The sequence below is a fragment of the Pseudomonas sp. TE3644 genome, from assembly GCF_056278815.1.
This window is the reverse complement of sequence record NZ_JBWBQF010000001.1, coordinates 857,549-913,191: the sequence shown is the minus strand read 5'-3', so window position 1 is coordinate 913,191 and position 55,643 is coordinate 857,549. Positions and strand designations below refer to the sequence as shown.

Sequence of the window (55,643 nt, the reverse complement as noted above, 5' to 3'; positions counted from 1 at the left end):
GAGCGCATTGCAGAGGTAGCTCGTAATCATCACCGTAGCATGAACTCGGAAATCATCGCTCGCCTGGAACAGAGCCTTATTCAGGAAGGCGCCCTGGGCGAAGAGCTGAGCATGCGCCTGGACAGCCCGGAGCTGTCCCTCCACGAGCGTGAATTGCTGCAACGCTTCCGCCAACTGTCGCACCGCCAGCAGAATGCACTGGTGTCGTTGATCGACCACAATGCCGAGGCCACTGCCGACGCCTCGTGAGCGTTTGCCAACCGCCCATAAAAAAAGCCAGCGAAAGCTGGCTTTTTTGTGGGCGGTTGGCGCTGCCGCCAGGCTGCGGTGGCCTGCGTGAACCCTGGAGATCTCCAGCAAAACACAGGGCCAGCGCAGCCTGGCGGCAGCGGCTACGGGCTTACATCAGGAAGAGTGTCGCCAGGCCCAGGAAGATGAAGAAGCCGCCGCTGTCGGTCATGGCGGTGATCATTACGCTGGAACCCATGGCAGGGTCGCGGCCGAACTTGGCCAGGGTCATGGGGATCAACACGCCCATGAAGGCCGCCAGCAGCAGGTTGAGCGTCATGGCGGCGGTCATCACCACCCCCAGCGACCAGCTGCCGTACAGCATGAAGGCAACCACGCCGATCACCCCACCCCAGACGATGCCGTTGATCAACGACACGGCCAGTTCCTTGCGCAGCAGGCGCGTAGTATTGCTGTTGCCGGGGCTCACCTGGTCCAGCGCCATGGCGCGCACGATCATGGTGATGGTCTGGTTGCCGGAGTTGCCACCGATACCCGCCACGATCGGCATCAGCGCCGCCAGGGCCACCAGGCGCTCGATGGAGCCTTCGAACAGGCCGATCACCCGCGAGGCCACGAAGGCGGTGATCAGGTTGATGGCCAGCCACGACCAGCGGTTGCGCAACGAGCGCCATACCGAGGCGAAGATGTCTTCCTCTTCACGCAGACCGGCCATGTTGAGGACTTCGGTCTCGCTTTCCTCACGAATCAGGTCGACCATCTCGTCGATGGTCAGACGGCCGATCAGCCGGGCGTTCTTGTCGACCACGGGGGCCGAGATCAAGTCATAGCGCTCGAAGGCCTGGGCGGCGTCGTAGGCGTCTTCATCAGGGTGGAACGACACGGGGTCGTTGGCCATCACCTCGGACACCTGCTTCTCCGGGTCATTGACCAGCAGCCGCTTGATGGGCAGCACACCCTTGAGCACGCCGTCCTGATCGACCACGAACAACTTGTCGGTATGACCGGGCAGCTCTTTTAGTCGGCGCAGATAGCGCAGTACCACTTCCAGGCTGACGTCTTCGCGGATGGTGACCATCTCGAAGTCCATCAGCGCACCGACCTGCTCCTCGTCGTAGCTGAGGGCCGAACGCACGCGCTCGCGCTGCTGGGCATCCAGGCTTTCCATCAGCTCGTGGACAACGTCACGCGGCAGCTCAGGGGCCAGGTCGGCGAGTTCGTCGGCGTCCATCTCCTTGGCGGCGGCCAACAGCTCGTGATCGTCCATGTCGGCGATCAGGGTTTCACGCACCGAGTCGGATACCTCGAGCAGGATGTCGCCATCGCGCTCGACCTTGACCAACTGCCAGACCGTCAGGCGGTCTTCCAGGGGCAAGGCTTCAAGGATGTAGGCGACGTCGGCGGAGTGCAGATCATCGAGCTTGCGTTGCAGCTCGACCAGGTTCTGCCGGTGAACCAGGTTTTCGACCAATTCGGCGTGCTGGCCTTCCTGACGGTGCGTCAGGTCTTCGACCACGCGCTGGCGCTGCAGCAATTCGATCACCTGGGCCAGGCGATCCTGCAGGCTGTCCTGCGGCTTTTTTACTTCTACTTCAGTCATAGGCGAACTCCACCCCCAGCAGCGGAGCACGCCAGAGGTTCAATCGGTCGATTCTTGATAGGTGTTGCGAGCTATTGAGTAACTACTGGGTAAGTCCATGGAAATTATCCAAAGCCCCGGCGGGGCTGACGGGCGCAATGATACACCGCCTGCAGGCTTTTAACGCGAAAAAATCTGGCAAGAACAAATGCTTGCGCACGAAATCTCGGCGCTGTTCGAACCTGTTGCAGATGCGACGACGCATGCTGCAATGAAAGCACAGCAGGCGGACGGGAAAATGCCGCTAGGCTTTGGACATCGGCGCCAGGGAGGATGTTCGATGGGATCGATGCGTTACGTGGCGGGCGCAGGGCTGTTGTGGATGGTCCTGGGCACCCAGGCGCAGACAGTGCTGCGCTGCGAGGGCGAGGATGGGCATTTGACGTTTACCACGCAGCAATGCCCCTCAGGGGCGCTGCAGAGCCTGCAGCGGGCCTATCATCCGTTCCTGAGCAGCGACAGCGAGCGCACGGCGGCGAAGGAGCGCGCAGAGCGCAAGCAGCTGGATGCCGAGCTCAAGCGCCAGAGCGAAGACCTGTAGCCGCAGTTGACCTTGTGGGAGCGGGCTCTGCCCGCGAAGAGAACACTGCGGTTTAGCAGGTGCGGCGCGGCGCTGCCCTTCGCGGGCAGAGCCCGCTCCCACAACGGAACTATTGAAACGCTGAAAAGCAAAAATCCCGCCTTCAGAAGAAGGCGGGCTTTCACTTGTATGGTGCACTCGACAGGATTCGAACCTGTGACCGCTCGGTTCGTAGCCGAGTACTCTATCCAGCTGAGCTACGAGTGCAGGGTTGGCGCTTGATAGACCAGATCACCTCTGGTTGAAGCAGAAGACTCTTTCGTGAGAAACAATCTTCGTAAAATGGTGCACTCGACAGGATTCGAACCTGTGACCGCTCGGTTCGTAGCCGAGTACTCTATCCAGCTGAGCTACGAGTGCACGATGGTACTTGATGGACCAGATCACCTCTGGTTTGTTGCAAGCTGCTTCTTCCGTTACCGAAACAAGCCTCTTAAATGGTGCACTCGACAGGATTCGAACCTGTGACCGCTCGGTTCGTAGCCGAGTACTCTATCCAGCTGAGCTACGAGTGCATGTGTTGCCGCGCATCATAGTTCGTTAAAACTTTTTGTAAAGCACTTTTTTCAGTAAATTCAACAACTTACCTAAAAAGCCAGTTTTCAACGCCCTAAAGAAATAATGGCGGAGAACGGGGGATTCGAACCCCCGACACCCTTTTGAGGTGTACTCCCTTAGCAGGGGAGCGCCTTCGGCCACTCGGCCAGCTCTCCGCAACACGGGGCGTATATTATCGATAGCCCCTTTTCGATGCAAGCACTTTTTTCAAAAAAACCTAAATTAATTAAGCACTTGGTTCTTCGGCCTGCTCTTCCTTGATCCGCAGGTAGATTTCCTCGCGGTGTACAGCCACCTCTTTGGGGGCGTTGACGCCTATACGCACCTGATTGCCTTTGACGCCGAGCACGGTCACGGTGATCTCGCCATCACCAATCACCAGGCTTTCCGCGCACCGACGAGTCAGAATCAACATTACCTACTCCTCACCCACTAGTTAGGGGAACAAACACAAACGACAGAAAAGCAAAAGGCGCGGCATGGCCGCGCCTTTTGCAAGGACGGGTTACTGACCCTGACGGGTAGCATCCAGTTCGAAGGCGGTGTGCAGTGCACGCACAGCCAGCTCCAGGTACTTCTCTTCAATCACCACCGACACCTTGATCTCCGAGGTGGAGATCATCTGGATGTTGATGCTTTCCTTGGCCAGCGCTTCGAACATGCGGCTGGCAACACCGGCGTGCGAACGCATGCCGACGCCGACGATGGACACCTTGGCGATCTTGGTGTCGCCGATGACCTGACGCGCGCCGATTTCGCTGGCGGTGTTTTCCAGCACCTGCAGCGCCGACTGGTAGTCGTTGCGGTGCACGGTGAAGGTGAAGTCGGTGGTGTTATCGTGCGAAACATTCTGCACGATCATGTCCACTTCAATGTTGGCAGCGCTGATGGGGCCCAGGATCTTGAACGCCACGCCCGGGGTATCCGGTACGCCACGGATGGTCAGCTTGGCTTCATCGCGGTTGAAGGCGATGCCGGAAATGATCGGCTGTTCCATGGATTCCTCTTCATCGATAGTAATGAGGGTGCCCGGACCCTCCTGGAAGCTGTGCAGCACGCGCAGCGGGACGTTGTACTTGCCGGCGAATTCCACCGCACGGATCTGCAGCACCTTGGAACCGAGGCTGGCCATTTCCAGCATCTCTTCGAAGGTGATCTTGTCCAGGCGCTGGGCCGTGGACACCACACGCGGGTCGGTGGTGTAGACACCATCGACGTCGGTGTAGATCTGGCACTCATCGGCCTTGAGCGCGGCAGCCAGGGCGACACCGGTGGTGTCGGAGCCGCCACGGCCCAGGGTGGTGATGTTGCCCTGCTCGTCCACGCCCTGGAAGCCTGCCACGACCACGACACGACCGGCCTTGAGGTCGGAGCGGATCTTCTGGTCGTCGATCTGCAGAATGCGCGCCTTGGTGTGCGAGCTGTCCGTCAGGATGCGAACTTGGTTGCCGGTGTAGGACACCGCCGGCACACCGCGCTTGATCAGGGCCATCGCCAGCAAGGCAATGGTGACCTGCTCACCGGTGGACACGATCACGTCCAGCTCGCGCGGGACCGGCTGGTCGCCGCCGCTGGCCTGCTTGGCCAGTTCGATCAGGCGATTGGTTTCGCCACTCATGGCAGACAGTACAACCACCAGGTCGTCGCCGGCTTCGCGGAATTTCTTAACCTTCTCGGCTACCTGTTCGATACGCTCGACAGTGCCGACGGAGGTGCCTCCGAATTTTTGTACGATCAAAGCCATTTCAAAGCCGCCTCAGCCCATGAAGGGCGCCCATTAAACATTCAAACGCTACAACGCGGGAACCTGCTACTAGACAACAGGTACCCGCGAGGGTGAATCAGAGACCTTGTTCGACGAACGGCACGGTCAGCGCCAGGGCTGCATCCAGCGCGCCGGCGTCGACGCCGCCACCCTGAGCCATGTCCGGACGACCGCCGCCCTTGCCGCCAACGGCAGCGGCAGCCTGCTTCATCAGGTCGCCGGCCTTCAACTTGGAAGTCAGCTCCTTGGTGACGCCGGCTACCAGCACCACTTTCTCTTCGTGCACGCCACCGAGCAGGATGACGCCCTCGCCCAGTTTGTTTTTCAGCTGGTCGACCAGCGCCAGCAGCGCCTTGCCGTCCATGCCGTCCAGGCGCGCAGCCAGGACCTTCACGCCCTTGACGTCCACGGCCGAGGCCGACAGGTCGTCACCGGCCGCGCTGGCGGCCTTGGCTTGCAGTTGCTCAAGCTGTTTTTCCAGCTGGCGGTTGCGCTCCAGCACTGCCGACAGCTTGTCGATCAGGTTGTCGCGGCTGCCCTTGACCAGCTGCGCGGCTTCCTTGAGCTGCTCTTCGGCACCGTTCAGGTACGCCAGGGCCGCAGCACCGGTGACGCCTTCGATACGGCGCACGCCAGAGGCCACGCCGCCCTCGCTGATGATCTTGAACAGGGCGATGTCGCCGGTGCGCTTGGCGTGGATACCGCCACACAGTTCGACGGAGAAGTCGCCGCCCATGCTCAGCACACGAACCTGGTCGCCGTATTTCTCACCGAACAGGGCCATGGCGCCTTTGGCGCGGGCGGTGTCGATGTCGGTTTCCTCGGTTTCCACCGCGCTGTTCTTGCGGATCTGGGCGTTGACGATGTCTTCCAGCGCCTTGATCTGCTCAGGCTTGATGGCCTCGAAGTGGCTGAAGTCGAAGCGCAGGCGCTGGCTGTCCACCAGGGAGCCTTTCTGCTGCACGTGCTCGCCCAGCACCTGGCGCAGGGCCGCGTGCAGCAAGTGGGTAGCTGAGTGGTTCAGCGAGGTGGCCTGCTGCATGTCGCCGTCCACCTGGGCAGTCAGCTCGCCGCCGACGCTCAGGTTGCCCAGCGAAACCACGCCGTGGTGCAGGAACGCGCCGCCGGTCTTGGTGGTGTCACGCACGTCAAAGCGGCCATTGCCGGCCAGCAGGTAGCCACGGTCACCGACCTGGCCACCGGATTCGCCGTAGAACGGGGTCTGGTCGAGGATGACCACGCCCTCTTCGCCTTCGGCCAGTTGCTGCACGGACACGCCTTCTTTGTAGAGGGCAACGACCTTGGCGCTGGATTGGGTGTTGTGATAACCGGTGAACACGGTCGGCACGTCGACCTTGACCAGGGCGTTGTAGTCCATGCCGAACGAGCTGGCGGCACGCGCGCGCACGCGCTGGGCTTCCATTTCTTTCTCGAAGCCGGCTTCGTCCAGGGTCAGCTCGCGCTCACGGGCGATGTCGCCGGTCAGGTCCATCGGGAAGCCGTAGGTGTCATACAGCTTGAACACCACGTCGCCCGGTACCACGTTGCCTTTGAGCCCGGCCAGGTCAGCCTCGAGAATCTTCAGACCCTGTTCCAGGGTCTTGGCGAACTGCTCTTCTTCGGCTTTCAGCACGCGCTCGATGTGTGCTTGCTGGGCTTTGAGCTCAGGGAAGGCTTCGCCCATTTCGGCCACCAGCGCTGCAACGATCTGGTAGAAGAAGCTGCCCTTGGCGCCCAGCTTGTTGCCGTGGCGGCAGGCGCGACGAATGATGCGACGCAGCACGTAGCCACGGCCTTCGTTGGACGGCAGCACGCCGTCGGCAATCAGGAAGCCGCAGGAACGGATGTGGTCGGCCACCACTTTGAGCGACGCCTGGTTGTCGTTGCTGCAACCGATGGCCTGGGCCGCGGCGGCCAGCAGGCTCTGGAACAGGTCGATCTCGTAGTTCGAGTGCACGTGCTGCAGCACGGCGCTGATGCGCTCCAGGCCCATGCCGGTGTCCACCGACGGTGCTGGCAGCGGATGCAGCACGCCGTCGGCGGTGCGGTTGAACTGCATGAAGACGTTGTTCCAGATCTCGATGTAGCGGTCACCGTCTTCTTCCGGCGAGCCGGGTGGGCCGCCCCAGATGTCGGCGCCGTGGTCGTAGAAGATCTCGGTGCATGGGCCGCACGGGCCGGTATCGCCCATGGTCCAGAAGTTGTCGGACGCGTACGGGGCGCCCTTGTTGTCGCCGATGCGCACCATGCGCTCGGCCGGCACACCCACTTCCTTGGTCCAGATGTCGTAGGCTTCGTCATCGCTGGCGTAGACGGTCACCCACAGCTTTTCCTTGGGCAGGTTCAGCCACTGCGGCGAGGTCAGGAAGGTCCAGGCGTAGGTGATGGCGTCACGCTTGAAGTAATCACCGAAGCTGAAGTTGCCCAGCATTTCGAAGAAAGTGTGGTGACGGGCGGTGTAGCCGACGTTTTCCAGGTCGTTGTGCTTGCCACCGGCGCGCACGCACTTCTGGCTGCTGGCGGCACGGGTGTACGCGCGCTTTTCCTGGCCCAGGAAACAATCCTTGAACTGGTTCATGCCTGCGTTGGTGAACAGCAGGGTTGGGTCATTGCCCGGGATCAAGGAGCTGGAGGCTACACGGGTGTGGCCTTGCTCTTCGAAGAAGCGAAGGAAGGCTTCACGGATTTCTGCGCTTTTCATTAGGTTCTTCCACGACAGGCTGCGGCCATAGGCCAGTGCGTAACATCCTTGGACGTTTCGACGGCAAAGGGCCGCATTATATCGGCCCTGAGGCCACGGTACAGTCCACAGCCTGTCAATATATGGCGAATAAATGAAAAAAACCCGACGATCTGCTCGCTAATCCGGGATCCGTGCGGGTTCGGTGTGGGGGATTCTATGGTGCTGGGCAACCTGTAGCAGCGGCCGTCAGGTCGCGTCACAGGCGCCGCGCGCTTACTGACCCACCGCGTCGCCTGTGACGCAGCCTTCGGCAGCTGCTACAGAGGCGACGCGGTGGGAGCAAAAGGGGGGCGCCTGTGTCGTATACGACTAAATCGCTAGCGCATGGGCGATGCATAGTGCAAAAAAGTATGTTAAAAATCGTTCGCCACCTACCAATGGGTGGCAACGTTCTCAGGGCGGGGTGCGATTCCCCACCGGCGGTAATGGCGCGCAATGCGTCTAGCCCGCGAGCGCTTGGCAGGCTACGCCTGGCAAGGTCAGCAGACCCGGTGTGATTCCGGGGCCGACGGTCATAGTCCGGATGAAGAGAGAACGGGATTGGCACACAAGGGCCGATGGCTGGCCACGTACCCTTGAATCCCATTCGATCCAACTGCCCTGTTTTTTACATAAACAGGAGTCAACGTAGATGCAACCCACCGCAATCGACAGCAAAAGCCACGCAAACGAGCGTATCGCCTTTATCCAGGCCTGCTGGCACAAGGATATCGTCGACCAGGCCCGTATCGGCTTCGTCGAGCAGATCACCCAGCTGGGCTACCAGGAAAGCGACATCGACTTCTACGAAGTGGGCGGCGCCTTTGAAATTCCGCTGCACGCCAAGCTGCTGGCCAAGACTGGCCGTTATGCCGGTATCGTCGGCGCTGCGCTGGTCGTGGACGGCGGTATCTACCGCCACGATTTCGTCGCCGCCACCGTGGTCGACGCGCTGATGCAAGTGCAACTGGAAACCGAAGTGCCGGTGTTCTCGGTGTCCCTGACCCCGCACAACTTCCACGGCCAGGAGCATCACGAGTACTTCTTCAAGCACTTCCTGCACAAGGGCCACGAAGCGGCCAATACCTGCGCTGATACCTTGCAGAAAGTGCGTGCGCTGCGTCGCCTGACTGCCCAGCACAAGGTTGCCTGATAGTTTTCTATCCCCAGCCTTCAGCAGCGGCTACGACGCAAACCTTGTAGCCGCTGCCGCCAGGCTGCCCTGGCCTTGCGCCCCACTGAACATCTGCAGCGTACACGCGGGCCAGCGCAGCCTGGCGGCAGCGGCTACAGGTCAGGCGGGGACAATGAGAATGCCGGCCCGCAAGCCATTCCTGACCTTGGGATTGGGGAATATGATGCGAGCCCCCTCCTCCTCCACAATCCAGCGACACTCCGCCAGATCCTCGGCCAGCAGGTAACCCTGCGGCAACTCCGAAAAATTCTCCACGTCCGCAGGCAAGTGCAAGCGGAACGCATCGCTGTGCTTGATCACTTCCCGCGCCACGCGAAACTGCTTCAGGTGCTGCGGCTGGTCCACCTCCGGCTCGCTGCCTTCGATGATCTGCTTGAGCCTTGTCTCCAGCGGCGCCAGGTTGACCTGTTGGTTATGCCCGAACGGCCGCGCCTTGCCCAACTCCAGCGTGAAGGCCTCGGCGTCCAGCTGTTCGTAGGTGTAGGCGGTGAAGGTGATGGAGGTCTTGCTCTGCAGCAACACCGCTTCCATACCGGCCGCTTCCAGCCGCGCCAGCTCACGCGCCGAGTGCTCGCGCCCTTCCTTGAACGGGTACAGGGCGAACTGCTCGATCTTCGACCCGCGAATGGCGGTGTGCAGGTCGTAATGCAGGCGGGTGCGGTCAGGCAGGCTGAAGAAGGTGGCGGCCAGGCGCTCCAGTTCGCAGGCGCGCAGGGCTTCGGGGCCACTGGACAGTTCGTGACGGCCATTGAACAGGCGATTTACATCCTGCTCCAGGTACCGCTCGCCGCGACGGATCGCTTCGGGGTTGCCGAACAGGAAAAGAATACGGGCGCGCGGCTTGAGGGTGCCGCGGGCGATGTCGTGCAACAGGCCATCCAGCAATTCGATGGGCGCTGTTTCGTTGCCATGGATGCCCGCCGACAACAGCAAGTCCATGCCGTTGTCGCGGACCTCGGGCGGGCGAACCTCGAGGGCCCCCTCGCCGAGCCAGCGCATGCGCACGCCTTCGACGGTCAGCTGAGTTTTCTCTGCCGGCTCACGGCCGGCGAGGGTCAATTCAAGCAGCTTGCCGAGGGCGAGCATAGGCGTCAGTCCTTAGTGGTTGCAGTCCGGACCATGCACATGGCCGTCGTCTTCGCCGGCGTCGGCCGGCTCCATTTCCAGTTGCAGGCTGACCAGGTTGGTGGCCAGTGGGCGCAGCAGCAGGTTGGCGTATTCGGCATCGTCTTCTTCGACGTCAACGCCGATCAGCAGCTGGCCGCGGCCATCCTGCTGGATCCACACTTCCTTGCCTTGCCATACCACGGCAAGACGGGTGCAGGAGGTTTCCAGCTGGGTGCCGTCGGTGTCTTCAAGAATCAGCCGCAGGGCGTCGGACATGGGGAAAATCTCTCAAGGTTGAAGTTGGAATGGGTACACCGCGCCCAGTTTAAGGATTTGCGTCAGTTCATCCAATGCCGTGCGGCATTCCAGCAGCAATTGCGGGTCGGCCAGGTCCGCTTCCCCCAGGCGATCGCGGTAGTGGCGGTCTACCCACTGGGTCAGGGTGTCGTACAGCGCCGGGGTCATGATGACCCCCGGGTTCACCGCGGCCAGCTCGGTTTCGTTCAGCGCCACGCGCAAGCGCAGGCACGCCGGGCCGCCACCGTTCTGCATGCTCTGCTTGAGGTCGAACACCTTGACCTCGGCAATCGGCCCGCCCTGGGCGGTCAACTGCTGCAGGTACTGCCACACGCGCTCGTTGGCGCGGCATTCCTCAGGCACGATCAGCAGCATCGAACCGTCGGCACGCGACAGCAGCTGGCTGTTGAACAGGTAGGAACGCACCGCGTCCTCGACCGCCACCTGATTGCGCGGCACGCAAACGGCCTGAAAGTGGCCACCGCGTTTTGCCAGTTTAGCCTGCAGTTGCGCCAGCATCGGCGCGGTGTCCAGGAAAGCGTCCTCGTGGTGGAACAGCAGCTCGCCATTGCCCACCGCGATCACGTCGTTATGGAACACCCCCTGGTCGATCACTGCCGGGTTCTGCTGGGCAAATACCACGCCCTCTTCGCTCAGCCCGTGCAGGCGCGCGACCGCCTGGGAAGCCTCAAGCGTCTGGCGCGCCGGGTATTTCTGCGGCGCCGGGTAACGGGTGTCGAACGCGCTGCGGCCGAACACGAAGAACTCCACGCCCGGCTCGCCGTAGCTGCGGCAGAAGCGCGTGTGGTTGGCCGCGCCCTCGTCGCCGAACTGACCAACGGCTGGCAAGGCGGCGTGATGGGCAAAGTGGCGATCATCGGCAAACATCGCCCCCAGCACGCGACTGGTGGTGGGGTGCTCGATGCTGCGGTGGTACTTGCAGTTGAGGTTGGCCGCGGTGAAATGCACGCGACCATCGGCCGTGTCGGCGCTGGGGCTGACGGTGGCGGCGTTGGCCACCCACATGCTCGATGCCGAGCAGCTTGCCACCAGCAGCGGCATGGCCTCGCGGGCGGCGCGCTCAATGACCTGGGCATCGCTGCCGCCGAAGCCCAGCGCTCGCAGGGCGGCGATATCCGGGCGTTCCTGGGGTGCGAGCACGCCCTGGGTAAAGCCCATCTCCATCAGCGCCTTCATTTTCGCCAGGCCCTGGCGCGCCGCTTCACGTGGGTTGGAAGCCTGCTGACTGTTGCTCTGGGAGGCGACGTTGCCGTAGGACAACCCGCCATAGTTATGGGTCGGACCTACCAGACCATCAAAATTCACTTCATAGGCTTTCATCGGCCGGGCTCCATGGGTCTCGTTATTATGCTCACGCTTACAGCTTCACGCCGGGGGTCAGGCTGGCCGGCAGGCTGACGGTCGGGGCTTCAAGCGAGGCCACCGGGTAGGCGCAATAATCCGCCGCGTAATAGGCACTGGCGCGGTGGTTGCCCGAGGCACCCACGCCGCCGAACGGCGCGCTGCTGGCGGCACCGGTCAACTGCTTGTTCCAGTTGACGATACCGGCGCGGCTTTGCAGCCAGAACTGCTGGTAACGGGCGGCCGAATCGGACAGCAGGCCAGCGGCCAGGCCGTACTGGGTGTTGTTGGCTTCGGCGATGGCCTGCTCGAAGCGGCCGTAGCGAATCACCTGCAACAACGGGCCGAACCACTCTTCATCCGGGCGATCCTGCACCGCCGTCACATCGAGGATGCCAGCGGTCAGCAGCGCGGCATTGGCCTGGGGCTGGGTCATGGTCAGCAGCGCCGTGGCGCCCTTGCTCAGCAATTGCGCCTGGGCATCGAGCAGCGCCTGGGCCGCGGCCAGCGACACCACCGAGCCCATGAACGGTGCTGGCTGCTGGTCGTACGGACCCACCACCAGATCACCTGCCACCTGTACCAGACGCTTCAACAGCGAATCGCCCCAGGCGCCTTCGGGCACCAGCAGGCGGCGCGCACAGGTGCAGCGCTGGCCGGCGGAAATGAACGCGGACTGAATGATGGTGTACACCGCCGCCTCCATATCCTGCACTTCTTCCACCACCAGCGGGTTGTTACCGCCCATCTCCAGGGCCAGGATCTTGTCCGGGCGCCCGGCGAACTGATTGTGCAGCAGGTTGCCGGTGCGGCTGGAGCCGGTGAAGAACAGGCCGTCGATGCCGTCATGGGCCGCCAGGGCCACACCCGTATCACGGGCGCCTTGCAGCAGACTCAGCACACCAGCGGGCAGGCCGGCGTCGATCCAGCATTGCACGGTCAGCTCGGCCACCTTGGGGGTCAGCTCGCTGGGCTTGAACAGCACGGCGTTGCCGGCCAGCAGTGCCGGCACGATATGGCCGTTGGGCAAGTGGCCAGGGAAATTGTACGGGCCGAACACTGCCACTACGCCATGGGGTTTGTGACGCAATACAGCGGTGGCGTCGGCCAGCGGCCCGCTCTTCTCGCCGGTACGCTCGCGGTAGCTCTGGATCGAGATGGCGACCTTGTTGACCATGCTGGTCACCTCGGTGGCGGCTTCCCACAGCGGCTTGCCGGTTTCCTCACCGATGCAGCGGGCCAGTTCATCGGCGCGCTCCTTGAGCTTGAGGGCGAAGCGCTCCAGCACCGCGATGCGCTCATCCAGCGTGCGCGACGCCCAGCCGACGAAGGCCTGACGCGCAGCGAACACCGCCTGGTCGACCTGCTCGGCACTGGCCGCGCGACCCTGCCACAGCACAGCCTGGGTCACCGGGTTGAGGGATTGCAGGGCGTCACCCGCCCCTGCCAGCCATTGGCCGGCCACGTACAACGTGCTCATTTGCGTACCTCCCGTACAGGCTGGGGCGACAGGGCAACGGCGCGCACCTGATCACCCGCACTCAAGCGCAGGCGCTTGGCGGTCATCGGGTCCACCACCAGGGTGCCTGCGGCCAGGCGCGCCGGGGCGGCGGTGATGCGGCATTCTTCGCGCTTGCGGTTGTGAATCAGGAATGGCGTGGCGTCGTCACCCGGGGTACCCACGGCCAGCACCAGCGCTTCGCTGTCGTGCACGGCGCGGATCTTCGCGGTTTCGCATTCCACGGCAGGGCCGGCATCGAAGATGTCGACGTAGCCTTGATAGCTGAAGCCTTCGCCCTTGAGCATGGTCAGGGCCGGCTCGGTGTCGGTGTGCACGCGGCCGATCACGCTGCGCGCTGCCTCCGACAGGAAACAGGTGTACAGCGGAAACTTGGGCATCAGTTCGGCGATGAACGCCTTGTTGCCCACCCCGGTCAGGTAGTCCGCCTGGCTGAACTCCATCTTGAAGAAGTGCCGGCCCAGGCTTTCCCAGAACGGCGAACGGCCGTTCTCGTCGGACATGCCGCGCATCTCGGCGATGATCTTGTTGCCGAACAATTGCGGGAATTCGGCGATGAACATCAGCCGCGCCTTGGACAGCAGCCGGCCATTGAGCCCGGTGCGGTGTTCGCTGCGCAGGAACAGCGAGCACAGCTCGGAGTTGCCGGTCAGGTCGTTGGCCAGGAACAGCGTGGGGATTTCCCGGTAGATGTTCAGCTCTTGCGAGGCGCTGACCGTCAGGCCCACCCGGTAGTTGTACCAGGGCTCGCGCAAGCCCACGGCACCCGCGATGGCGGAGATGCCCACGACCCGGCCGTCGTCATCTTCCAGCACGAACAGATAGTCCGCGTCGCCGCGCCCGGCTTCGCCCCGGAAGGTCTTCTCGGCCCAGCCCACGCGGTGCGCCAGGCGCTCCTCGTTGGCCGGAAGGGTAGTCAGGCCGGTGCCGGTGCTGCGCGCAAGCTCAATCAGCGCGGGTAAGTCGCTGCTGCGTACGGGACGAACGATCATGCTTTCTCCTTGCGCGGGCTGCGATGGCAACCCGCAGAACTCGACCTGTGAATGACAGGTATCAAACCGCTACCAGGCGCACGCTGGCGCCCTCGCCCACACCCAGTGCCTCGGCCGCTTCAAGGCTCAAGGTCACCGGCTTGCCAGGCACCCAATCCAGCTCCAGCAGCACGGCGCGGTAATCCTGCAACTGCGCATTGGCCACCAGGTAAGGGCGTGCGCCCTTGACCACATCGCTGGCGGCGCTGTCGAGCTTGACCGGCACCACGCGGCTGTGGGCAATGGAGCGGATACCCGAGACCCGCGCATGCAGGGTTGGGCCGCCGTCGAAGATGTCGATGTAGTGATCGGTCTCGAAACCTTCACGCATCAGGATGTCGAAGGTGATCTGCGCCCGCGGGTGCACCTGGCCCATGGCTTCCTGGGCCTCGTCAGGCAGCAGCGGCACGTAGATCGGGTAATGCGGCATCAGCTCGGCCAGGAAGGTGCGGCTCTTGATGCCGCACAGGCGCTCGGCTTCGGCGTAGTTGATGTCGAAGAAGTTGCGGCCGATGGCATCCCAGAATGGCGAGTCACCGTTGTCGTCGCTGTAGCCGACGATCTCGGTCACCACCGAGTCGGCGAAGCGCTCGGGGTGGTTGGCCATGAACAGCAGGCGCGCCCGCGAGGTCAGCTCGGACCAGGCGCTGCCGACCATCTCCGGCACCATGTAGAAGCTGGTGAGCAAACTGTTGCCGGTCAGGTCGTGACACTGGGACAACACGTGAATCTTGTTATGGATCTTCAGCTCGCGCGAGGCGTGCACGAAGGTCTCATTACGGAAACTGTAGAAAGGCTCGGAATAGCCCGCCGATGCGACAATGGCCGAACACCCTGTCAGGCGCTGGGTGTCGCTGTCTTCCAGCACGAAGAAATAGCTTTCCTCGCCATTGAAGCTGACTTCGGCGGCGAACGATGCTTCCGATGCGGCGATCTTGTCGCGCAGGCGGTCGGCATCATCCGGCAGGGACGTGACACCGATCGGGCTGTCCGCGGCCAGGCGTTGAACCTCGGCCAGGTCAGCCATTTGCGCAGGGCGCATTACCAGCATGGTGTCACTCCTTGGAATTGCTTGGAAAAATGAGCGAGCGCCGTGGCGCTCGCCTTTCACGCGCCCGGTATCAGGCTTGAGTCAGTTGCTTCACGGCACGCTCGAAGCGGTTCAGGCCTTCGTCGATGTCGGCGTCTTCAATCACCAGGCTAGGCGCAAAACGCACCACGTCAGGGCCGGCCTGCAGAATCATCAGGTCGTGCTGTTCGGCAGCGTTGAAGAAGTCCTTGGCCTTGCCTTTCCAGGCATCGCTCAGTTGGCAACCGATCAACAGGCCCAGGCCGCGAATCTCGGTGAACACGCCGTACTGCTCGCCGATCTGTTGCAGGCGGGCCTTGAAGCGCTCGTGCTTGGCTTTGACGCCGGCCAGCACGTGCGGGGTGTTGATCACGTCCATCACCGCTTCGCCCACGGCGCAGGCCAACGGGTTGCCGCCGTAGGTGGTGCCGTGCACGCCAACGGCGAAATGCGTGGCCAGCTCGGTGGTGGTCAGCATGGCGCCGATCGGGAAGCCGCCGCCCAGGCTCTTGGCGCTGGAGAGGATGTCCGGGGTGACGCCGTAGTGCATGTAGGCGAACAGCTCGCCGCTGCGGCCCATGCCGCTCTGCACTTCGTCGAACACCAGCAGGGCGTTGTGCTGGTCGCACAGCTCGCGGGCGCCTTGCAGGTAGGCCAGGTCGGCCGGCAGCACGCCGCCTTCACCCTGGATCGGCTCCAGCACCACGGCGCAGGTCTTGTCCGAAATGGCGGCTTTCAGGGCTGCCAGGTCGTTGTACGGCACGTGACTGATGCCGGTGATTTTCGGGCCGAAACCGTCGGAGTACTTGGGCTGGCCACCGACGCTGACGGTGAACAGGGTACGGCCGTGGAAGCTGTTGGTGGCGGCGATGATTTCGTACTTCTCGGGGCCGAACTTGTCGTGGGCCACACGGCGGGCCAGCTTGAACGCGGCCTCGTTGGCCTCGGCGCCGGAGTTGCAGAAGAACACGCGGTCGGCAAAGGTGGCGTCAACCAGCTTGTGCGCCAGGCGCAGCGCCGGCTCGTTGGTGAACACGTTGGACACGTGCCACACCTTGTTGGCCTGCTCGGTCAGCGCGGCCACCAGGGCTGGATGGGCGTGGCCCAGCACGTTCACGGCGATGCCACCGGAGAAGTCGACCAGCTCGCGACCGGCCTGGTCCCACACCCGGGAACCTGCGCCGCGCACCGGAATGAACGCAGCCGGGGCATAGTTGGGGACCATTACCTGGTCGAAATCGGCGCGTTGCACCTGGGCATGCTCAACGGACATCGGAGTCTCCTGAAGAGGAACGCCGGCCTGGTAATGGCCGACGATGGGGGGATTGTAAGGACTGCCTGGCGCTTGTCCTTGCCGCCAAGCGACAACTTATTACAGCGCCAAACCGCGAAAACGCGGGGTTTTCGGTAATGCGACATATTATTGCATTAGGGGTGCTGTGTGTCTGGGGTTTGGTGAGGGGGGGATTGGGGTTGTGTTGGGGCTGCCAGGGGCATGGCTGGGTTTTTTTGGCGTTCTTGAGATCGTGCGCTGTCCGCACGGCGCTCGATCTCGAGAACGGCAGAAAAACCAAGGCATGCGCTGCGAGCCCCACCACGATCCGTAGCCGCTGCCGTCAGGCTGCGCTGGACCCTGAGTACGCTGGAGATATTCGGTGTGGCTGAGGGCCAGCGCAGCCTGGCGGCAGCGGCTACCTACCGACGGCAAAGGTGCTGTAACCGTGAAGAAAGCAAATACCGCAAAGCGCTAAGTCGCAGATCGAGGCGATCCCCCATTTTCTCAGGACTTTCCTCTCGGAAATGGATACCTGCGACGTATTTCCTGTAGGAAAAATTACCCATCAAAGTAGGACCCGTCTGCTTTTGCTGCCCTCCCTTGCGCAGCCAGTAGGGGCTACCTAGCCTCGAGCCTGCCAAAAACAAAAAGGACAGCCACATGCCCGACACAAATACTTCATCGCACTTGACCCCACTGTGCAGCGCCACTCCAATTCTGGAGCGTTACTACCAAACACTAATCGAAAGCGCGCGCTTGTTTCCCAAGCCAAACGCTGACAATGAATTTGAACCAGCCTTCGATCTTCCTCCGCTCGACGCAAAAGTCAGGCAGTTCCTAAGCGTTGCTACTGGGCAATTCTTCGAACTTGGATCATACGCAGGCACCCCAATACGCCTTCTTGACCTGCGCCAGAATCCAGGGACACATACCACCAAGACTTTCGCATCGACCCTTATCGTTGCCAGAGCAATTCAACATATTAAAACCACCGGGCAGTCGATCCTGCTTTTTTCTCCATCTTCAGGGAATAAGGCCATTGCCCTGCGCGATGCGGTTGAGCGAGCGCTAGCTGCCGGCTTGGCGACGCCAGATAAACTACGAATCGCAACCCTCACCCCAATACAAACCGCGACCAAACTCCGCAAAACCCGTCTCTTCGATGACCCGGAACTCCGAGCACTCAATCCAGTCTTTTTGCTTGACCACCCCACACCCGAGCACGTCAAGCACATCGGCGTCGACTTCAAAGCGCTGTATCGCCAAACAAAGGGAAGCAACCATCCAGCCCTTTGGCACTCGCTCAAACTGGACAACTACAGATTCTCCGACCAAGCCCGTGCTTTCTTTGATCTGGAGTTCGGCACCGCCGGCTTGACCCAGCAACGCACTGTGCATGCACATGCTGTATCTAGTGCATACGGATTATTAGGCTATCAGGCAGGACTGGACACACTGAGACAAAACGGCATCACCACTGCGAGCGCCCAGTTTCTCCTCGTACAGCACCTAGCGACCAGCGACATGGTGCGTCATTTACTGTCAGGCAGCTTCGAAAGGATAGTTGACCCTCGCTACCATCGCTGCGCAGATGGCACTTGGGCGCAATCAGAATCCCCTCACTTCCCGAGTAAAACCTGGGACCCTGAGGAACGCCTGGAAAACACGTTTTACACCCAGAAGCCGCCGACTGCCGAAAACATGAGCAGGCTAATCCGCGAAAACGGCGGAAGCGGGATCGTCGTGTCGCTACTCGAGTGCATGACGCGGTATGCAGAGTGCGCTCAACTGCTTGCCAAGTCTGCGATCCATCTACCTTCCGACCCGCGCGACCTGAAGGAATGGTCACTGGTGATGGCGGTTACCGGCGTTCTGAATGCGATTGATCGAGGACTGTTACCTGACATTGACGGATGCACCATCCACGCTTCCGGCAGTTACGGTTGCGATGACTTCGAAAGCATCCCAATGAATGAGCTCAAGATAATCACTAACGCTGAACAAATGCTCAGAGAGCTCTGAGGCTACCTACCGTACAGGTCGTGAAAACATGGATCAGGGATACATGCTGCACACAAGGCTGGCCGTGGGCCTTTGCCCAAACGGAGATACAGCGACTCTTCTCTACATCGGTGAATCTGAAGGGCTGCGTTACATCGCACCTTTCGTGGAGCAGCAGTTCTTCGATTATGTTCACACGACCCTCCCTTCCACAATATGCCTTGGGGACATAGCCGGATTCATTAGCACCCATGCGCCGGATCTTGTCTGCATGCTGCTCACCCAGGAGCATTACCAATGGCAGGCTCAACCCAAGGACCTGGTAGGTGTATCGCGTATACATCAATGGGTACCCTGCGAAAGCATGCACGAAATCGCCCTGGCTGCGATGTCGAAGCGTGAGGCTCGGCGACGGGCTCAAGCAATTTCCGACGGCTTCTCTTTCGATGTCAGCCATTGCGACAATGATTTCCACCACTTCTACCGAACCATGCATGAGCCCACTATGCATCAGCGCTACGGCGACCGAGCTCGAAGCGTCCCTGAAGATATCGCCTACGCGAACCTGTTCAAACAAGGGCAACTGTTCCGAGTGCATTATCACGATCAATGGGTCGCAGGTAGCGTTTGCCAGCTTGATCATCAGCGGGGCCGAATCAATGCGCGCTTGATCGGGGTACTCGAGGGAGAATGCCGATTCAGAGACAATGGCTCGCAGAACTTCGTTTACCACGCAATCATCGAATGGGCCTGCGCAACACAACGCCTGAAAGTAGTCGACTTTCAAGGCTGTGAACCGTTTTTGACCAAAGGTACTTTCCAATACAAAAAAAGGTTCGGCTCACACGCCGTTATCCCTGACAACCGTTTCGGGGAATTGGACCTCATCCTACGGGCGCAAACTCTGTCACCAGCAGTCCGGCAGTTTTTAATCCACAACCCATCCATCATCCGAACAGATAACAACGAATTGGCAGCGCGCTATTTCAAGGACGCGCGTACGGCACACCGCGACGATCTCGCCTTCAAATGCGCTGGCATGGAAACCAGGGTCATCCTGGACCTGGACCAATGGTATGGGTAGGTTTCTGGCATCAATCTCCCCCGCCCCCCTACCGCGCCAAGCGTGGCTCCTTGGAGGTGTGGTCTTTGTCTGCCGTTTGGGCGCCATGGTCAAACTGTTCATGGCCATCTATCTGAAATCCAACCTAGGAATGTCAATAGAGCTAATTGGGGTATTGCTCAGCAGTTATGGAGCGGGACTGGTAATAGGTTCATATCTCTGGGGCGTGGCAAGCGATCACTATTCAAGCAAGCACCTGACTCTGCTTTTGATCATGTTGGCGGCCGGGACGCTCCTGACGCTACCAACACAAACGACCGCCCCTGCCCTGATCATTCTTTTGATTGCCAGCGGTGTGTTTGATGGCGGAATTCGCACACTTCACCAGCGCCTCATCCTCGATTTTTGTCCTGTCGCTATCCGGGATCAAGTGCAGGCTCTAAGCCGAGTAGCTATCAATCTCGGCATGGCGTGCGCCGGAGTGCTGGGTGGAATACTCAGTGACTGGAGCATGCATGCCCTTTTCCAAATAAGTGCCGCCCTGCTCGTATTGGCCAACGCTACCCTTTACCTAGGCTCGCGCGGATGGCAGAGGATTGCCCTGATGGAAGCCCCAGCCCCAGACAGCAGACACCACTCTCCCTACAGGAACCCTCGCTACTTATGCTTTCTGACAGGATGCACATTGCTCGCCTTGGCCTATGAGCCAATCTACAGCATGTTGGGCAATTATCTGATCGAGCACTACCGGCTACCCAGTTCCGTCATCGGATGGCAGTTTGCCCTGAACGGCGTTATGGTCGTAGCGCTGCAAATTCCTATCAGCACCTGGTCAAGCGCTTGGGGGGTGCGCAACCAATTGCTGGCGGGCAGCCTGTTGCTAGGTATGGGCACCGTGCTGATCCCGGTAGGAAGCACAACACTGCATATCAGCGCTTGCACCGTTATATGGACACTGGGTGAGTTGCTATTTATGCCAGCAATGAATCTGCATGTCATGCAGCAGGCCGAAGGTAGGCGATCTGGGCACTACTTCGGACTATTCGCCATGTTTTGGAGCACAGGCACCCTGCTTTCACCCCTCATCGCCAGCCAAATATATGGCCGACTTGGGGGCAGCTATCTATGGATTGCCGCTTGCGCGCTGTCGCTCTGCGCGATGCTGCTGATCAGCCTCGCGACAACACGGCGAACCGCTTAGGATCAGCCCCGCTCCGCCGGCACCGACGACAACTCAAACGGACTACTGCTACGACGCTGATTCCGATCCTCCCTCGGCGTTGCCCCAAAAAAATTCCGATAAGCACTGGAAAAATGCGGACCCGACGAAAACCCGCACGACAGACCAATCTGAATGATCGACTTGCTCGTCTGCATCAACATCTGCCGCGCCTTGTTCAACCTCAGCTCCAGGTAATACTGGCTCGGCACCCGGTTCAGGTACTGCTTGAAGATGCGCTCCAACTGCCGACGCGACACGCACACGTGCTGGGCGATTTCGTCGGTGGTCAGCGGTTCTTCGATATTGGCCTCCATCAGCAACACCGCCTGGGTCAGCTTGGGATGGCTGGAGCCCAGACGGTTCTGCAGCGGGATGCGCTGGCGTTCGCCGCCTTCACGGATGCGTTCCACCACCAGCTCTTCGGAGACCGCGCCGGCCAATTCGGCGCCATGGTCGCGGGCCAGCACGGCCAGCAGCAGGTCGAGCACCGACAGGCCGCCGCAGGCGGTCATGCGGTCGCGGTCCCAGTCGAACAGGTGGCTGGTGGCGATGACTTTGGGGAAGCGTTCGGCGAAATCATCCTGCCAGCGCCAGTGCACCGCCGCGCGGTAGCCGTCCAGCAGGCCGACTTGGGCCATGGGGTAAACACCGGCGGACAGCCCGCCAATGACGCAGCCCGAACGCACCAGTTGCTTGAGCGCCGTGGCCAGTGCCGGCGCCAGGGCGGCAGGCGGCTCGTCGGCCAGCAGGAACAGTTTCTGACAACCTTCCAGCCGCCCCGTCCACGGCTCGCCCGGCAACTGCCAGCCGCCCTCGGTGGCCGGCTCGGCGTGCAGGAACACCAGCTCGTAGGCCACCTCGGGGTGCACCTTCTGGGCGACATCCAGTGCCTCCTCGGCCAGCGCCAGGGTCAGGGCCTTGGTGCTCGGCCAGATGAGAAAACCGATTCGTTGGGCTGTCATGGGGTGCGGTCCGAAACCTGTTCAGGATCAATGCTCGGCAGAGCGGGTGGAAGGAACATACTGCCAAGACGCGCAGCATGCCCCTTTCTACAACATCGTGGCAGTCATCGTTTGTATCAATTGACGACTACTTCAGGCTTCCGGACAGGAACTGCTGCAGGCGCTCGGACTTGGGGTTGGCCAGCACGTCGCGCGGGTTGCCCGACTCTTCCACCAGGCCCTTGTGCAGGAACACCAGCTGGTTGGACACTTCACGGGCGAAGCCCATTTCGTGGGTGACCACGACCATGGTGCGGCCTTCCTGGGCCAGGTCCTGCATCACCTTGAGCACGTCGCCCACCAGCTCCGGGTCCAGCGCCGACGTCGGCTCGTCGAACAGCATTACTTCCGGCTCCATGGCCAGGGCACGGGCAATGGCCACGCGCTGCTGCTCGCCACCGGACATGTGGCCCGGGTAGGCGTCCTTGCGGTGGGCCACGCCGACCTTGTTCAGGTAGTGCTCGGCCTTTTCCAGCGCTTCTTTCTTCGACACGCCCAGCACATGCACGGGCGCCTCGATGATGTTTTCCAGGGCGGTCATGTGCGCCCACAGGTTGAAGTGCTGGAACACCATGGACAGGCGCGAGCGCATGCGCTGCAGCTGCTTGGGGTCGGCGGCCTTGAGGGCGCCGTCCTTGCTGGCCACCAGTTGCAGCTCTTCATTGTTGAGCAGGATCTTGCCGGCGTGCGGCTGTTCCAGCAGGTTGATGCAGCGCAGGAAGGTACTCTTGCCCGAGCCGCTGGAGCCGATGATGCTGATGACATCGCCGGCCTTGGCGGCCAGGGACACACCCTTGAGCACTTCATGACTGCCGTAGCGTTTATGCAGATCCTGGACTTCAAGTTTGTACATAGCGGTTCTCACAAAAACAGTCAGTCGTTGAGCAGGCGCCCGCGACGAAGGGGTTGGCGCCCGGCGACCTTGGCCAGCCAGAAACCCGGCTGGGCGTAACGCAGTCGTTCAATGGCAAACAGCACGCCGGCAGTACCGGCGCACACGACGGTGACACGATCGGCCAGCGGGTCGATCACTTCGAACAGCGGGTCGCCCGCCTCCACCCATTCACCGGGCGTGCGCAGGAAACTGACCACGCCGGGGTGTGGTGCAAACAGCAATTGGGTGCCTTCAAAAGGCATGCCTTCGCACGGTTCGTTGGCGGCTGGCGGCCACTCGCCGGCGATCAGGCCCTGCTCGGCGAGGAACGCGAGGATGCCTTCGGCATGGCGCTCGGCATCCTCGCGCGCGGTGTCGGCCTGGCCGCCCAGCTCGATGGTGGTGGCCAGGCACGCCAGGGGAATCTGCGCCTCCGGGAACTGCCGCGACAGGCGCAGCCAGGGCAGCGAGCAGGCTTCGTCGAACGAGCTGCCGCCCGAATCCTCGGCCAGCAGGCCGACCCGCACGTCCAGGTGCGCAGCCAGCGAGCGCCACTGCGGCCAGTGCTGCGGCAGCGCATACAGGTGCAGCGCGGCGTCGGCATCACAGTGCAGGTCCAGCACCACGTCGGCATCGCAGGCATGGCTGAGCAGCACGCGCTGCAGGCCTTGCAACTGGCTGGCCGATGCCGGCAACGCCGCCAGGGCGTCGCGCATGGCCTGACGAATCAGGCGAATGTTGGCATGGGCATCGTCGCCCAGCTGACCGTCCAGCGCAGCCGCAACCGGTTCGCTCAACTCGTGGAAGTCACGGTTGAAGTTCTTGCCGCTGCCGAACTCGAAGCGGCCCTGATGGGCGCCTTGCAGCAACTGACCCAGGCCGATGGGGTTGGCCACCGGCACCAGCTCGATGACGCCCTTGAGCTGGCCGGCCTCTTCCAGCGCCAGCAGGCGCTTCTTCAGCTCCCAGGCCGTGCGCATGCCCGGCAGTTCGTCGGCGTGCAGGCTGGCCTGGATGTAGGCCTTGCGCTCGCCGCTGCCGAAGCGGAACACGCTCAGGTGGCGCTCGCTGCCCAGGGTGCTCCAGGGCAATGGATGATCGATGCGTTGCATGTCTTCAGCCCTTGCGTGGTGCCAGGTAGCCCAGCCAGCGGCGCTCGGCCAGCTTGAACAGGCGAACCAGGATAAAGGTCAGGCACAGGTAGAAAACGCCTGCGGTGATGTAGGCCTCGAACGGCAGATAGTACTGCGCGTTCACCGTGCGCGCGGCGCCGGTGATGTCGATCAGGGTGACGATGGAGGCAAGGCTGGTGGTCTGCAGCATCATGATCACTTCGTTGCTGTACTGCGGCAACGCACGGCGCAGGGCCGACGGCAGCAGGATGCGACGGTACATCTTGACCCGCGACATGCCCATGGCCCGCGCCGCCTCGATCTCGCCATGGGGCGTGGCCTTGAGGCTGCCGGCGACGATTTCGGCGGTGTAGGCACTGGTGTTGATGGCAAAGGCCAGGCAGGCGCAGAAGGTGGCACTGGACAGCCACGGCCAGAAAATACTCTCGCGCACCGCCGCAAACTGCGCCAGGCCGTAGTAGATCAGGAACAGCTGCACCAGCATTGGCGTACCGCGGATCACGTAGGTGTACAGCCAGGCCGGCAGGTTCACCAGCGGCCGCTTGGACACGCGCATCAGGCCCAGCGGCAAGGCTGCCAGCAGGCCGAAGAACAGCGACAGCAGCAACAGCTTGATGGTTTCCAGCACGCCACTGAAGTACAGCGGCAGGTTTTCCCACACCACGTTGTAATCGAAGATCATAGTTCAGCCACCCTTACGCCAGCGGAGTAGCGTTTTTCCAGGAACCGCAAAGCCAGCAGCGAGACACTGGTGATCACCAGGTACAGCGCAGCCACCGCCAGGAAGAAAGTGAACGGCTGACGCGTGGCGTCGGCCGCAGCCTTGGCCTTGAACATCATGTCCTGCAGGCCCACCACCGACACCAGCGCCGTGGCCTTGACCAGTACCAGCCAGTTGTTGGTGAACCCGGGAATGGCCAGGCGGATCATCTGCGGCACCAGCACGCGGAAGAACACCTGGCGGCTGTTCATGCCATAGGCAAGGCCAGCCTCGGCCTGCCCCTTGGGGATGGCCATGAACGCACCGCGGAAGGTTTCCGACAGGTACGCCCCGAAAATGAAGCCCAGCGTGCCGATGCCGGCCGCCATGGGGTCTAGATCGATGTAGTCGTCGAAGCCCAGCAGGGGCGCGACACGGTTGAGCAGGTCCTGGCCGCCGAAGAAGATCAGCAGGATCAGCACCAGGTCGGGAATGCCGCGGATGACCGTGGAATAGGTCGCCCCCAGCCAGGCCAGCCAGCGCACGGGCGAGAGCCTGAGTGCGACGACGATCAATCCCAGGGCAATGGCCAGCGCCATGGATGACAGGGCCAACTGCAACGTCAGCCAGGTGCCATCGAGGATGACTGCCCCGTAGCCTTCTAACATGTAAATTTCCTCGACCGTGGAAATGAAAAAATGGTGCAAGCCTCAGCGCCTGCGGCTTGCACCATCTGTCGGGTGACGCTTACGCCTTACTGGCCGTAGATGTCGAAGTTGAAGTACTTGTCCTGGATCTGCTTGTACTTGCCGTTGGCGCGGATGGCGGCGATGGCAGCGTTGAGCTTGTCCAGGTCGGCCTTGTCACCCTTGCGCACGGCGATGCCCACGCCGTCACCGAAGTATTTGACGTCGGTGAACGCGGGGCCTGCAAAAGCGTAGCCCTTGCCGGCGTCGGTGTTCAGGAAGCCGTCCTGCAGCAGGGTGGCGTCGGCCAGGGTGCCGTCCAGGCGGCCAGCGGTGACGTCCAGGTAGATCTCGTTCTGCGAGCCGTACGGCACCACTTCCACGCCTTTTGGCGCCAGCACTTCGCGGGCGAAACGCTCGTGGATCGAACCGCGCTGCACGCCGATCTTCTTGCCTTTCAGGCCGTCCAGGTTGTCGGCAACGGTGGTGCCTTCCTTCATCACCAGACGGGCTGGGGTCAGGTAGTAGCGGTTGGTGAAGTCCACCGACTTCTTGCGGTCTTCGGTGATCGACATCGACGACAGGATGGCGTCGATCTTGCGCACTTTCAGCGCCGGGATCAGGCCGTCGAATTCCTGCTCGACCCACTGGCACTTGACCTTCATCTCTTCGCACAGGGCGTTGCCGATGTCGTAGTCAAAACCCACGATGCTGCCGTCGGCAGCCTTGGAGGCGAACGGTGGGTAGGCCGCTTCGATACCGATCTTGAAGGGCTTGTCGTCGGCGAACGAGGACAGCGACAGCACGGACAGCGCCAGGGCGCCAAGAAGCACGAGTTTCTTCATCTCAGGACTCCATCGGTAAAGGGCAATAAATGGCAGAGTGAGCACAGGCCCAATATGCGAATGGGTACAACGCAGATAGCAGCGCACGGCTCGGGAGCATGGCTCATCGGGCGGCGGCGAGTGACCGGCATTTTAGCGACAGCCCCGAAGCCGATATTTCTTCAATGCGACAACTAGTTACAGATGCACTGAGGATACGACCCGAGATTATTGACAGCCTTTGATGTTTATGCAAAGGCAAATGACAGGGAACCGATCTATCAAGCAAATTGCGCGCCTATTATTGGCAAACCCTTGTAATCCGGCAACCCTGGCGTTTGGCTTTGGCATTATTTGTAGGAAAGACGCACCGGTTTGTGGCGTTTCGCCTCCTTTTGGGGCGCGAAAAGGTGACGGACGGTAACATCGATAAATCCCGGTACCGCGTCGCCCTCATCGCGAGCAAGCTTTGCTCCCACAGTGTTGAGCCATCCACGGTGGACGGCTCAACACTGTGGGAGCAAAGCTTGCTCGCGATGAGGCCCGACAGCAGAAACACAAAACCCCGCCGAAGCGGGGTTTGTTTTACGCCAGCAGCCCTACGCCGCCTTCATGCCCTTGTGCGTATCAATCAAATGCTGCACCACCCCAGGATCCGCCAGCGTCGAGATATCCCCCAACGCGTCGTACTCGCCGGTGGCGATCTTGCGCAGAATGCGCCGCATGATCTTGCCCGAGCGGGTCTTGGGCAACCCTGGCGCCCACTGAATCACATCCGGCGAGGCGATCGGACCAATCTCCTTGCGCACCCAGTTCTTCAGTTCCTGACGCAGCGCTTCGCTCGGCTCCACCCCACCGTTGAGCGTGACATACACATAGATGCCCTGCCCCTTGAGATCGTGCGGCACACCGACCACCGCCGCTTCGGCCACCTTGGGATGGGCGACCATGGCGCTTTCGATTTCGGCGGTACCCATGCGGTGCCCGGAGACGTTGAGCACGTCGTCGACGCGGCCAGTGATCCACCAGTAGCCATCCTCATCGCGGCGCGCGCCGTCACCGGTGAAGTACATGCCACGGAAGGTCTTGAAGTAGGTGTCGACGAACCGATCGTGGTCCCCGTACAGGCTGCGTGACTGGCCTGGCCACGAGTCGAGGATCACCAGGTTGCCCTCGGCGGCGCCATCGATCAGGTTGCCCAGGTTGTCCACCAGCCCCGGCACCACGCCGAAGAACGGCTTGCACGCCGAGCCCGGCTTCAGCGCCGTGGCGCCTGGCAGCGGGCTGATCAGCACGCCGCCGGTCTCGGTCTGCCACCAGGTGTCGACGATCGGGCAGCGCTTCTGGCCCACGGTGTCGTGGTACCAGCCCCAAGCCTCGGGGTTGATCGGCTCGCCCACCGAGCCCAGCAGGCGCAGGCTGGAGCCGTCGGCGCCTTCGACCGCAGCAGTGCCTTCGGCCATCATGGCGCGGATGGCAGTGGGTGCGGTGTAGAGGATGTTGACCTTGTGCTTGTCGATGATTTTCGACAACCGGGTGATGTCCGGATAGTTGGGCACACCCTCGAACAGCACCGTGGTGGCGCCATTGGCCAGCGGGCCGTAGACGATGTAGCTGTGCCCGGTCACCCAGCCGACGTCGGCGGTGCACCAGTAGACCTCGCCTGGGCGGTAGTCGAATACTCGCTCATGGGTCAGCGCGGCGTACACCAGGTAGCCGCCGGTGGTGTGCAGCACCCCCTTGGGCTTGCCGGTGGAACCGGAGGTATAGAGGATGAACAGCGCTTCTTCGGCGCCCATCTCCTTGGGTGCGCAGGTGCTGGACGCCACTTCCAGCAGGGTGTGGTACCAGATGTCGCGATGGCGGTTCCACTCGATGTCGCCGCCGGTGCGCTTGCAGACGATGACCTTCTGCACGCTGTTGGTTTCAGGGTTGGTCAGGGCGCGGTCGACGTTGGCCTTGAGCGGGGTTTTCTTGCCGCCGCGCAGACCTTCGTCGGCGGTGATCACCACCTTGGAGCTGCAATCAATGATGCGCCCGGCCAGCGCCTCGGGCGAGAAGCCGCCGAATACCACCGAATGGATGGCGCCGATGCGGGTACAGGCCAGCATGGCGACCACGGCTTCGGGGATCATCGGCATGTAGATGGTGACCACGTCGCCACGGTGCACATCCTGGCCGCGCAGGGCGTTGGCCAGCTTGCACACTTCTTCGTGCAGTTCGCGGTAGGTGATGTTGCGGTGCTCGGAGGGGTCGTCGCCTTCCCAGATGATCGCGATCTGGTCGCCACGCTCGGCAAGGTGCCGGTCCAGGCAGTTGTAGGAAACGTTGAGAGTGCCGTCGGCAAACCATTTGATGTCCACGTGGTGGTCATCGAACGAGGTTTGCTTGACCTTGGTAAACGGCTTGATCCAGTCGATGCGCTGGGCCTGCTCGCGCCAGAAACCGTCGGGGTTGACGACCGATTGCTGGTACATGGCCTTGTAGGACGCTTCATCGGTCAGCGTGTTGGCTGCTACCTCGGGACGAACGGGATACAGAGACGCCGCACTCATCTTTCTTACCTCGGAGCTATGTAGTTGTTTTTGTATGACCTCGTTGTAAGGGTATCTGCACGCAGAGGCCATTCGACGATGGTAGTAACCAATACCCTACCCTTTGATGACGCCTGGCGCCAAGCGCAGCAAAAATCGCCCTGTGCGCGGCGAGCGATTGTTACGGATTCAGATAAAACTGTTTATCAAAACTTTGGCTGTATACCCCGGTTGCATCCACCTAAAATTCATCTCGCCAACCGGCACTGTGATTAACACACGTAACAGCCCCCACGAAGGCACGTTAATCCGACTCTAACTTCCCGAGCAACACACGCAGTCCCACAAGGATTGCGTGCCCCCTGACGACCGCATAAAGGTAAAATTGAAATGAAAGCTTTTCTTGTCCTGGCCCTGAGTACTTTCTCGTTGGCAGCCATGGCTGATGAAGTTTCGAGCACCGCCAATACTCAAGTTCCGGTAGAACAGTATAACTACTCGCAACACCTGGACATCGCCAAAGTGATTAGCACCAGCGAAATCCCCAATGTCTGTGAAGTGGTGCCGGCGCGCATGACCTACCTGGACTCCACCGGCCAGAAACACATTCTTGAATACCGCGTGATGGGCAACGGTTGTTCCAACGGTTGATCTCAAGATGTTTCAGCGCCTCGCAACGAGGCGCTGGCCTGTTGCACAACTCCATAATTATTCACCCCCCTTGCATCGACTTGATTGACGACGATAAGGCGAACCTTTCATTCGCTATTATCCGCTCAAGGACTTTGCACGCCCATGATTATTCCCCGCCAAACTTTATTGAATATTGGCCCGTTATTAACCGCCTTATTGAATCGCGAAGATTTTTCCGCTGTTGATCCTCTGGCCAGCGACCAGCACTGGCAGGACAACCTTGAACAATTGAGCGGCAAAGCCGACGTGATCGCACTCCTGGACGCCCCCTCCCAGCCATTGCCGCGGTATCTGCAGGCTCAAGCCAGCGCCACCCTGGAAACCCTTGGCCCGCAGATGGCCGAGCAACTGCGCAGCGCGTACCGGCAAGCCAGGCCCGGCCGCCGGGTATTCAGTGCTGCCAGCCTGCTGTGGCGGCAGGCCGCTTTCGCGACACCGACACACTGTGCATGGCTGGCGTGCCTGCTGGTTTACCCTGAGCTGGAAGGCGACAACACGGCCGAGCACAACCCGGCCGAGAGCCGGATAGGCACGTTCGAGCACCTGGAGACGGACCTGTCGACCTGTGTCGCCCGGGTGCTCCACAGCCGCACCGGCAGTACGCGCTGCGCCCGCCTGCTCGACTACTTGCAGATGGACTTCGGCCTGGCCTGCTCCAGCGATCCGAAGCGGCTGATGCCCTGCCTGTTCGGCTGCGCCACCTTCGCAGCCTTTGAAACCGCCTTGATCCACGACCTGCAATGGACAGCGCCGGCGCAGGGCTTGAGGCGCGAACTGGCCATGCAAGCCATGGTCGACTACCTGGACCCGCCTTCCGGGCGTGTCGAAGACCAACTGGCAGGCGTGGCGCTCAATACGAGCAACACCGCCAAGGCGCTGCGCGAGCAACTGGACACGGCACTGATGAACACGCTGGGCTGCAGCCGCAAAGAACTGGCCGTGGTCGCCACCTTGCTGCTGCGTGCCCGCGCCCCGCTGCTACTGCTCAGCGACCTGCCTGATGACTTCGAGCACCTCCCGGACCTGTACACCGTGCAACTCAAGCTGGGTATCCACCTGGCCGGGCAGGAGCCGTGGTTCCTGGACCGGGACACCGCCCAACGCATGCCATCCGTGCGCCAGGCGCTGGCCCACTCTGATCGCCAGCGGGCTACCCTGCTTTTGGCCCGCATGCCGCTGGTTATCCACTGGGCCGAATATCACCAGATCTTGCCGGCTGGGGCCGCACACACCACCGCGCAACTGATGGACGCCATGAAGGTGTTTGACACCATGGCGGCCCTGACCCAGCTGACCGAACCGCCGTCGAGGATGAAACAGGGCATCGAGTACCTGCGAGCGTTCAGCATCAACCCCCATCAGCTTGTGCCTGGCAACCGCCACACCACTTACCTGGAAAGCCTGATCGACAGCGGCAAGCACTTTCGCCACCCGGCGCTCAAGGCCACCACGCCGCCGGACATCACCGCCCTGTTCAAGCAGCACTTCAACGCCTACCGAGGCAACTGCAGACGATTGCTGCGCGACCTGATCAGCCTGTTCATCCAGCACCTGCCCGATGCAACCCGGCAGGTGCTGCGGGGCGCGACCCTGCAGGCCTACGCCGTGCAATGGTACGAATACATCGGACCGAACCCGGGCAGCATCCCGGCACTTGAAGACGCCGACCCTGCCAGTTGGGCGGTGCGGCGCTGCCCCGCCCTGCTGATCCATTGCCAGGGCCAGGAAGGCGAGACGCTGCACCGATGGTTTCCCCAGCATTGGCGCTGGGACAGCCAGGCCATTGATCGCCAGGGGCTACCCCTGTCGCAATGGGCACGCGAACACTTGCCACTGTCGTTCGACGATTACCACGACGCCGAGCAGCCTTTCACCTACAGCACCGCCGGGCGCCTGCAGGCGGTCGGCAGCCTGCTGCCCGCAGGCGATCCGAGCCGCCTGGTCGACACTGCGCGGGACCACGTGTGGATGCATCATTTCGACGCCCTGGAACAGCAATGCCAGGGCATGACCCAAGTGGAATACCAGGCCAAAGCCATCCAGGAGCGCAGCACGGCTGCATACCTTGCCCGCCTGGGCATCCCGTTCGCCAGCTGCTTCGACCCCCAGGGCGTGGGCGGTGTATCCAACTGCGTGATGGATGCTGTGACCCTGCCCTTGAGCTCCCTGGCCCCCGTGCTGCGCACGCTGGTAGCCAATCGACGGCTGATCAACCGCCTGCTGCACAGCGGCGGCCGCACCCCGCTGGTCAACACCACCCTGGCCATAAGCCGCTGGCTGTATGGGCAACAGCGCAGTGGATCGTTCAACTTCGCGCGTTACTATGACCGCGCCCTGCGCAGCCATGGGCGCGGTACGTTCAGCCGCAGCAGCCTGACGCCCGCCACCGCCGCCGGACAAAGCGGCGCCACGGTCAATGGCCAGCAACATGTAGCGGTGCTGAACCAAGGCACACCTCGCCATGCCGACTGGCGCTTGCTGGACCCGCTGACTCGCCACGCCTACGGCCCGCGACTGCTGGACCTGAGCCCCCACGGCCCCCGGCGCCTGCTGATCGATACGGCGGCCATCGCGCGCCCCGGCCTCAAGCCTGGCGCGCTGGTACTGCACAAGGCAGCAGACGGCAGTCGCTATCTGCAGGCTCACGTGGACAGCCAGGTCATGCTGGTGCATCGCCCCGATCGCAGCGTCGATGTGCTGATCGACGGCACACTCTACCGGCGGGGCAATACCCCTCACTACGTACGCATCGACCGACTTGCCGCGACCCGCAGGCCCCGGCCCATGGTGGAAACGGCCACGCCCTGCCGCGTGCCACGCGCACCGAACCCGGGCTCGGACTGCGCCAGCCTGTACATGCACCAGGTACGCGTCAACGCCCCGCCCGCCAACGCCACGCTGGGCCAGCAGGCAGCCCATGCCTGGCAAGCGCGCACGTACCACCTGGCCAGCCTGGCAATCGCGGCCGGCAGCCGTACAGATGTACCCGACAATATCGACATATTACTGCTGGACGGCACGGTGTGGCGGCGCCCACGCCAGCGGCCCGGCAGCAACCGCCTGGTCCGGGTCACCGATCAGGAACGCCGCCAATTCAGCCTGCCCCTGGCAGGCACCAACGGTACCGAGGTGGACTACCTGCCGCGCATCAGCGGCCGCTTTGCCGCCGACAGGCGCTTTGGCCTGCACGCCTCCGTGACCGAACAGCAGGCACTGGCGATCAATGACGCCATGCCGGCCATTGAACTCGACGCGCTGGTGTCCGGCATCAATGACCGCCGCGTGCTGCGCGGCCACGTCATGGACCACCCGCAAGGCCCGTGCATTGAAATAGAGGCCGACACCCACGTGCTGTACCGCGCCTTTCTACGCCCTGGCCCACTGGTGTTCGAGCGCATCACGGATCCCCTGCAGATTGACCATTTTTTCCGGACCACCGAAACCTACCGAATCGTCGGCACCACACCCACGGCCGTCCAGGACCGGCAGAATGTTGCCCGGCTGCTGTTCGACATGGCCAAGCTGCGCCCAGCCCCCGGCGACCTGCCCCTGGCCCCCTACCCCGACTATGCGGCCTACGCCCAGGCGATGGGCCGCGATAATGAGCTGGTGGCCTACGCCGTCAACATACTGGCCGGCAACGCGGAGCAGCTACGGCTGTTCGAGCTGACCAAGACCCTGATCCCCGACCGGGCCTACCTGACCGAGCGTCCCCCGGCCATCCAGCAAGCGCAAATCGATATCCTCAACCGGCTGGCGCCGCCCCAGGCCACGCCCCCGATCGCGTTCACGCCCATCACCCTGCAGACCATCGGTGACGCCCAGGTGCACACCGCCCTGCGCAGGATGATGGCCGGCGCCAATATCGCGTTTATCCAGGCAACCCTGCAGGATGGTCGACAGATCGTCTATTACGCCTTGTCGGGCGGCCAGCGCGCCGCGGCCCTGCGATTGAACATTGATCTGGCCACCCGTGCGCGCCAAGTCATCGACGGCGTGGAATGGGTGGACGCCCGCGCCATCATGCGCACCCGCGGCCCCGACCCGGAGATGACCAGCCTGCCGGTGGTGCGCTACAGCCATCGCAAGGTGGCCACCCCGCATTCGCGCGAACAGGACGCCGAACGGCTGATTGCCACCGTGCTCAAGGCTGACCTGCGCGGCCAGGCGGTCACGGACTTGCAGGTGTTCACGCGCATGGACACCTGCCGTTCCTGCGGCGCAATCGTGCTGCCGCAACTGCAAGTGCTATTCCCTCAGGCCCGCATGAGCGTCAGCTACCTGGAACCCTACGCTATCGATTGACGGCCGGGTCGGCCTTGCCCAGGCCATGCTCGCGCAACTTGTTGGCGATGGTGGTATGCGACACCCCCAGGCGCTTGCCCAGCAGGCGACTGCTGGGGTGCTGGGCATGGAGTTGCTCGAGCACGGCGCGCTCAAAGCGGGCGACGATCTGCTGCAAGTCGCCCTCCAGGGAGAAGTCGCCCAATGGCTGACGCACCCCGTAATCGGGCAGGCGAATATGCTCGGGCTTGACCCAGCCACCGTCACACAGCGACACGGCCTGGAACAGCACGTTTTCCAGTTGCCGGACGTTGCCCGGCCAGTGGTAGCGGGCCAGTTTGTCTTTGGCCAGCGGGGCCAGGCGCGGCAGCGGGCAGCCGATTTGCCGGCTGGCCTGATCGAGGAAATGCTCCACCAGCGGGTCCAGGCCATCCATGCATTCGCGCAGCGGCGGGATATGCAGCGACAGCACATTGAGGCGGTGGTAAAGGTCCTGGCGAAACTCGCCGCGGGCGCACAGTTCAGAAAGATCGACCTGGGTGGCGCAGATCACGCGCACGTCCAGATACACCTCTTCATCACTGCCTACCCGGCGGAAGCAGCCGTCCTGCAGGAAGCGCAGCAGTTTCGCCTGCAGGCGCGTGCTCATCTCGCCCACGCCGTCGAGGAACAGGGTGCCGCCCGCCGTCAGTTCCAGCAGGCCCAGCTTGCCCTCGGCACGCGCCCCTTCGAACGCGCCCGGGCCATAGCCGAACAGCTCGGTCTCGGCCATGGACTCCGGCAAGCCGGCGCAATTGAGCGCCATCAGCGGCGACTGCCCACGCGGGCTGGCCAAGTGGCAGGCGCGGGCCAGCAGTTCCTTGCCAGTACCCGTTTCACCCTCGATCAGCAGGGGCGCATCCAGCGGTGCCATGCGTCGCGCTTCACGCACCACGGCCGCCATCACCCGTGAGCTCTGGAATATGCTGTCGAAGCCGCGCAGTTCCTGCTTGCGCACGTGGTAGATGCGCTCGCCGATGCGGTCGGCGCGGTGCAGGGTCAGCACCGCCCCCGCCAGCGCTTCACTGTCATCGTGGGCCGATTGCAGCGGGGCAATGTCAGCCAGGAACACATCGCCGCACACTTTGACCCGCAGGCCATTGATGCGCGACTTGTTATCACGCACCAACTGCGGCAGGTCGAAGTCCTCGGCATAGCGTGATAGCGGCATGCCCGGCACCTCGTCCACGCGCACGCCCAGCAACTGCGCGGCGGCGCGGTTGGCCGCGACGATGCTGCCGGCCATGTCGATGGACAGTACCGGGAACTCCAGTGCACCCAGCAACGCATTGAGCTCCATGTGCCGGCGCTCGCTGGGCATCAGGCCTACGCGCTTGACCCCGAACACCCCGGGGATGGCCTCGAACTTGGGCCGCAGCGCCTGGAACTGCAGATTGATCAGGTTGGGGCAATGCAGGTAGATGGCATTGCCATGCTCGCCGCCCACTTCGCCGCGGGCCACGTTGATGCCGTATTCCACCAGCAGGTTGAGGATGTCGCGCAGGATGCCGATGCGGTTCTGGCAATGGACTTTGAGACGCATGAGGGGCCTTGGGGTGTGGTTATTAGCGCAGGCGCTTAGATATTCGTAAATATTACGTGACGAAATAGCCGTTTGACCGAGAGGGAACATCAGCTCTGCGCCTTTTCCGTAACGCAAAGTTTACGACAATCCCGCAATGCTGCCACCCGCCAGCCCTTCCCGCCGCCCAAACCCAGCCTAAGTCACCTATTAATAGACAACACGTAGCCGCTGCCGAAGGCTGCGCTGGCCCTCAGGCACACTGGAGATCTTCAGCGAGGCACAAGGCCAGCGCAGCCTGGCGGCAGCGGCTACGACTACAATAAAAATATCGCCTGGAGTGCTGTATGAAACAGACTCACTACGTGGCCCGCGAGCCGGATGAACAGGGGTTCATCCATTACACCGACACCGAGCACGCGGTCTGGAACACCTTGGTCACCCGCCAGCTCAAGCTGGTGCAGGGGCGCGCCTGCCAGGAATACCTGGACGGCATCGAACAACTGGCCCTGCCCCACGACCGCATCCCGCAACTGGACGAAATCAACCAGGTGCTGAGCGGCACCACCGGCTGGCAGGTGGCCCGGGTGCCGGCGCTGATCCCCTTCCAGACCTTCTTCGAACTGCTGGCCAGCAAGCGCTTCCCGGTGGCCACCTTCATTCGCACCCCCGAAGAACTGGACTACCTGCAGGAACCCGACATCTTCCACGAGATCTTCGGCCACTGCCCGCTGCTGACCAACCCCTGGTTTGCGGAGTTCACCCACACCTACGGCAAACTGGGCCTGGCCGCCAGCAAGGAACAACGGGTGTTCCTGGCCAGGCTGTACTGGATGACCATCGAATTCGGCTTGGTGGACACGCCCCAGGGCCGACGCATCTACGGCGGCGGCATCCTGTCCTCGCCCAGGGAAACCCTCTACAGCCTCTCCGACACACCCGAACACCAAGCCTTCGACCCGCTGGAATGCATGCGCACGCCCTACCGCATCGACATCCTGCAACCGCTGTATTTTGTGCTGCCTGAGCTCAAGCGCCTGTTTGAACTGGCCCATCAGGACATCATGGGCCTTGTGACCCACGCCCAGCAGCTGGGCCTGCACGCGCCGAAATTCCCGCCCAAGGCGGCCTGACCCCATTTGACAAGGACCACCACCATGAATGCTTTGAACCAGGCCCATTGCGAAGCCTGCCGCGCCGACGCCCCGCAGGTCAGCGAAGAAGAACTGCCGGCTCTGCTGCAGCAGATCCCCGACTGGAACATCGAAGTGCGTGACGGCGTCATGCAGCTGGAAAAGACCTACGCGTTCAAGAATTTCAAATATGCTTTGGCTTTCACCAACGCCGTGGGCGAGATCGCCGAGGCGGAGGGTCATCACCCGGGTCTGCTGACCGAATGGGGCAAGGTCACCGTGACCTGGTGGAGCCACTCGATCAAGGGCCTGCACCGCAACGACTTCATCATGGCCGCCCGCACTGACACCGTCAGCCAAGGGGCCGAAGGACGCAAATAATGCATTTCAGTGCGATTGCCCGCATCCCCGGCGACTCGATCCTCAGCCTGATGGATGCCTATGCCCGCGACCCGAACCCGCGCAAGTTCGACCTGGGCGTGGGCGTTTATAAAGATGCACAAGGGCTGACCCCGGTGCTGTCGGCGGTCAAGCAGGCCGAGCGTTTCCTGCTGGAGCATCAGAAAAGCAAAACCTACGTCAGCGGCCACGGCGACGTGGCGTTCGGGCGACTGGTCAGCGAACTGGTGCTGGGCAAGGACTCACCGCTATTGGCCCGCGAGCGCGCCGGCGCCACCCAGACCCCGGGCGGCACCGGCGCCCTGCGCCTGGCCGGCGAGTTCATCGCCCATTGCCTGCCGGGGCGCGGCATCTGGCTGAGCGACCCGACCTGGCCGATCCATGAAAGCATCTTTGCCGAAGTGGGCCTCAGGGTCAGCCACTACCCCTACGTGGGGCGCGACAACCGTCCGGACGTGGAAGCCATGCTGCTGGCCCTGGAGGACATCCCCCACGGCGACGTGCTGCTGTTGCACGCCTGCTGCCACAACCCCACCGGCTTCGACCTGCGCCAGCAGGACTGGCAACGGGTGCTGGACGTGGTCAAGCGCCGCGAACTGCTGCCGTTGATCGATTTCGCCTACCAGGGCTTTGGCGATGGCTTGGACGAAGACGCCTGGGGCGTGCGGCTGTTTGCCCGGGAACTGCCGGAATTGCTGATCACCAGTTCGTGCTCAAAGAATTTCGGCTTGTACCGCGAGCGCACCGGCGCGCTGATTGCCTGCACCCATGACGCGGAAAAACTGCTGGATGTGCGCAGCCAACTGGCAGGGCTGGCGCGCAACCTGTGGTCGACACCGCCGGACCATGGGGCGGCAGTGGTGGCGACCATTCTGGGCGATCCACAACTTAAAAGCCTGTGGGCCGATGAGGTAGAACACATGCGCTCGCGTATCGCGCAATTGCGTGCCGGGCTGGTGGAAGCGCTGGCGCCCCATGGGCTGGCGAAGCGTTTTGCGCATATCGGCGAGCAGCGCGGGATGTTTTCCTACACGGGATTGAGCCCCGAGCAGGTGGATCGGCTGAGGGATGAGCAGAGCGTGTACATGGTGCGGTCAGGGCGTGCGAACGTGGCGGGGATTGATGCCAGCCGGCTGGATGAGCTGGCCGCCGCGATCGCCAAGGTGTGCTGACTTGCGTCGCGCCCTTCCCGAGCTTCGCTCGGTCCCACACCTTTCGCGGCAGTTGGGTCAGGTAGGCAAAGCACTCAGTTTTATTGGCATTGCAGGTTCATGTGCGGAGCTGCCGAAAGCTATGAGCTTTGCATCACTGACACCACTGCCGCGAAAGGTGTGGGACCGAGCGAAGCTCGGGAAGCGGCCACCACCACATGAAAATCCCTTCATTGTGCGACCAATGACCACATCCAAAGTCTGATTGTCATGCGCGGTGCTGTATCCTGTCCCGGCTTTACCCAGCATGCGCTTTCAAGCGCCCCTTCGAACCTGCAATTGAGGAGCGATGACGATGCACGAAATCCCTAACTTCCCCTTCCCGAGCCTGCATCAACCCGAGCAGCCTCAACCGCCACAATCGGCGGGTCAGAACCACGACAACGAGGCCGACGAAGCCTTGGGCGCTGATCACGACGATTAAGCGCTGACAGCAGGCGATGTGATCCAGACTGCGACTACGCCCAGCGATCGCATCGCCTCCAAGCGCCGAACGGAGCCCTCCATGCAAGACAGCTTCAATGATGAACAAGCCGCGCAGGTGATCGACGCCGCGCAACAGATGATCGACATCTGGCTTCGCCTCTCCCCCGAAAAGCAGGCCGCCCTGCTGCAACGTTTCGGCACCCAGGAAAACGCCCTGGCCGCCCTGGTTGCCACCCGCCTGGTAGCACAACCGCAGGCTTGAGCCCTCGGCAAGATAAAATCTTGCCGCTGGTCGTGCACTGTGTGGCTCAGCGCCCTATCATTAGCGTCTAGTGTGCTGGCTGATACTTTTCCCCCTGGAACCTCCAATGTCTTCGAATACGCGACCGCTGGCGGTCACGCTGCAAGTCGTTTCCATCGTTTTATTCACCTTCATCGGCTACCTGAACATCGGTATCCCCCTGGCCGTACTCCCTGGCTTTGTGCACAACGGGCTGGGCTTCAACGCGGTGATCGCAGGCCTTGTGATCAGTGTGCAATACCTGGCCACGCTGCTCAGCCGGCCACACGCCAGCCGCATCATCGACAACCACGGCAGCAAGAAAGCGGTGATCTACGGCCTGTTCGGCTGCGGCGCCAGCGGCCTGTTCATGCTGTTGGCGGCGTTCACCCAAAGCCTGCCCATGGTCAGCCTGGCCGCCCTGTTCGTCGGCCGCCTGGTGTTGGGCAGCGCCGAGAGCCTGGTGGGTTCGGGCTCCATCGGCTGGGGCATCGGCCGCGTGGGCGCGCAGCACACCGCCAAGGTCATTTCCTGGAACGGCATCGCCAGCTACGGCGCACTGGCCATTGGCGCCCCGGCCGGCGTGCTGTTGGTGCAGCACCTGGGCCTGTGGGCCATGGGCGTGAGCATTCTGTTGTTGGCCGCCCTGGGCATCGCCCTGGCGTGGAAGAAGACCCCGGCGCCTATCGTGGTCGGCGAACGCATGCCGTTCATGCACGTGCTGGGCAAGGTGCTGCCCCACGGCACCGGCCTGGCGCTGGGCGGCATTGGCTTTGGCACCATCGCCACCTTCATCACCCTGTATTACGCCACCAACCATTGGGACAACGCCGCACTGTCGCTGAGCGTGTTCGGCGGCTGCTTTATCATCGCGCGACTGATCTTCGGCAACCTGATCAACCGTATCGGCGGGTTCCGCGTGGCCATCGGCTGCATGACCGTGGAAACCGCCGGGCTGTTGTTGCTGTGGCTCGCGCCTAGTGCCGAACTGGCCATGGCAGGCGCTGCGCTGACGGGCTTCGGCTTCTCGCTGGTCTTCCCGGCGCTGGGCGTGGAGGCGGTGAACCTGGTGCCGGCTTCAAGCCGGGGCGCGGCGGTGGGTGCCTACTCGCTGTTCGTCGACCTGTCGCTGGGCATCACCGGCCCACTGGCGGGTGCCATTGCCGCCGGTTTCGGTTTCAGCTCGATTTTCCTGTTTGCCGGCCTGGCCTCGTTCGCCGGCCTGGCGCTGAGCCTGTACCTGTACCGGCAAACCCTGCATCAGCCGCGTCACCCGGACGCCGCGCTTTAAAAGTCGACCTTGCCGCGGCCAGCCTTGATGGCGCCGCGCTTGCTCTTGCCATCCAGCCGACGGGTTTTCGAACCCTTGGTTGGCTTGGTAGGCCTGCGGGCTTTCTCCACTTTCGCCGCATTCACGATCAGTTCACGCAGACGCTCCAGGGCGTCGGCGCGGTTCTGTTCCTGGGTGCGGTATTGCTGGGCCTTGATCACGATTACGCCTTCGCTGGTGATGCGGCTGTCGCGCAGGGCAAGCAGGCGCTCCTTGTAGAACGGTGGCAGTGAGGAGGCGTTGATGTCGAAGCGCAGGTGCACGGCGCTGGACACCTTGTTGACGTTCTGGCCGCCGGCGCCCTGGGCACGAATGGCGCTGAGCTCGATTTCGGCGTCGGGCAGGTGGACGTTGTTGGAGATTTCCAGCATGGGGACTATTCAGCAATGCAAAGACTGCAAGGGTACACCAAGTCGTAGCCGCTGCCGCCAGGCTGCGCTGGCCCCTGAGTACACTGAAGAGCTCCAGTGAGGCTCAGGGCCAGCGCAGCCTGACGGCAGCGGCTACGCTGAGTCAGGCGATCTGGGCGGCGCGGCGGTTCTTGGCCAGGTACGCCACGTACATCACCACCACCCAAACCGGGATGGCGTACACCGAGATATTGATGCCCGGGATCATCAGCATGATGCCGAGGATGAATACCACGAACGCCAGGCAGATGTAGTTGCCCCACGGGTACCACAGCGCCTTGAACGACGACACGCGACCGTTGCGCACCTGGTGCTGACGGAAACGCAGGTGCGAGAAGCTGATCATCGCCCAGTTGATCACCAGGGTGGCCACCACCAGCGACATCAGCAGCTCCAGCGCATCATGCGGCATGAAGTAGTTGAGCAGCACGGCAATCAACGTCACCGCTGCCGACACCAGAATCGCCCGCACCGGCACGCCGCGCTTGTCCACCTGCGCCAACGCGGCCGGGGCATCGCCCTGCTCGGCCATGCCCAACAGCATGCGGCTGTTGCAGTAGGTGCCGCTGTTGTACACCGACAGCGCCGCAGTCAGTACCACGAAGTTGAGGATATGCGCCGCCGTGTTGCTGCCCAGCATCGAGAACACTTGTACGAACGGGCTGCCGCTGTAGGCATCGCCGGCCGCATCCAGGTTCTGCAGCAGGCTGTCCCACGGGGTCAGCGACAGCAGCACCACCAGCGCACCGATGTAGAAAATCAGGATGCGGTAGATCACCTGGTTGATTGCTTTCGGGATCACAGTCTTGGGCTGGTCAGCCTCGGCCGCGGTGAAACCGAGCATTTCCAGGCCACCGAACGAGAACATGATGATCGCCAGCGCCATCACTAGGCCCTTGACCCCATTGGGGAAGAAGCCGCCGTGTTCCCACAGGTTGCTGACGCTGGCCTGCGGACCGCCGTGGCCGCTGACCAGCAGGTAGCTGCCCAGGGCGATCATGCCGACGATGGCGGCCACCTTGATGATGGCGAACCAGAACTCGGCCTCGCCGAACACTTTGACGTTGGCCAGGTTGATGGCGTTGATCATCACGAAGAACACGGCCGCCGACACCCAGGTCGGGATCTCCGGCCACCAGTAGTGCACGTACTTGCCCACGGCGGTGAGTTCGGACATGCCCACCAGAATGTACAGCACCCAGCAGTTCCAGCCCGACAGAAAGCCGGCGAAACCGCCCCAATACTGATGCGCGAAATGGCTGAAGGAGCCGGCCACCGGCTCTTCGACGATCATCTCGCCCAGTTGGCGCATGATCATGAAGGCGATGAAGCCGCAGATGGCGTAGCCGAGGATCATCGACGGCCCGGCGGATTTGAGCACGCCGGCCGAACCCAGGAACAGGCCGGTACCGATGGCGCCGCCCAGGGCGATCAATTGGATGTGTCGATTTTTCAGGCCGCGCTTGAGCTGGCCGGATGAGTCTTGTGCACTCATTGAGTTGGTCACCTGGTTATTTTTGTCTGTGACGAAACGGAACCGCTCCACTTGTGGTGGGGCGGCGGACATGCGCGCGATAACGCAAGGTGCCACAGCAAAGGGCGCGCATTGTACACGCCGGGGATAAGAGCGCGAGGGGGTGAGGCTGGCAAGGGGGCAAAAAGGCGGGCAATGTTACAAATTAGTGCACGAGTGGAAACTAATCTTTACACCGGGCTTTCAGCGCACGCACTCCCCTGTAGGAGCGGGCCGTGCCCGCGAACCAGACACCTCGGTATGACGGGGCTACGCGGTGTTGCCTTCGCGGGCACAGCCCGCTCCTACAGCATAGCGTGTGCCGTAAAGATATATTTACGGCATGAAACGCGGGCTTTCCACCCCGCAGAATGCACAACGCCAGCCCGAAGGCTGGCGTTGTGCAGTTCAAGCGCGCTGATTACTCAGGCTTGGGCTTGCGACGGGTCACCGGCGCACGCTTGTCGGCGGCCGGGCCGCGACGCTTGCTGTCGTCCGACAGCTTCAGGCCTGGGCGCTGGGCACCTGGCTTGGCCGGACGCTTGTTCATGTCGGCTGGGCGCTCGGCCACGGCCGAACCACGACCGTCCTTGCGCGCCGGCGCTTCGCCACGGCGCGGGGCCGGTGCGTCACCACGAGGCTTGCGAGCCGGACGATCGCCTTCTTCCATGCGCGGGGCACGGGATGGACGCTCGCCGGTGGCGGCACCTTCATTGGCCGGGCGCAGGGTGCGCACGCGCTCGCTGCGGGCCATGGGGCGCGACGACTTGCGTTGCAGACGCTCCATCTTGTCCTTGCTCTTGGCGTTCATGGCTGGCATGGCCACCGAGGTCAGGCCGACTTCGGCGCTGAGCACGTCCACTTCATGCTGGCTCAGTTCGCGCCAGCGGCCCATGGGCAGGTCGGAGTTGAGGAACACCGGGCCGAAACGCACGCGCTTCAGGCGGCTGACCACCAGGCCCTGGGATTCCCACAGGCGACGCACTTCGCGGTTACGGCCTTCCATGACCACGCAGTGGTACCAGTGGTTGAAGCCTTCGCCACCCGGTGCCATCTGGATGTCGGTGAAACGCGCCGGGCCGTCTTCCAGAATCACGCCGTTCTTGAGGCGCAGCAGCATGTCGTCGTCGACTTCACCGCGTACACGCACGGCGTACTCACGGTCCATCTCGTAGGACGGGTGCATCAGGCGGTTGGCCAGCTCACCGTCGGTGGTGAACATCAGCAGGCCGGTGGTGTTGATGTCCAGGCGGCCGATGTTGATCCAGCGGCCTTCGCGCGGGCGCGGCAGGCGGTCGAATACGGTGGGGCGACCTTCCGGGTCGTCACGGGTGCAGATCTCGCCATCGGGCTTGTTGTAGATGATCACGCGGCGCACGGTTTCGGCGGCTTCTTCGCGCTTGATCACTTTGCCGTCGACGCTGATGGCGTCGTGCAGGTCGACGCGCTGGCCCAGGGTGGCGGCCACGCCGTTGACCTTGATGCGGCCTTCGCCGATCCAGGCTTCAACGTCGCGACGCGAGCCGACGCCGATACGGGCCAGGACTTTCTGCAGTTTTTCGCCGGCGGGGCCAATTTCCTGGCTGTCTGGCTTGATAGGTTCACTCATCTTTTAGCACCTCCCGGTGTGTGATGTGGGGCGAGCATGTCGCCCGAAGGGTCGCGAATCATACGCGCATGTGCGGCGTTGCGCACCTGAGACTAGACGAATATTTCACCGCCTATTTCTTTTTCCGTCGGCCGGTGGCCCCCAGCGCCAGCAGCCGCATCTGCGCCTGGGCCAGGGCGTGGCGGCGTTCGCCCTTGTCCATTTTCTTCCAGCCCTTGATTTCGCGCTTGCTGCGCCCGCAGCCCACGCATATGTCGTCATCGAACTTGCAGACACCGATACAGGGATCCTTGCTGCTCATGGGCACTCACTCGTGGCGCGGTTCATCCTCATCCTGCGCCTCGTCGAGGGGGGCCAGGGGCGCTTCGAGCAAATCGTCGAAGTCTGTCTTGAGACCCTGTTCCATGCTGTCCAGTTCGGCCAGCAGGGTATGGAAGCTGGTTTCTTCTTTCGGCTCCTCGGCCTCACCGGGTTCGGCGCTGGCGTCGGCCATGGCCTGCAGGTGCGCGGGCACCGGGGCGTCGTCGAGGTCTTGGACCACGGGTTCAGGCTCGATCTCGCGCAGTTCGGCCAGGGGTGGCAGGTTGTCGAGGTTTTTGAGGTTGAAGTGGTCGAGGAAGGCTTTGGTCGTGGCGAACATGGCTGGGCGGCCGGGTACTTCGCGGTAGCCCACCACGCGGATCCACTCGCGTTCGAGCAGGGTTTTGGTGATGTTGCTGTTGACGGCCACACCGCGCACGTCTTCGATTTCGCCGCGGGTGATGGGTTGGCGGTAGGCGATCAGGGCCAGGGTTTCCAGCAGGGCGCGGGAGTAGCGTTGGGGGCGTTCTTCCCAGAGGCGGCCGACCCAGGGGGCGAATTTTTCGCGGATTTGCAGGCGGTAGCCGGAGGCGACTTCCACCAGCTCGAAGGAGCGGGTTTCGCAAGACTTGCGCAGCAGGTCGAGGGCCTTTTTGAAAACCGCGGGTTCTGGGCGCTCGGGCTCTTCGAACAGCTCGTAGAGGCGTTCCAGGGATTGGGGTTTGCCTGAGGCGAGGAGGAAGGCTTCGAGCAGGGAGGCCAGTTCGCGAGGTTCGGTGAGGTTCATTTATTGGCTCTTGTTCATTTGATCTTGCTAGCGCTTGCGCCTGCGGCTCTTGCTCTTGATCTTGCTCTTGATCTTGCTTTTGATCTTGATCTTGGCCCCGTCAAGCTCAGGCCCGACTGGAGGCGTTGCCCACGCGGCTGCCCGCAGGGCCCTTCGGCGCAGCCGAAGGAAACGGCAGCCCGCCCGCTTCTATAGCGGGTGCCGTTTAGCCGCGTGGGCGACGCCGGAGGGAGGGGACCCGAAGCGCAGCGTAGGGGCCGAGCTGGGGCAAGCCCTTTTTGGTTACTTTTTGGGGCGACTGCCAAAAAGTGACCCGCCGTAAGGGCGGAACCGTCGGTGGCCGCCCCCTCGGAAATGGATATGCTCAAGGTCCTCGAAGCGCGCTTTTAGCAATCGTGAGCATATCCATTATGGAGGGGGCGACCACTGGCGGTTCCGCCCTTACGGCGGGTCACTTTTGGCAAACGCCCCAAAAGTAACCAAAAGGGCTCGGCCCCAGCCCGGGCCCTCCGCTTCGCTACGGGTCCCCTCCCTCCGGCGCCGATCAAGGGGGACGGCACCCGCTATAGAAGCGGGCGGGCTGCCGTCTCTTCGGCCTGCGGCCTCGGCCCTTCGGGCTCCCCCTTGATCGACGCCTACGGTCGGCCCTGGGCTTTAACGGGGCCCAAGATCAAGATCAAAAGCAAGATCAAAAGCCAAAGCCAAAGCCAAAGCGGGGTGTAGAGTCAAAACATCGGTTATTCCGCTCGGGCTCGGACGTGGATCGCTGCAAAGGGCTCATTCTGCACCAGTTCCACGAGAGATTCCTTCACCAACTCAAGAATGGCCATGAAAGTGACCACCACCCCCAACTTGCCCTCCTCGGCCGTGAACAGCTCGACAAACGGCACAAAGCCCCCGCCCTTCAGCCGCTCCAGTACCTCACTCATGCGCTCACGCGTCGACAACGCCTCACGACTCACCTGGTGACTTTCAAACAAATCCCCCCGCCGCATCACCTCAGCCATCGCCATCAACACTTCCTCAAGCGCCACATCCGGCAGCAACTTGCGCACCTTGGCCTGCGGCGCATCCAACTGCGGCACGTAAATATCGCGCCCCACCCGGCTCAACCCATCCAACCCTTCGGCAGCCGCCTTGAAGCGTTCGTACTCCTGCAAGCGCCGAATCAGCTCGGCACGCGGGTCGTCTTCCTCCACCTCGGCTTCAGCGGAGCGCGGCAGCAACATCCGCGACTTGATCTCGGCCAGCATCGCCGCCATCACCAGGTACTCGGCCGCCAACTCCAGCCGCACACTCTTCATCAACTCGACATACCCCATGTACTGGCGAGTGATCTCGGCCACGGGAATGTCGAGGATGTCGATGTTCTGCTTGCGGATCAGGTACAGCAGCAAGTCCAGCGGGCCTTCGAAGGCGTCCAGGAAGACTTCCAGGGCATCCGGCGGGATGTACAGGTCCACCGGCATTTCGGTGTAGGACTGCCCATACACCAGCGCCAGCTGTTCAGGGATGCGGGGTTCATCAACGCCCGGGGTCGGCTCGGCCACGGTCACGCCGGTCACGCCTCGGCCATGAACGGCGCAGGGTCGCCACAGCCCACGCGCACTACCTGCGGTTCGCCGTCGGCCAGGTTGATCACCGTGGACGCCGACACGCCGCCGAAACCGCCGTCGATGATCAGGTCCACCTGGTGCTCCAGCAACTGGCGCATCTCGTAGGGGTCAGTCATGGGCAGGGTTTCGCCGGGCATGATCAGGCTGACGCTCATCAGCGGCTCGCCCAACTCTTCCAGCAGCGCGTGGGAAATCGGGTGATCGGGCACGCGCAGGCCGATGGTGCGGCGCTTGTCGTGCAGCAACAGCCGCGGCACTTCGCGGGTGGCGTTCAGAATGAACGTGTACGGGCCCGGCACGTGCGCCTTGAGCAGGCGGAAGGCGCCAGTGTCGACCTTGGCGAACAGACCCAGTTGCGACAGGTCGCGGCAGATCAGGGTGAAGTTGTGCTTGTCATCGAGCTTGCGCAGGCGACGCACACGTTCGATGGCCGACTTGTCGCCGATCTGGCAGCCCATGGCGTAGGACGAATCGGTGGGGTAGATCACTACCCCGCCCTTGCGGATGATCTCCACGGCCTGTTTGATCAGGCGCGCCTGGGGATTTTCCGGATGAATCTGGAAGAATTGACTCACGTTCTCTACCTGTTGGTCAGACGACGAGTGGCTGCTCATGTTTGAATCGCCCCGACAAAAGCGGCAGATCCTCGGGCACCGGTCGGTAGACACCGATCTCGGACCACGCCCCTGGCCCATGGAAATCACTGCCGGCACTGGCCAGCAGACCGAATTCGCGCGCCAGGATCGACAGGGTGCCCACCTGTTCGGCGGGCTGCATGCCATTGACCACTTCAATCGCCTGGCCACCGGCTTGAATATAGTCGGCAATCAGCTTGCGGCGCTTGCTGCGGGTGAAATCATAGTGCAACGGATGGGCCAGGCTGACCCAGGCGCCGGAGGCACGCAGGGTGCCGACAGTCTCTTCCAGGGTGGGCCAGTGCAGCTTGACGTCGCCCAGCTTGCCGGCGCCCAGCCACTTGCGGAAGGCTTCGGCGCGATCCTTGACGTAGTTCTGGCGCACCAGGAACTCGGCGAAGTGCGGGCGTGCCGGGGCATTGCCGCTGTCACCCAGTTCCATCTGGATGGCGCGGGCGCCGTCCAGCGCGCCGGGCATGCCCTTGAGGGCCAACCGTCGGTCGATTTCCTCGGCGCGCAGCCAGCGGCCGCGGTGCAGCGACTCCACGGCGGCGACCAGCGGCGGCGCGTCCAGAGGGAAGCCGTAGCCCAGCACATGGATGGTGGCCCCACCCCAGGTGCAGGACATTTCCACGCCGCTGATCCAGTGCATGCCCAGCGCCTGGGTGGCCTCGCGGGCCTCTACCAGGCCTTCCAGGGTGTCGTGGTCGGTCAGGGCCAGTACCCGCACGCCGTTGGCGTGGGCACGCGCAGCCAGGTCCGTCGGCGAGAGTGAGCCGTCGGAGGCGGTGCTGTGGCAGTGCAGGTCAACATTCATGAGGTGGCGCTTTCGCTGTCTTTGATGTTTGTTATTATGCCGTCACATCCTGCTTCTGGCTGCCACTGTGAAACAATTCATCGATTTCATCCCGCTTTTCCTGTTTTTCATCGTCTACAAGCTCGACCCGCGCGTGATCGACGTCGCCGGCCAGCAAGTCACCCTGGGCGGCATCTTCAGCGCCACGGGCGTGCTGATCGCCAGCTCCATCGTGGTCTACGGCATCCTGTTCATCAGCCAGCGCAAGCTGGAAAAAAGCCAGTGGCTGACCCTGGCCGCGTGCCTGGTGTTCGGCAGCCTGACCCTGGCCTTCCACAGCGAAACCTTCCTGAAATGGAAGGCGCCGGTGGTCAACTGGCTGTTCGCCGTGGCCTTCGCCGGTAGCCACTTCATTGGCGACCGCGTGCTGATCAAGCGCTTGATGGGCCACGCCCTGAGCCTGCCCGACGCGGTGTGGGCGCGCCTGAACGTGGCGTGGATCGTGTTTTTCCTGTTCAGCGGTGCCGCCAACCTGTTCGTGGCCTTCACCTTCCAGAGCATCTGGGTGGACTTCAAGGTTTTCGGCAGCCTGGGCATGACCCTGCTGTTCCTGGTAGGCCAGGGCATCTACCTGTCCCGCCACCTGCATGACGCAGACACCACCACCCCGAAGACCGAGGACTGACATGCTCTACGCAATCATTGCCACCGACACGCCAAACTCGCTGGAAAAACGCCTGAGCGTTCGCCCGGCCCACCTGGCGCGCCTGGAAAAGCTCAAGGATGACGGTCGCCTGGTCCTGGCCGGCCCGCACCCGGCCGTCGACAGCAACGACCCGGGCGCCGCCGGTTTCTCGGGCAGCCTGATCGTGGCCGAATTCGAATCCCTGGCCGCCGCCCAGGAATGGGCCGGCGCCGATCCGTTCGTGGAAGCCGGCGTGTACGCCGACGTGCTGGTCAAGCCGTTCAAGCAAACCCTGCCGTAATCCCGCGTAGCCGCTGCCGCAGGCTGCGCTGGCCGGTATGAACCCCGTACATCTTCAGGGTTCATGGAGGCCAGCGCAGCCTGCGGCAGCGGCTACGGCGTTTGTGCACTGGAAAAATCTTTCTTTGTCGCACCGCTTTGCTCATCATTCCCCCGTGACTGCCGACAACCTGCCGAACAATCGACAGTATCAGGAGTCACTATGCGCCACAGTTTGCTGTTTTCGCTGTTCGTGCTGCTCCTGCTGGGCGCCAGCGATGCACAGGCCGACGACGCGTCGATGCCGCTTTCGCTGACAGCCGGCAGCCAGATCACCGATCTGCAGCAGCGCCTGAAGGACGCCGAGCGTGTGCACGTGGAGCTGAGCCAGGAAAACCAGCGGCTCAAACTACAATTGCAGGAAGCCCAGGCCAAGGCCGCACCCGGTGTGCGCCTGCTGACCGAGCAGCAGCAATGGTTTGTAACCGGTGCGGGGGTAGCCCTGTTGGCCGCCTTGTGCGGTATCTTTATCAGCGGCGGGCGTAGACAACGTCGGCAATGGTTGAATTGAGAGTTTCATGAGCGATCTGTTACTGATTGATGATGACGAGGAACTGTGCGAGCTGCTGGGCAGCTGGCTGGGCCAGGAAGGTTTCGCGGTGCGCGCCTGTCACGACGGCGGCAGCGCCCGCAAGGCCCTGGCCGAGATGTCGCCTGCCGCGGTAGTGCTGGACGTGATGCTGCCCGACGGCAGCGGCCTGGAACTGCTCAAGCAATTGCGCAGCGAACACCCCGAACTGCCGGTGCTGATGCTGTCGGCCCGTGGCGAACCCCTGGACCGCATCCTGGGCCTGGAACTGGGTGCCGACGACTACCTGGCCAAACCCTGCGACCCGCGCGAACTGACCGCACGCCTGCGCGCCGTGCTGCGCCGCAGCCAGCCGGGCGCTGCCACCGGCCAGATGGAACTGGGCGACCTGTGCTTCAGCCAGGCGCGTGGCGTGGTGACCATCGATGAGCACGACATCACCCTGACCATTTCCGAAAGCCGCCTGCTCGAAGCCCTGCTGCGCCAGCCGGGCGAGCCGCTGGACAAGCAGGAACTGGCGCAGATCGCCCTGGGCCGCAAGCTGACCCTGTACGACCGCAGCCTGGACATGCACGTGAGCAACCTGCGCAAGAAAATCGGCCCCCACGCCGACGGCCGCCCGCGCATCGTGGCGCTGCGCAGCCGCGGGTATTACTACGCTGAGTGATGGCCTGACTGTTGCGCAATCTGCACCGGCCTCATCGCGAGCAAGCTTTGCTCCCACAGTGTTGAGCCTGCCCCATATCTCCGGCTCAACACTGTGGGAGCAAAGCTTGCTCGCGATGAGGCCCTCAAGACCAACAGCCCGCCTTGTGTAAACCCCCGCCCCAGACGTCTTTACCTAAGCTTTACGCTCCCCTGACCGCGCCTGACCTTGATCTCCTTAAACTGAGCTCATCCGGTAAACACCGGCAAACAGACAAGGAGATTCACCATGCGCAAGACCCTTATGGCTCTGATGTTCGCCGCCGCCCTGCCCACCGTTGCCATGGCTGCCCCTGAAGGTGGTCCAGGCCCAGGCTTCGGTCCTGGCCCGGAAGGCGGCCCGGGCATGCACCATGAGCGTGGTCCTCGCGACGGTTTCGGCAAACTGGACCTGAGCCCTGAACAGCGCCAGAAAGTCGGCCAACTGATGGGTGAAGAACGCAAGATCGACCGTGAAGTCCTGCACAAGTACCTGGAAAAGCTGCCGGCAGCCGACCAGAAGGCAATGAAGGACGAACTGGCCGCCAAGCATGAAAAAGCCCGCGCCGACATCCGCGCCGTGCTGAACCCGACTCAGCAGAAACAGTTCGACGAGATGAAGAAGAAAGAAGACGCACGCCGCGCCGAATGGAAAGAGTTCCAGGCCTGGAAGGCCCAAAAGGACCAGAAAGCCCAGTAAGCTTCACTTATCGTTGACCCCCGCCCGGCACGCTCACGCGTGTCCGGGCTTCTGCATTTGAGGTTACTCCCTTGCGATCATTGTTCTGGCGCATCCTGGCAAGCTTCTGGCTGGCCATCGCCCTCGTCGCCGGCCTGTCGATACTGCTGGGCCACATGTTGAATCAGGATGCCTGGATCCTCAGCCGCCACCCCGGCCTGCATGGCCTGGCGCAAACCTGGGTGCAAACCTACGAAAAGGACGGCCAGGACGCGGCCCAGCAGTTGCTGGAACAACGCAAATGGAAGTATCACATCGATGTGCAGGTACTCAACGAGGCCGGCGAAGCCGTCGTGCCGGGGACCTTCCCGCGCCGCGCCGCCGCCTTCGAGGCCCGTCAGAGCGACGGCAACGACGACCGTCCTCTGCCCTGGCGGCGCCTGACCGCCGAGTACACCAGCCCCACCACGGGCGACACCTACCTGCTGATCTATCGCATCGCCCACCCGGAACTTGACGCCTGGCGTCGCGAAAGCCTGGTGTGGCCGCTCAGTGCCCTGGGCATCGCCCTGGTGGTGCTGACCCTGTTCAGCCTGCTGGTGACACTGTCCATCACCCGCCCGCTGAGCCGCCTGCGCGGCGCGGTGCATGAACTGGGGCAGACCACCTATCAGCAGAACAGCCTGGCGCAGTTGGCCAAGCGCCGCGATGAATTCGGCGTGCTGGCCAACGATTTCAACCGCATGGGCGGCCGCCTGCAAAGCCTGATCGGCAGCCAGCGGCAGCTGCTGCGCGACGTGTCCCACGAACTGCGCTCGCCGCTGGCGCGCCTGCGCATCGCCCTGGCCCTGGCCGAGCGCGCCGAGCCTGAGCAGCGCGAACGCCTGTGGCCGCGCCTGACCCGCGAATGCGACCGGCTGGAAGCGCTGATCAGCGAAATCCTGGCCTTGGCCCGCCTGGACGCCGAGCACGCCACGGCCGAGCCAGTGGACGTCGCCACGGTGCTGAAAAGTGTGCGCAACGATGCGCGTCTGAGCGCTGCCGATCAGCAGATCAAAATTGTCTGCGAACCCGGCCTGACCCTGACCGGCTGGCCGACCATGATCGAACGGGCGGTGGACAACCTGGTGCGCAACGCCTTGCGCTTCAACCCCGAGGGGCAGCCTATCGAAGTGAGTGCGCGGCTGCTCAACGAACGCGTGGAATTGAGCGTGCGCGACCATGGGCCGGGGGTGGCCGATGAGCATCTGGCGCAACTGGGCGAGCCGTTCTACCGGGCGCCGGGGCAAAGTGCGGCGGGGCATGGCCTGGGGCTGGCCATTGCACGGCGGGCGGTGGAGCGCCATGGCGGCAGCCTGAACCTGGCCAACCACCCTCAGGGTGGCTTCCTGGCAACGCTGGATTTGCCGTTGGTGCCGGTTACCGCCGCCTGATGGATGCGAACTCGAGGGCCCGCGCAGCCTTCGGCAGCGGCTACCGCCCGTAGCCGCTGCCGCCAGGCTGCGCTGGCCCTCACTGGCACCACGCCCCTCAGGCGGACCAGGCGCTCACGTAGTCGGCAGTACTGACCTTGGGCGCCTCACGCGGTGGGTTCAGCGGCGTGCCCAGGTACAGGAAGGCAATCACCTCCTCCCCTTCACCCAAACCCAGCCCCTTGGCCACATGCGGCGCATAGGCCAGCTCGCCGGTGCGCCACACCGCGCCGATCCCCTGCGCATACGCCGCCAGCAGAATGTTCTGCGCCGCGCACCCGGCCGCCAGCAACTGCTCGGACTTGGGCACCTTGAAGTGATCCTGCAAACGCGCCACCACTACAACCACCAGCGGTGCGCGCAACGGCATGCCACGGGCCTTTTCCAATGCCGCTTCGCTGGCATCGCCCTTGAGCTGCGCGGCCTGGGCCAGGATCTCGCCCAACTGCTCACGGGCAGTACCTTCCACCGTCAGGAAACGCCAAGGGCGCAACTGACCATGATCAGGCGCGCGCAACGCGGCCTGGAACAGCACTTCGCGCTGCTGCGCCGACGGCGCGGGCTCCACCAGGCGGGGAACGGAAACACGGTTGAGCAATGCGTCGAGGGCCTCCATCGGCCACCTCCCTGAAGTTTGAGTCACGCTATTCTAGACATAACGAGCAAACCCATGCCGGGTTTACATGAATGGACCCGCAGGTAGAATGGCGCCCCTTTCCTTTTTGCCCCGAGCGGACTCCATGGCGTTGCCGACCTTACGCATCATCGGCTTTATCATCGGCATCTTCCTGATCACCCTGGCTGTCAGCATGGTGATCCCCATGGCCACCCTGCTGATCTTCGATCGCACCGGCGATCTGCAGTCGTTCCTGTGGTCCAGCCTGATCACCTTCGTCGCCGGCCTGGCGCTGGTGCTGGCGCGCCACCCCGACCACGTGAACCTGCGCCCCCGCGACATGTACCTGCTGACGGTCAGCAGCTGGCTGCTGGTGTGCCTGTTCGCCGCCCTGCCCTTCATGCTTACCGAGCACATGAGCTTCACCGACGCCATTTTCGAAAGCATGTCGGGCATCACCGCCACCGGTTCCACCGTGCTCAGCGGCCTGGACACCATGTCGCCGGGCATCCTGATGTGGCGCTCGCTGCTGCACTGGCTGGGTGGTATCGGCTTCATCGGCATGGCGGTGGCGATCCTGCCGCTGCTGCGCGTGGGCGGCATGCGCCTGTTCCAGACCGAAAGTTCGGACCGCTCGGAAAAGGTGATGCCACGTTCGCACATGGTGGCCAAGTCCATCGTGCTGGTGTACGTGGGCATCACGGTGCTGGGCAGCCTGGCATTCTGGTGGGCGGGCATGAACCTGTTCGATGCCATCAACCATGCCATGTCGGCGATCTCCACCGGCGGTTTCTCCACTTCCGACCTGTCTTTGGCCAAATGGTCGCAACCGGCCGTGCACTGGGTGGCCGTGGTGGTGATGATCCTTGGCAGCCTGCCGTTCACCCTGTACGTGGCCACCCTGCGCGGCAACCGGCGGGCGCTGATCAAGGATGAGCAAGTGCAGGGGTTTCTCGGCCTGCTGCTGGTGACCTGGCTGGTGATGACCACCTGGTACTGGTGGACCACGCAGTTGCCCTTCTTGGACGCCTTGCGCCATGTGGCCCTGAACGTCACCTCCGTGGTCACCACCACCGGCTTCGCCCTGGGTGACTACAGCCTGTGGGGCAATTTTGCCTTGATGCTGTTCTTCTACCTGGGCTTCATCGGCGGCTGTTCGGGCTCCACCGCCGGTGGCGTGAAGATCTTCCGGTTCCAGGTGGCTTACATCCTGCTCAAGGCCAGCCTTAACCAGCTGATTCACCCGCGCGCCGTGATCCGCCAGAAGTACAACGGCCACCGCCTGGACGAGGACATCGTGCGTTCGATCCTGACGTTCTCGTTCTTCTTCGCCATCACCATCAGCGGCATTGCCCTGGCGTTGTCACTGCTGGGGCTGGACTGGATGACCGCGCTCACCGGTGCCGCCAGCACCGTGTCCGGCGTGGGCCCGGGCCTGGGCGAGACCATCGGCCCGGCCGGCAACTTCTCGACCCTGCCGGATGCGGCGAAGTGGATTTTGTCCGGCGGCATGTTGCTGGGCCGCCTGGAGATCATCACGGTGCTGGTGCTGTGCATGCCGGCGTTCTGGCGTCACTGACCTCGACCAGCTCGGTGCCCAGCAGGCGCGCCCGGTATTCGCCGGGGGTGGTGTCAAACCAGCGGCGGAAGGCGCGGAAGAAGTTGCTGGGGTCGGCAAAGCCCAACAGGTAGGCCGCTTCGAGCAACGTCATGCCGGGCTGGGCCAGGTACTGCTCGGCCAGTTCCCGACGGGTGTCGTCCAGCAAGGCCTGGAAGCTGGTGCCTTCGTCCTGCAGACGCCGCTGCAAGGTGCGCTGGGACAGGTGCAGCACCTGGGCCACTGCCTCGCGCTTGGGTTCGCCCTGGGGCAACAGGCGGCACAGCACCTGGCGCGCCTGGTGGGTCACGCGGCTTTCGGAAAACCGAGCCAGGTATTCGCCGGCAAAACGATCGTGCAGCGCGGCCATGGCTTCGTTGGCGGTGGCCAGGGGCGCCTCCATGTCGGCACGTTCGAAAATCAGCGCGTCATAGGGGGAGTCGAACGCCAGCGGCGCATGGAAAGCCCGCTGATACGGCGCCGGGTCATCGGGCTCACAGCCCTGGATCAGCACCTTGCGCGGCTGCAGCGTACGCCCGCTCAACCAGCTGCACAGCGACAAGGCACAGGCCAGCGAGGCTTCGGCGCTTTGGCGGGTGGGCGGCAGGTGGTCGCCATGCACGGTCACGATCAGCCCGTAACCCTCGGGCAGCAATTTGAAACTGACGTCGGCGCTTTCGGCGATGATGCGCTGGTAGCGCACCAGCCGCTCGAAGCCCTCGGCCAGGGTGCGGCTGGACATCAGCGCATAGCCCACCACATGGAATGACGCCGGGCGCACGACACGCACCATGTTCAGACCAATCGATTGGTTACCCGACAGTTCCACAGCCAGGGTCCACAGCCGCGTCATTGAATCCTGGGTGAAGCGTGCGTCCGGGTCGTCCAGGGCGGCGAAATCCAGCCCCAGCTGGGCAAACAGCGCCCGGCAATCCAGCCCTTCAATTTCCAGCGCCTTGACTATGCCCCCGGCCCAACTGGCCGACGTGGTCCGTTCGCTCATGCCTGTACACTCCGTTACATGCTGTGGCGATTGCGTCAAAAGATACAAATCTGGCGCCAATAGTCACTGGCCTGCCTTGCCGTTCACTCTAGACTTAAATAGGGTGCCACGTCGTCCCATTGATCGCCGCCGAGACTGCCGCCGTGACCAAGACAGAATCGTTCACCAGCTTTCGCGATTTTTACCCTTATTACCTGGCCGAGCACAGCAACAGCACCTGTCGGCGCCTGCATTTCGTCGGCACCAGCCTGGTCATCGCTCTGGTAGCCTGGATTGTGGCCAGTGGCAGTTGGATGCTGTTGATCGCCCTGCCGGTGGCCGGCTACAGCTTTGCCTGGATCGGGCATTTCTTTTTCGAGAAGAACCGCCCGGCCACCTTTCAGCATCCGCTGTACAGCCTGATGGGCGATTTCGTGATGTACCGCGACATGCTGGTGGGCAAGGTCGGCTTCTGATAGGCAACCCTGTAGCAGCGGCCGCCAGGCCGCGTCACAGGCGCTGCGGTCTATCTGATGCGCCGCGTGCTCCAGACGCAGCCTGCGGCAGCTGCTACAGAGCCGGGGTGCACCATCAGGCGGTGGGCAGGGACTCGGTGGTTTGACGGCGTGCCTCGGCCGCTTGGGCATCCGCCAGGCGATACAACTCGATG

At 62.7% G+C, this 55,643-nt stretch carries 51 protein-coding genes, 4 tRNA genes, 1 pseudogene and 1 riboswitch (2 of these 57 running past the window's edge); of the genes and pseudogenes, 22 read left to right on the top strand and 34 right to left on the bottom strand.

Features of this window, described 5'->3' with window-relative positions; translation table 11 throughout:
• On the top strand, positions 1–249 hold the 3' portion of the coding sequence (locus tag ACZ9GA_RS04140) for an Arc family DNA-binding protein (protein ID WP_027978646.1). 78 nt of this gene lie to the left of the window's left edge; only the last 249 of its 327 coding nucleotides appear in the window; the start codon falls outside the window, past its left edge; it ends in the stop codon at positions 247–249.
• Positions 250–400: 151 nt separating this feature from the next.
• Here ACZ9GA_RS04140 and mgtE read toward each other — a convergent pair whose 3' ends face one another.
• Positions 401–1,849, bottom strand: coding sequence for a magnesium transporter (gene mgtE, locus ACZ9GA_RS04135; RefSeq protein ID WP_457356915.1), 1,449 nt, complete (start codon positions 1,847–1,849; stop codon positions 401–403).
• A gap of 319 nt (positions 1,850–2,168) precedes the next feature.
• Between mgtE and ACZ9GA_RS04130 the strand changes: the two genes are divergently transcribed.
• Positions 2,169–2,429 (top strand): hypothetical protein, encoded by a 261-nt coding sequence (locus ACZ9GA_RS04130; RefSeq protein ID WP_457356916.1) that lies wholly within the window; start codon positions 2,169–2,171, stop codon positions 2,427–2,429.
• Between the two features lie 169 nt (positions 2,430–2,598).
• On the opposite strand, the gene ACZ9GA_RS04125 is transcribed toward ACZ9GA_RS04130, so the two are convergent.
• The 7 genes from ACZ9GA_RS04125 to alaS form a co-directional block, all read right to left on the bottom strand.
• Positions 2,599–2,675: transfer RNA gene (locus ACZ9GA_RS04125), tRNA-Arg, on the bottom strand.
• Positions 2,676–2,751: 76 nt separating this feature from the next.
• Positions 2,752–2,828 (bottom strand) — tRNA-Arg (locus tag ACZ9GA_RS04120).
• A 78-nt stretch (positions 2,829–2,906) separates the two neighbouring features.
• Positions 2,907–2,983, bottom strand: a tRNA-Arg gene (locus ACZ9GA_RS04115).
• Between the two features lie 107 nt (positions 2,984–3,090).
• Positions 3,091–3,181: transfer RNA gene (locus ACZ9GA_RS04110), tRNA-Ser, on the bottom strand.
• 71 nt (positions 3,182–3,252) lie between these two features.
• On the bottom strand, positions 3,253–3,441 hold the full coding sequence (gene csrA / locus ACZ9GA_RS04105) for a carbon storage regulator CsrA (RefSeq protein WP_027978649.1): 189 nt from the start codon (positions 3,439–3,441) through the stop codon (positions 3,253–3,255).
• A 90-nt stretch (positions 3,442–3,531) separates the two neighbouring features.
• On the bottom strand, positions 3,532–4,770 hold the full coding sequence (locus ACZ9GA_RS04100) for an aspartate kinase (protein ID WP_457356917.1): 1,239 nt from the start codon (positions 4,768–4,770) through the stop codon (positions 3,532–3,534).
• Between the two features lie 97 nt (positions 4,771–4,867).
• On the bottom strand, positions 4,868–7,492 hold the full coding sequence (alaS, locus tag ACZ9GA_RS04095; RefSeq protein ID WP_457356918.1) for an alanine--tRNA ligase: 2,625 nt from the start codon (positions 7,490–7,492) through the stop codon (positions 4,868–4,870).
• Between the two features lie 427 nt (positions 7,493–7,919).
• Positions 7,920–8,074: riboswitch (FMN riboswitch) on the top strand.
• 91 nt (positions 8,075–8,165) lie between these two features.
• On the opposite strand from alaS, the gene ACZ9GA_RS04090 reads away from it, so the two are divergent.
• On the top strand, positions 8,166–8,666 hold the full coding sequence (locus ACZ9GA_RS04090; RefSeq protein WP_027978652.1) for a 6,7-dimethyl-8-ribityllumazine synthase: 501 nt from the start codon (positions 8,166–8,168) through the stop codon (positions 8,664–8,666).
• Between the two features lie 141 nt (positions 8,667–8,807).
• Here the strand turns inward: ACZ9GA_RS04090 and astE are convergent, their stop codons facing one another.
• The 7 genes from astE to ACZ9GA_RS04055 all read right to left on the bottom strand — a co-directional run bounded on the left by astE (position 8,808) and on the right by ACZ9GA_RS04055 (position 16,366).
• Positions 8,808–9,794 carry a succinylglutamate desuccinylase gene (gene astE / locus ACZ9GA_RS04085; RefSeq protein WP_457356919.1) on the bottom strand — a complete coding sequence of 329 codons (987 nt, stop codon included), beginning with the start codon at positions 9,792–9,794 and terminating at the stop codon, positions 8,808–8,810.
• Between the two features lie 12 nt (positions 9,795–9,806).
• Positions 9,807–10,091 (bottom strand): topoisomerase II, encoded by a 285-nt coding sequence (locus ACZ9GA_RS04080; RefSeq protein WP_455925813.1) that lies wholly within the window; start codon positions 10,089–10,091, stop codon positions 9,807–9,809.
• A 12-nt stretch (positions 10,092–10,103) separates the two neighbouring features.
• A complete protein-coding gene (gene astB, locus ACZ9GA_RS04075; RefSeq protein WP_457356920.1) occupies positions 10,104–11,453 on the bottom strand; it encodes an N-succinylarginine dihydrolase in 1,350 nt (449 codons plus the stop codon).
• A gap of 37 nt (positions 11,454–11,490) precedes the next feature.
• Positions 11,491–12,954 (bottom strand): succinylglutamate-semialdehyde dehydrogenase, encoded by a 1,464-nt coding sequence (astD, locus tag ACZ9GA_RS04070; protein ID WP_457356921.1) that lies wholly within the window; start codon positions 12,952–12,954, stop codon positions 11,491–11,493.
• Positions 12,951–13,985, bottom strand: coding sequence for an arginine N-succinyltransferase (gene astA / locus ACZ9GA_RS04065; protein ID WP_476226340.1), 1,035 nt, complete (start codon positions 13,983–13,985; stop codon positions 12,951–12,953). The genes astD and astA overlap by 4 nt, the downstream gene beginning before the upstream one ends.
• 61 nt (positions 13,986–14,046) lie before the next feature.
• Positions 14,047–15,075: an arginine/ornithine succinyltransferase subunit alpha gene (gene aruF, locus ACZ9GA_RS04060; RefSeq protein ID WP_457356923.1), complete on the bottom strand. Its 1,029-nt coding sequence runs from the start codon at positions 15,073–15,075 to the stop codon at positions 14,047–14,049.
• A 70-nt stretch (positions 15,076–15,145) separates the two neighbouring features.
• Positions 15,146–16,366, bottom strand: a complete 1,221-nt coding sequence (locus tag ACZ9GA_RS04055) for an aspartate aminotransferase family protein (protein ID WP_457356924.1) — start codon at positions 16,364–16,366, stop codon at positions 15,146–15,148.
• A gap of 663 nt (positions 16,367–17,029) precedes the next feature.
• Between ACZ9GA_RS04055 and ACZ9GA_RS04050 the strand changes: the two genes are divergently transcribed.
• Genes ACZ9GA_RS04050 through ACZ9GA_RS04040 form a run of 3 tightly spaced genes read left to right on the top strand, consistent with a single transcriptional unit; the run spans position 17,030 to position 20,634 of the window.
• Positions 17,030–18,391 carry a DUF6002 family protein gene (locus ACZ9GA_RS04050; RefSeq protein ID WP_457356925.1) on the top strand — a complete coding sequence of 454 codons (1,362 nt, stop codon included), beginning with the start codon at positions 17,030–17,032 and terminating at the stop codon, positions 18,389–18,391.
• A 28-nt stretch (positions 18,392–18,419) separates the two neighbouring features.
• Complete coding sequence (locus ACZ9GA_RS04045) at positions 18,420–19,454, top strand: hypothetical protein (protein ID WP_457356926.1); 1,035 nt, start codon at positions 18,420–18,422, stop codon at positions 19,452–19,454.
• Positions 19,447–20,634, top strand: a complete 1,188-nt coding sequence (locus tag ACZ9GA_RS04040) for an MFS transporter (protein WP_457356927.1) — start codon at positions 19,447–19,449, stop codon at positions 20,632–20,634. The genes ACZ9GA_RS04045 and ACZ9GA_RS04040 overlap by 8 nt, the downstream gene beginning before the upstream one ends.
• 2 nt (positions 20,635–20,636) lie before the next feature.
• On the opposite strand, the gene argR is transcribed toward ACZ9GA_RS04040, so the two are convergent.
• The 7 genes from argR to acs form a co-directional block, all read right to left on the bottom strand.
• A complete protein-coding gene (gene argR, locus ACZ9GA_RS04035) occupies positions 20,637–21,617 on the bottom strand; it encodes a transcriptional regulator ArgR (RefSeq protein ID WP_457356928.1) in 981 nt (326 codons plus the stop codon).
• A gap of 127 nt (positions 21,618–21,744) precedes the next feature.
• Positions 21,745–22,509: an ABC transporter ATP-binding protein gene (locus ACZ9GA_RS04030; protein ID WP_268144619.1), complete on the bottom strand. Its 765-nt coding sequence runs from the start codon at positions 22,507–22,509 to the stop codon at positions 21,745–21,747.
• A 20-nt stretch (positions 22,510–22,529) separates the two neighbouring features.
• The gene (locus ACZ9GA_RS04025) at positions 22,530–23,642 is read right to left on the bottom strand and encodes a M14 family metallopeptidase (protein WP_457356929.1); all 1,113 of its coding nucleotides are present in this window, start codon (positions 23,640–23,642) and stop codon (positions 22,530–22,532) included.
• Between the two features lie 4 nt (positions 23,643–23,646).
• Positions 23,647–24,345 (bottom strand): ABC transporter permease, encoded by a 699-nt coding sequence (locus tag ACZ9GA_RS04020; RefSeq protein WP_457356930.1) that lies wholly within the window; start codon positions 24,343–24,345, stop codon positions 23,647–23,649.
• Positions 24,342–25,031: an ABC transporter permease gene (locus tag ACZ9GA_RS04015; protein ID WP_457356931.1), complete on the bottom strand. Its 690-nt coding sequence runs from the start codon at positions 25,029–25,031 to the stop codon at positions 24,342–24,344. Before ACZ9GA_RS04015 ends, ACZ9GA_RS04020 begins: the two co-directional genes overlap by 4 nt.
• Positions 25,032–25,117: 86 nt before the next feature.
• Complete coding sequence (locus tag ACZ9GA_RS04010; protein ID WP_457356932.1) at positions 25,118–25,894, bottom strand: ABC transporter substrate-binding protein; 777 nt, start codon at positions 25,892–25,894, stop codon at positions 25,118–25,120.
• A 578-nt stretch (positions 25,895–26,472) separates the two neighbouring features.
• Positions 26,473–28,428, bottom strand: a complete 1,956-nt coding sequence (gene acs / locus ACZ9GA_RS04005) for an acetate--CoA ligase (protein WP_457356933.1) — start codon at positions 28,426–28,428, stop codon at positions 26,473–26,475.
• A 369-nt stretch (positions 28,429–28,797) separates the two neighbouring features.
• On the opposite strand from acs, the gene ACZ9GA_RS04000 reads away from it, so the two are divergent.
• Complete coding sequence (locus ACZ9GA_RS04000) at positions 28,798–29,058, top strand: DUF2790 domain-containing protein (RefSeq protein ID WP_455925823.1); 261 nt, start codon at positions 28,798–28,800, stop codon at positions 29,056–29,058.
• Between the two features lie 144 nt (positions 29,059–29,202).
• Positions 29,203–33,405, top strand: a complete 4,203-nt coding sequence (locus ACZ9GA_RS03995; RefSeq protein WP_457356934.1) for a deaminase domain-containing protein — start codon at positions 29,203–29,205, stop codon at positions 33,403–33,405.
• Here the strand turns inward: ACZ9GA_RS03995 and ACZ9GA_RS03990 are convergent.
• Positions 33,395–34,966, bottom strand: a complete 1,572-nt coding sequence (locus ACZ9GA_RS03990; RefSeq protein ID WP_457356935.1) for a sigma-54-dependent transcriptional regulator — start codon at positions 34,964–34,966, stop codon at positions 33,395–33,397. The genes ACZ9GA_RS03995 and ACZ9GA_RS03990 overlap by 11 nt on opposite strands.
• Before the next feature lie 326 nt (positions 34,967–35,292).
• On the opposite strand from ACZ9GA_RS03990, the gene phhA reads away from it, so the two are divergent.
• The 6 genes from phhA (at position 35,293) to ACZ9GA_RS03960 (ending at position 39,685) form a co-directional block, all read left to right on the top strand.
• Positions 35,293–36,078, top strand: coding sequence for a phenylalanine 4-monooxygenase (gene phhA, locus ACZ9GA_RS03985; RefSeq protein WP_457356936.1), 786 nt, complete (start codon positions 35,293–35,295; stop codon positions 36,076–36,078).
• A 24-nt stretch (positions 36,079–36,102) separates the two neighbouring features.
• Positions 36,103–36,459, top strand: a complete 357-nt coding sequence (locus tag ACZ9GA_RS03980) for a 4a-hydroxytetrahydrobiopterin dehydratase (protein WP_027978671.1) — start codon at positions 36,103–36,105, stop codon at positions 36,457–36,459.
• Positions 36,459–37,649, top strand: a complete 1,191-nt coding sequence (locus ACZ9GA_RS03975; protein ID WP_457356937.1) for an amino acid aminotransferase — start codon at positions 36,459–36,461, stop codon at positions 37,647–37,649. Before ACZ9GA_RS03980 ends, ACZ9GA_RS03975 begins: the two co-directional genes overlap by 1 nt.
• A gap of 334 nt (positions 37,650–37,983) precedes the next feature.
• Positions 37,984–38,112, top strand: a complete 129-nt coding sequence (locus ACZ9GA_RS03970) for a hypothetical protein (RefSeq protein ID WP_455925829.1) — start codon at positions 37,984–37,986, stop codon at positions 38,110–38,112.
• Between the two features lie 81 nt (positions 38,113–38,193).
• Positions 38,194–38,376: a hypothetical protein gene (locus ACZ9GA_RS03965; protein ID WP_457356938.1), complete on the top strand. Its 183-nt coding sequence runs from the start codon at positions 38,194–38,196 to the stop codon at positions 38,374–38,376.
• A gap of 106 nt (positions 38,377–38,482) precedes the next feature.
• Positions 38,483–39,685 (top strand): MFS transporter, encoded by a 1,203-nt coding sequence (locus ACZ9GA_RS03960; protein WP_455925831.1) that lies wholly within the window; start codon positions 38,483–38,485, stop codon positions 39,683–39,685.
• Here the strand turns inward: ACZ9GA_RS03960 and arfB are convergent.
• From arfB to ACZ9GA_RS03920, 8 genes and pseudogenes are all read right to left on the bottom strand, one after another.
• On the bottom strand, positions 39,682–40,095 hold the full coding sequence (gene arfB, locus ACZ9GA_RS03955) for an alternative ribosome rescue aminoacyl-tRNA hydrolase ArfB (RefSeq protein WP_416426173.1): 414 nt from the start codon (positions 40,093–40,095) through the stop codon (positions 39,682–39,684). The genes ACZ9GA_RS03960 and arfB overlap by 4 nt on opposite strands.
• Positions 40,096–40,237: 142 nt before the next feature.
• Entirely contained in the window at positions 40,238–41,629 is a 1,392-nt protein-coding gene (locus tag ACZ9GA_RS03950; RefSeq protein ID WP_457356939.1) for an amino acid permease, read from the bottom strand.
• 439 nt (positions 41,630–42,068) lie between these two features.
• Positions 42,069–43,256 carry a 23S rRNA pseudouridine(2605) synthase RluB gene (gene rluB, locus ACZ9GA_RS03945; RefSeq protein WP_457356940.1) on the bottom strand — a complete coding sequence of 396 codons (1,188 nt, stop codon included), beginning with the start codon at positions 43,254–43,256 and terminating at the stop codon, positions 42,069–42,071.
• Positions 43,257–43,368: 112 nt separating this feature from the next.
• The gene (locus ACZ9GA_RS03940) at positions 43,369–43,557 is read right to left on the bottom strand and encodes a DUF1289 domain-containing protein (RefSeq protein WP_457356941.1); all 189 of its coding nucleotides are present in this window, start codon (positions 43,555–43,557) and stop codon (positions 43,369–43,371) included.
• A 9-nt stretch (positions 43,558–43,566) separates the two neighbouring features.
• Positions 43,567–44,343, bottom strand: a pseudogene (gene scpB / locus ACZ9GA_RS03935) (SMC-Scp complex subunit ScpB); the annotation flags it as partial.
• Between the two features lie 737 nt (positions 44,344–45,080).
• Entirely contained in the window at positions 45,081–45,779 is a 699-nt protein-coding gene (locus ACZ9GA_RS03930) for a segregation and condensation protein A (RefSeq protein ID WP_457363580.1), read from the bottom strand.
• 125 nt (positions 45,780–45,904) lie between these two features.
• Complete coding sequence (locus ACZ9GA_RS03925; RefSeq protein ID WP_457356942.1) at positions 45,905–46,534, bottom strand: L-threonylcarbamoyladenylate synthase; 630 nt, start codon at positions 46,532–46,534, stop codon at positions 45,905–45,907.
• Between the two features lie 16 nt (positions 46,535–46,550).
• Positions 46,551–47,411 carry a PHP domain-containing protein gene (locus ACZ9GA_RS03920; protein WP_457356943.1) on the bottom strand — a complete coding sequence of 287 codons (861 nt, stop codon included), beginning with the start codon at positions 47,409–47,411 and terminating at the stop codon, positions 46,551–46,553.
• A 67-nt stretch (positions 47,412–47,478) separates the two neighbouring features.
• Between ACZ9GA_RS03920 and ACZ9GA_RS03915 the strand changes: the two genes are divergently transcribed.
• The 6 genes from ACZ9GA_RS03915 (at position 47,479) to ACZ9GA_RS03890 (ending at position 51,739) form a co-directional block, all read left to right on the top strand.
• Positions 47,479–48,075, top strand: a complete 597-nt coding sequence (locus tag ACZ9GA_RS03915) for a septation protein A (protein WP_457356944.1) — start codon at positions 47,479–47,481, stop codon at positions 48,073–48,075.
• Position 48,076: 1 nt separating this feature from the next.
• Complete coding sequence (locus tag ACZ9GA_RS03910) at positions 48,077–48,376, top strand: YciI family protein (protein WP_008374447.1); 300 nt, start codon at positions 48,077–48,079, stop codon at positions 48,374–48,376.
• Positions 48,377–48,577: 201 nt separating this feature from the next.
• The gene (locus tag ACZ9GA_RS03905) at positions 48,578–48,925 is read left to right on the top strand and encodes an SH3 domain-containing protein (protein ID WP_457356945.1); all 348 of its coding nucleotides are present in this window, start codon (positions 48,578–48,580) and stop codon (positions 48,923–48,925) included.
• Positions 48,926–48,932: 7 nt separating this feature from the next.
• Positions 48,933–49,610: a response regulator transcription factor gene (locus ACZ9GA_RS03900; protein WP_027978685.1), complete on the top strand. Its 678-nt coding sequence runs from the start codon at positions 48,933–48,935 to the stop codon at positions 49,608–49,610.
• A 267-nt stretch (positions 49,611–49,877) separates the two neighbouring features.
• Positions 49,878–50,327 carry an LTXXQ domain protein gene (locus tag ACZ9GA_RS03895; RefSeq protein ID WP_457356946.1) on the top strand — a complete coding sequence of 150 codons (450 nt, stop codon included), beginning with the start codon at positions 49,878–49,880 and terminating at the stop codon, positions 50,325–50,327.
• 71 nt (positions 50,328–50,398) lie between these two features.
• Positions 50,399–51,739 carry a sensor histidine kinase gene (locus tag ACZ9GA_RS03890; protein WP_457356947.1) on the top strand — a complete coding sequence of 447 codons (1,341 nt, stop codon included), beginning with the start codon at positions 50,399–50,401 and terminating at the stop codon, positions 51,737–51,739.
• A gap of 97 nt (positions 51,740–51,836) precedes the next feature.
• On the opposite strand, the gene ACZ9GA_RS03885 is transcribed toward ACZ9GA_RS03890, so the two are convergent.
• Positions 51,837–52,394 carry a nitroreductase family protein gene (locus ACZ9GA_RS03885; RefSeq protein WP_457356948.1) on the bottom strand — a complete coding sequence of 186 codons (558 nt, stop codon included), beginning with the start codon at positions 52,392–52,394 and terminating at the stop codon, positions 51,837–51,839.
• Between the two features lie 124 nt (positions 52,395–52,518).
• Between ACZ9GA_RS03885 and ACZ9GA_RS03880 the strand changes: the two genes are divergently transcribed.
• Entirely contained in the window at positions 52,519–53,973 is a 1,455-nt protein-coding gene (locus ACZ9GA_RS03880; protein WP_457356949.1) for a TrkH family potassium uptake protein, read from the top strand.
• Here the strand turns inward: ACZ9GA_RS03880 and ACZ9GA_RS03875 are convergent.
• A complete protein-coding gene (locus ACZ9GA_RS03875) occupies positions 53,930–54,994 on the bottom strand; it encodes an AraC family transcriptional regulator (protein WP_457356950.1) in 1,065 nt (354 codons plus the stop codon). The two genes, ACZ9GA_RS03880 and ACZ9GA_RS03875, sit on opposite strands and share 44 nt — an antisense overlap.
• Before the next feature lie 143 nt (positions 54,995–55,137).
• On the opposite strand from ACZ9GA_RS03875, the gene ACZ9GA_RS03870 reads away from it, so the two are divergent.
• The gene (locus ACZ9GA_RS03870) at positions 55,138–55,449 is read left to right on the top strand and encodes an Mpo1-like protein (protein WP_457356951.1); all 312 of its coding nucleotides are present in this window, start codon (positions 55,138–55,140) and stop codon (positions 55,447–55,449) included.
• 115 nt (positions 55,450–55,564) lie between these two features.
• Here ACZ9GA_RS03870 and ACZ9GA_RS03865 read toward each other — a convergent pair whose 3' ends face one another.
• Positions 55,565–55,643 carry the final stretch of a UDP-2,3-diacylglucosamine diphosphatase gene (locus ACZ9GA_RS03865; RefSeq protein ID WP_457356952.1) on the bottom strand. 737 nt of this gene lie beyond the right edge of the window, so 79 of the gene's 816 nt are visible here — the last part of the coding sequence; its start codon lies off the right edge, out of view; it ends in the stop codon at positions 55,565–55,567.

Excerpts from the sequence above, each read along its gene's own strand:
- ACZ9GA_RS03950 (WP_457356939.1), bottom strand. The coding sequence starts at position 41,629 with ATGAGTGCACAAGACTCATCCGGCCAGCTCAAGCGCGGCCTGAAAAAT.
- ACZ9GA_RS04100 (WP_457356917.1), bottom strand. The coding sequence starts at position 4,770 with ATGGCTTTGATCGTACAAAAATTCGGAGGCACCTCCGTCGGCACTGTC.
- ACZ9GA_RS03975 (WP_457356937.1), top strand. The coding sequence starts at position 36,459 with ATGCATTTCAGTGCGATTGCCCGCATCCCCGGCGACTCGATCCTCAGC.
- ACZ9GA_RS04090 (WP_027978652.1), top strand. The coding sequence starts at position 8,166 with ATGCAACCCACCGCAATCGACAGCAAAAGCCACGCAAACGAGCGTATC.
- astD (WP_457356921.1), bottom strand. The coding sequence starts at position 12,954 with ATGAGCACGTTGTACGTGGCCGGCCAATGGCTGGCAGGGGCGGGTGAC.
- ACZ9GA_RS04130 (WP_457356916.1), top strand. The coding sequence starts at position 2,169 with ATGGGATCGATGCGTTACGTGGCGGGCGCAGGGCTGTTGTGGATGGTC.
- csrA (WP_027978649.1), bottom strand. The coding sequence starts at position 3,441 with ATGTTGATTCTGACTCGTCGGTGCGCGGAAAGCCTGGTGATTGGTGAT.
- aruF (WP_457356923.1), bottom strand. The coding sequence starts at position 15,075 with ATGCTGGTAATGCGCCCTGCGCAAATGGCTGACCTGGCCGAGGTTCAA.
- ACZ9GA_RS04080 (WP_455925813.1), bottom strand. The coding sequence starts at position 10,091 with ATGTCCGACGCCCTGCGGCTGATTCTTGAAGACACCGACGGCACCCAG.
- ACZ9GA_RS03970 (WP_455925829.1), top strand. The coding sequence starts at position 37,984 with ATGCACGAAATCCCTAACTTCCCCTTCCCGAGCCTGCATCAACCCGAG.
- alaS (WP_457356918.1), bottom strand. The coding sequence starts at position 7,492 with ATGAAAAGCGCAGAAATCCGTGAAGCCTTCCTTCGCTTCTTCGAAGAG.
- arfB (WP_416426173.1), bottom strand. The coding sequence starts at position 40,095 with ATGCTGGAAATCTCCAACAACGTCCACCTGCCCGACGCCGAAATCGAG.
- ACZ9GA_RS03905 (WP_457356945.1), top strand. The coding sequence starts at position 48,578 with ATGCGCCACAGTTTGCTGTTTTCGCTGTTCGTGCTGCTCCTGCTGGGC.
- ACZ9GA_RS03940 (WP_457356941.1), bottom strand. The coding sequence starts at position 43,557 with ATGAGCAGCAAGGATCCCTGTATCGGTGTCTGCAAGTTCGATGACGAC.
- phhA (WP_457356936.1), top strand. The coding sequence starts at position 35,293 with ATGAAACAGACTCACTACGTGGCCCGCGAGCCGGATGAACAGGGGTTC.
- ACZ9GA_RS03965 (WP_457356938.1), top strand. The coding sequence starts at position 38,194 with ATGCAAGACAGCTTCAATGATGAACAAGCCGCGCAGGTGATCGACGCC.
- ACZ9GA_RS04020 (WP_457356930.1), bottom strand. The coding sequence starts at position 24,345 with ATGATCTTCGATTACAACGTGGTGTGGGAAAACCTGCCGCTGTACTTC.
- mgtE (WP_457356915.1), bottom strand. The coding sequence starts at position 1,849 with ATGACTGAAGTAGAAGTAAAAAAGCCGCAGGACAGCCTGCAGGATCGC.
- ACZ9GA_RS03980 (WP_027978671.1), top strand. The coding sequence starts at position 36,103 with ATGAATGCTTTGAACCAGGCCCATTGCGAAGCCTGCCGCGCCGACGCC.
- ACZ9GA_RS04040 (WP_457356927.1), top strand. The coding sequence starts at position 19,447 with ATGGGTAGGTTTCTGGCATCAATCTCCCCCGCCCCCCTACCGCGCCAA.
- ACZ9GA_RS03880 (WP_457356949.1), top strand. The coding sequence starts at position 52,519 with ATGGCGTTGCCGACCTTACGCATCATCGGCTTTATCATCGGCATCTTC.
- ACZ9GA_RS04000 (WP_455925823.1), top strand. The coding sequence starts at position 28,798 with ATGAAAGCTTTTCTTGTCCTGGCCCTGAGTACTTTCTCGTTGGCAGCC.
- ACZ9GA_RS04025 (WP_457356929.1), bottom strand. The coding sequence starts at position 23,642 with ATGCAACGCATCGATCATCCATTGCCCTGGAGCACCCTGGGCAGCGAG.
- rluB (WP_457356940.1), bottom strand. The coding sequence starts at position 43,256 with ATGAGTGAACCTATCAAGCCAGACAGCCAGGAAATTGGCCCCGCCGGC.
- ACZ9GA_RS03875 (WP_457356950.1), bottom strand. The coding sequence starts at position 54,994 with ATGAGCGAACGGACCACGTCGGCCAGTTGGGCCGGGGGCATAGTCAAG.
- ACZ9GA_RS04015 (WP_457356931.1), bottom strand. The coding sequence starts at position 25,031 with ATGTTAGAAGGCTACGGGGCAGTCATCCTCGATGGCACCTGGCTGACG.
- astA (WP_476226340.1), bottom strand. The coding sequence starts at position 13,985 with ATGATCGTTCGTCCCGTACGCAGCAGCGACTTACCCGCGCTGATTGAG.
- ACZ9GA_RS03920 (WP_457356943.1), bottom strand. The coding sequence starts at position 47,411 with ATGAATGTTGACCTGCACTGCCACAGCACCGCCTCCGACGGCTCACTC.
- argR (WP_457356928.1), bottom strand. The coding sequence starts at position 21,617 with ATGACAGCCCAACGAATCGGTTTTCTCATCTGGCCGAGCACCAAGGCC.
- astB (WP_457356920.1), bottom strand. The coding sequence starts at position 11,453 with ATGAAAGCCTATGAAGTGAATTTTGATGGTCTGGTAGGTCCGACCCAT.
- acs (WP_457356933.1), bottom strand. The coding sequence starts at position 28,428 with ATGAGTGCGGCGTCTCTGTATCCCGTTCGTCCCGAGGTAGCAGCCAAC.
- ACZ9GA_RS03990 (WP_457356935.1), bottom strand. The coding sequence starts at position 34,966 with ATGCGTCTCAAAGTCCATTGCCAGAACCGCATCGGCATCCTGCGCGAC.
- ACZ9GA_RS03885 (WP_457356948.1), bottom strand. The coding sequence starts at position 52,394 with ATGGAGGCCCTCGACGCATTGCTCAACCGTGTTTCCGTTCCCCGCCTG.
- ACZ9GA_RS03995 (WP_457356934.1), top strand. The coding sequence starts at position 29,203 with ATGATTATTCCCCGCCAAACTTTATTGAATATTGGCCCGTTATTAACC.
- ACZ9GA_RS03960 (WP_455925831.1), top strand. The coding sequence starts at position 38,483 with ATGTCTTCGAATACGCGACCGCTGGCGGTCACGCTGCAAGTCGTTTCC.
- ACZ9GA_RS04055 (WP_457356924.1), bottom strand. The coding sequence starts at position 16,366 with ATGTCCGTTGAGCATGCCCAGGTGCAACGCGCCGATTTCGACCAGGTA.
- astE (WP_457356919.1), bottom strand. The coding sequence starts at position 9,794 with ATGCTCGCCCTCGGCAAGCTGCTTGAATTGACCCTCGCCGGCCGTGAG.
- ACZ9GA_RS03910 (WP_008374447.1), top strand. The coding sequence starts at position 48,077 with ATGCTCTACGCAATCATTGCCACCGACACGCCAAACTCGCTGGAAAAA.
- ACZ9GA_RS04030 (WP_268144619.1), bottom strand. The coding sequence starts at position 22,509 with ATGTACAAACTTGAAGTCCAGGATCTGCATAAACGCTACGGCAGTCAT.
- ACZ9GA_RS03900 (WP_027978685.1), top strand. The coding sequence starts at position 48,933 with ATGAGCGATCTGTTACTGATTGATGATGACGAGGAACTGTGCGAGCTG.
- ACZ9GA_RS04045 (WP_457356926.1), top strand. The coding sequence starts at position 18,420 with ATGGATCAGGGATACATGCTGCACACAAGGCTGGCCGTGGGCCTTTGC.
- ACZ9GA_RS04010 (WP_457356932.1), bottom strand. The coding sequence starts at position 25,894 with ATGAAGAAACTCGTGCTTCTTGGCGCCCTGGCGCTGTCCGTGCTGTCG.
- ACZ9GA_RS04050 (WP_457356925.1), top strand. The coding sequence starts at position 17,030 with ATGCCCGACACAAATACTTCATCGCACTTGACCCCACTGTGCAGCGCC.
- ACZ9GA_RS03895 (WP_457356946.1), top strand. The coding sequence starts at position 49,878 with ATGCGCAAGACCCTTATGGCTCTGATGTTCGCCGCCGCCCTGCCCACC.